The sequence below is a fragment of the Cupriavidus sp. 05N39 genome, assembly GCF_056397325.1.
The window spans coordinates 1-54,536 of record NZ_JBFTNE010000053.1; the positions used below are offsets into that span (position 1 = coordinate 1).

45 protein-coding genes and 1 pseudogene are annotated in these 54,536 nt (G+C 66.0%); 13 read left to right on the forward strand and 33 right to left on the reverse strand.

Annotated features, from left to right (window positions below; translation table 11 throughout):
• The 3 genes from AC1DN0_RS23785 to AC1DN0_RS23795 all read right to left on the reverse strand — a co-directional run.
• Nucleotides 1–296, reverse strand: a 296-nt coding sequence (locus AC1DN0_RS23785; protein ID WP_477146053.1) for a hypothetical protein, incomplete at its 3' end; no start/stop codon positions are given.
• Nucleotides 297–993: 697 nt separating this feature from the next.
• Nucleotides 994–1,443 carry a DUF6402 family protein gene (locus AC1DN0_RS23790; protein WP_441628376.1) on the reverse strand — a complete coding sequence of 150 codons (450 nt, stop codon included), beginning with the start codon at nt 1,441–1,443 and terminating at the stop codon, nt 994–996.
• 144 nt (nt 1,444–1,587) lie between these two features.
• Complete coding sequence (locus AC1DN0_RS23795) at nt 1,588–1,827, reverse strand: hypothetical protein (protein WP_441628430.1); 240 nt, start codon at nt 1,825–1,827, stop codon at nt 1,588–1,590.
• On the opposite strand from AC1DN0_RS23795, the pseudogene AC1DN0_RS23800 reads away from it, so the two are divergent.
• Nucleotides 1,784–1,939: pseudogene (locus AC1DN0_RS23800) on the forward strand (IS5/IS1182 family transposase); the annotation flags it as partial. The gene AC1DN0_RS23795 and the pseudogene AC1DN0_RS23800 overlap by 44 nt on opposite strands.
• 451 nt (nt 1,940–2,390) lie before the next feature.
• Here the strand turns inward: AC1DN0_RS23800 and AC1DN0_RS23805 are convergent.
• The 3 genes from AC1DN0_RS23805 to hppD all read right to left on the reverse strand — a co-directional run bounded on the left by AC1DN0_RS23805 (nt 2,391) and on the right by hppD (nt 6,274).
• Entirely contained in the window at nt 2,391–3,593 is a 1,203-nt protein-coding gene (locus tag AC1DN0_RS23805; protein WP_441628374.1) for an amino acid aminotransferase, read from the reverse strand.
• Nucleotides 3,594–3,651: 58 nt separating this feature from the next.
• The gene (locus AC1DN0_RS23810) at nt 3,652–5,040 is read right to left on the reverse strand and encodes an amino acid permease (protein ID WP_441628372.1); all 1,389 of its coding nucleotides are present in this window, start codon (nt 5,038–5,040) and stop codon (nt 3,652–3,654) included.
• A gap of 160 nt (nt 5,041–5,200) precedes the next feature.
• Nucleotides 5,201–6,274: a 4-hydroxyphenylpyruvate dioxygenase gene (gene hppD, locus AC1DN0_RS23815; protein WP_441628370.1), complete on the reverse strand. Its 1,074-nt coding sequence runs from the start codon at nt 6,272–6,274 to the stop codon at nt 5,201–5,203.
• Nucleotides 6,275–6,510: 236 nt separating this feature from the next.
• Between hppD and AC1DN0_RS23820 the strand changes: the two genes are divergently transcribed.
• The 5 genes from AC1DN0_RS23820 (at nt 6,511) to AC1DN0_RS23840 (ending at nt 13,735) form a co-directional block, all read left to right on the forward strand.
• The gene (locus tag AC1DN0_RS23820) at nt 6,511–6,984 is read left to right on the forward strand and encodes an Lrp/AsnC family transcriptional regulator (RefSeq protein WP_045240890.1); all 474 of its coding nucleotides are present in this window, start codon (nt 6,511–6,513) and stop codon (nt 6,982–6,984) included.
• Nucleotides 6,985–7,090: 106 nt separating this feature from the next.
• Nucleotides 7,091–8,293, forward strand: coding sequence for a polysaccharide pyruvyl transferase family protein (locus tag AC1DN0_RS23825; RefSeq protein WP_441628368.1), 1,203 nt, complete (start codon nt 7,091–7,093; stop codon nt 8,291–8,293).
• A 239-nt stretch (nt 8,294–8,532) separates the two neighbouring features.
• On the forward strand, nt 8,533–9,105 hold the full coding sequence (locus tag AC1DN0_RS23830; RefSeq protein ID WP_441628366.1) for a DUF2760 domain-containing protein: 573 nt from the start codon (nt 8,533–8,535) through the stop codon (nt 9,103–9,105).
• Complete coding sequence (locus AC1DN0_RS23835) at nt 9,102–10,949, forward strand: Hsp70 family protein (RefSeq protein WP_477146054.1); 1,848 nt, start codon at nt 9,102–9,104, stop codon at nt 10,947–10,949. The genes AC1DN0_RS23830 and AC1DN0_RS23835 overlap by 4 nt, the downstream gene beginning before the upstream one ends.
• Nucleotides 10,950–10,954: 5 nt before the next feature.
• Entirely contained in the window at nt 10,955–13,735 is a 2,781-nt protein-coding gene (locus AC1DN0_RS23840; RefSeq protein ID WP_441628364.1) for an Hsp70 family protein, read from the forward strand.
• A 138-nt stretch (nt 13,736–13,873) separates the two neighbouring features.
• On the opposite strand, the gene AC1DN0_RS23845 is transcribed toward AC1DN0_RS23840, so the two are convergent.
• From AC1DN0_RS23845 to AC1DN0_RS23890, 10 genes are all read right to left on the reverse strand, one after another.
• On the reverse strand, nt 13,874–14,248 hold the full coding sequence (locus AC1DN0_RS23845; RefSeq protein ID WP_441628362.1) for a hypothetical protein: 375 nt from the start codon (nt 14,246–14,248) through the stop codon (nt 13,874–13,876).
• A gap of 80 nt (nt 14,249–14,328) precedes the next feature.
• Nucleotides 14,329–15,567 (reverse strand): MFS transporter, encoded by a 1,239-nt coding sequence (locus tag AC1DN0_RS23850; protein ID WP_441628426.1) that lies wholly within the window; start codon nt 15,565–15,567, stop codon nt 14,329–14,331.
• Nucleotides 15,568–15,856: 289 nt separating this feature from the next.
• On the reverse strand, nt 15,857–16,186 hold the full coding sequence (locus tag AC1DN0_RS23855) for a hypothetical protein (RefSeq protein ID WP_441628360.1): 330 nt from the start codon (nt 16,184–16,186) through the stop codon (nt 15,857–15,859).
• 205 nt (nt 16,187–16,391) lie between these two features.
• Nucleotides 16,392–17,315 (reverse strand): 3,5-dioxohexanoate:acetyl-CoA acetone transferase, encoded by a 924-nt coding sequence (gene kce / locus AC1DN0_RS23860; RefSeq protein WP_441628358.1) that lies wholly within the window; start codon nt 17,313–17,315, stop codon nt 16,392–16,394.
• Complete coding sequence (locus AC1DN0_RS23865) at nt 17,312–20,035, reverse strand: indolepyruvate ferredoxin oxidoreductase family protein (RefSeq protein ID WP_477146055.1); 2,724 nt, start codon at nt 20,033–20,035, stop codon at nt 17,312–17,314. Before AC1DN0_RS23865 ends, kce begins: the two co-directional genes overlap by 4 nt.
• A gap of 101 nt (nt 20,036–20,136) precedes the next feature.
• Nucleotides 20,137–21,462 (reverse strand): OmpP1/FadL family transporter, encoded by a 1,326-nt coding sequence (locus tag AC1DN0_RS23870; protein WP_441628354.1) that lies wholly within the window; start codon nt 21,460–21,462, stop codon nt 20,137–20,139.
• Nucleotides 21,463–21,531: 69 nt separating this feature from the next.
• Nucleotides 21,532–22,500 carry a fumarylacetoacetate hydrolase family protein gene (locus tag AC1DN0_RS23875; protein ID WP_441628352.1) on the reverse strand — a complete coding sequence of 323 codons (969 nt, stop codon included), beginning with the start codon at nt 22,498–22,500 and terminating at the stop codon, nt 21,532–21,534.
• A 13-nt stretch (nt 22,501–22,513) separates the two neighbouring features.
• Complete coding sequence (locus tag AC1DN0_RS23880) at nt 22,514–23,110, reverse strand: VOC family protein (protein ID WP_045240902.1); 597 nt, start codon at nt 23,108–23,110, stop codon at nt 22,514–22,516.
• Nucleotides 23,107–25,047, reverse strand: coding sequence for an FAD-dependent monooxygenase (locus tag AC1DN0_RS23885; protein ID WP_441628350.1), 1,941 nt, complete (start codon nt 25,045–25,047; stop codon nt 23,107–23,109). The genes AC1DN0_RS23880 and AC1DN0_RS23885 overlap by 4 nt, the downstream gene beginning before the upstream one ends.
• An 85-nt stretch (nt 25,048–25,132) precedes the next feature.
• The gene (locus AC1DN0_RS23890) at nt 25,133–27,007 is read right to left on the reverse strand and encodes an FAD-dependent monooxygenase (protein ID WP_441628348.1); all 1,875 of its coding nucleotides are present in this window, start codon (nt 27,005–27,007) and stop codon (nt 25,133–25,135) included.
• A 230-nt stretch (nt 27,008–27,237) separates the two neighbouring features.
• On the opposite strand from AC1DN0_RS23890, the gene AC1DN0_RS23895 reads away from it, so the two are divergent.
• On the forward strand, nt 27,238–27,966 hold the full coding sequence (locus AC1DN0_RS23895) for a TetR/AcrR family transcriptional regulator (RefSeq protein WP_441628346.1): 729 nt from the start codon (nt 27,238–27,240) through the stop codon (nt 27,964–27,966).
• Between the two features lie 19 nt (nt 27,967–27,985).
• Here the strand turns inward: AC1DN0_RS23895 and AC1DN0_RS23900 are convergent, their stop codons facing one another.
• From AC1DN0_RS23900 to AC1DN0_RS23930, 7 genes are all read right to left on the reverse strand, one after another.
• A complete protein-coding gene (locus AC1DN0_RS23900; RefSeq protein WP_441628344.1) occupies nt 27,986–30,520 on the reverse strand; it encodes an ankyrin repeat domain-containing protein in 2,535 nt (844 codons plus the stop codon).
• Nucleotides 30,521–30,581: 61 nt separating this feature from the next.
• Entirely contained in the window at nt 30,582–31,070 is a 489-nt protein-coding gene (locus AC1DN0_RS23905) for a GNAT family N-acetyltransferase (protein ID WP_441628342.1), read from the reverse strand.
• Between the two features lie 257 nt (nt 31,071–31,327).
• The gene (locus tag AC1DN0_RS23910) at nt 31,328–32,323 is read right to left on the reverse strand and encodes a Bug family tripartite tricarboxylate transporter substrate binding protein (RefSeq protein ID WP_441628340.1); all 996 of its coding nucleotides are present in this window, start codon (nt 32,321–32,323) and stop codon (nt 31,328–31,330) included.
• A 49-nt stretch (nt 32,324–32,372) separates the two neighbouring features.
• Nucleotides 32,373–34,760 carry an acyl-CoA dehydrogenase family protein gene (locus tag AC1DN0_RS23915; protein ID WP_441628338.1) on the reverse strand — a complete coding sequence of 796 codons (2,388 nt, stop codon included), beginning with the start codon at nt 34,758–34,760 and terminating at the stop codon, nt 32,373–32,375.
• 92 nt (nt 34,761–34,852) lie between these two features.
• Nucleotides 34,853–35,623: an enoyl-CoA hydratase/isomerase family protein gene (locus AC1DN0_RS23920; protein WP_477146056.1), complete on the reverse strand. Its 771-nt coding sequence runs from the start codon at nt 35,621–35,623 to the stop codon at nt 34,853–34,855.
• A gap of 5 nt (nt 35,624–35,628) precedes the next feature.
• Entirely contained in the window at nt 35,629–36,870 is a 1,242-nt protein-coding gene (locus AC1DN0_RS23925; RefSeq protein ID WP_441628334.1) for a CaiB/BaiF CoA transferase family protein, read from the reverse strand.
• A gap of 92 nt (nt 36,871–36,962) precedes the next feature.
• On the reverse strand, nt 36,963–37,937 hold the full coding sequence (locus tag AC1DN0_RS23930; RefSeq protein WP_477146057.1) for a Bug family tripartite tricarboxylate transporter substrate binding protein: 975 nt from the start codon (nt 37,935–37,937) through the stop codon (nt 36,963–36,965).
• 217 nt (nt 37,938–38,154) lie between these two features.
• Here AC1DN0_RS23930 and AC1DN0_RS23935 point away from each other — a divergent pair, with 217 nt between their 5' ends.
• A complete protein-coding gene (locus tag AC1DN0_RS23935; RefSeq protein ID WP_441628330.1) occupies nt 38,155–39,126 on the forward strand; it encodes a LysR family transcriptional regulator in 972 nt (323 codons plus the stop codon).
• A 114-nt stretch (nt 39,127–39,240) separates the two neighbouring features.
• Here the strand turns inward: AC1DN0_RS23935 and AC1DN0_RS23940 are convergent, their stop codons facing one another.
• The 5 genes from AC1DN0_RS23940 to AC1DN0_RS23960 form a co-directional block, all read right to left on the reverse strand.
• On the reverse strand, nt 39,241–40,026 hold the full coding sequence (locus tag AC1DN0_RS23940) for a DUF4410 domain-containing protein (protein WP_441628328.1): 786 nt from the start codon (nt 40,024–40,026) through the stop codon (nt 39,241–39,243).
• Between the two features lie 288 nt (nt 40,027–40,314).
• On the reverse strand, nt 40,315–41,643 hold the full coding sequence (locus AC1DN0_RS23945) for an ATP-binding protein (protein ID WP_441628326.1): 1,329 nt from the start codon (nt 41,641–41,643) through the stop codon (nt 40,315–40,317).
• Entirely contained in the window at nt 41,643–42,356 is a 714-nt protein-coding gene (locus AC1DN0_RS23950; RefSeq protein ID WP_441628324.1) for a response regulator, read from the reverse strand. Before AC1DN0_RS23950 ends, AC1DN0_RS23945 begins: the two co-directional genes overlap by 1 nt.
• A gap of 26 nt (nt 42,357–42,382) precedes the next feature.
• The gene (locus tag AC1DN0_RS23955) at nt 42,383–42,676 is read right to left on the reverse strand and encodes an EF-hand domain-containing protein (RefSeq protein ID WP_477146058.1); all 294 of its coding nucleotides are present in this window, start codon (nt 42,674–42,676) and stop codon (nt 42,383–42,385) included.
• A 62-nt stretch (nt 42,677–42,738) separates the two neighbouring features.
• On the reverse strand, nt 42,739–43,677 hold the full coding sequence (locus AC1DN0_RS23960) for a hypothetical protein (protein WP_441628320.1): 939 nt from the start codon (nt 43,675–43,677) through the stop codon (nt 42,739–42,741).
• A 318-nt stretch (nt 43,678–43,995) separates the two neighbouring features.
• On the opposite strand from AC1DN0_RS23960, the gene AC1DN0_RS23965 reads away from it, so the two are divergent.
• Nucleotides 43,996–44,913 (forward strand): sterol desaturase family protein, encoded by a 918-nt coding sequence (locus AC1DN0_RS23965; RefSeq protein ID WP_441628318.1) that lies wholly within the window; start codon nt 43,996–43,998, stop codon nt 44,911–44,913.
• A gap of 62 nt (nt 44,914–44,975) precedes the next feature.
• Here the strand turns inward: AC1DN0_RS23965 and pip are convergent, their stop codons facing one another.
• Nucleotides 44,976–45,935, reverse strand: a complete 960-nt coding sequence (pip, locus tag AC1DN0_RS23970) for a prolyl aminopeptidase (protein ID WP_441628316.1) — start codon at nt 45,933–45,935, stop codon at nt 44,976–44,978.
• Nucleotides 45,936–46,180: 245 nt separating this feature from the next.
• A complete protein-coding gene (locus AC1DN0_RS23975; protein WP_441628314.1) occupies nt 46,181–47,512 on the reverse strand; it encodes an aminotransferase-like domain-containing protein in 1,332 nt (443 codons plus the stop codon).
• Here AC1DN0_RS23975 and AC1DN0_RS23980 point away from each other — a divergent pair.
• The gene (locus tag AC1DN0_RS23980) at nt 47,511–47,705 is read left to right on the forward strand and encodes a hypothetical protein (RefSeq protein ID WP_441628312.1); all 195 of its coding nucleotides are present in this window, start codon (nt 47,511–47,513) and stop codon (nt 47,703–47,705) included. The two genes, AC1DN0_RS23975 and AC1DN0_RS23980, sit on opposite strands and share 2 nt — an antisense overlap.
• A gap of 161 nt (nt 47,706–47,866) precedes the next feature.
• On the opposite strand, the gene gdhA is transcribed toward AC1DN0_RS23980, so the two are convergent.
• Nucleotides 47,867–49,210 carry an NADP-specific glutamate dehydrogenase gene (gene gdhA, locus AC1DN0_RS23985; protein ID WP_477103059.1) on the reverse strand — a complete coding sequence of 448 codons (1,344 nt, stop codon included), beginning with the start codon at nt 49,208–49,210 and terminating at the stop codon, nt 47,867–47,869.
• Between the two features lie 367 nt (nt 49,211–49,577).
• Between gdhA and AC1DN0_RS23990 the strand changes: the two genes are divergently transcribed.
• Nucleotides 49,578–50,228 carry a HugZ family pyridoxamine 5'-phosphate oxidase gene (locus AC1DN0_RS23990; RefSeq protein WP_441628308.1) on the forward strand — a complete coding sequence of 217 codons (651 nt, stop codon included), beginning with the start codon at nt 49,578–49,580 and terminating at the stop codon, nt 50,226–50,228.
• Between the two features lie 10 nt (nt 50,229–50,238).
• On the opposite strand, the gene AC1DN0_RS23995 is transcribed toward AC1DN0_RS23990, so the two are convergent.
• Nucleotides 50,239–50,994 carry a DeoR/GlpR family DNA-binding transcription regulator gene (locus tag AC1DN0_RS23995; RefSeq protein ID WP_441628306.1) on the reverse strand — a complete coding sequence of 252 codons (756 nt, stop codon included), beginning with the start codon at nt 50,992–50,994 and terminating at the stop codon, nt 50,239–50,241.
• Nucleotides 50,995–51,039: 45 nt separating this feature from the next.
• Nucleotides 51,040–51,687 carry an IclR family transcriptional regulator gene (locus tag AC1DN0_RS24000; RefSeq protein ID WP_441628304.1) on the reverse strand — a complete coding sequence of 216 codons (648 nt, stop codon included), beginning with the start codon at nt 51,685–51,687 and terminating at the stop codon, nt 51,040–51,042.
• A 107-nt stretch (nt 51,688–51,794) separates the two neighbouring features.
• Between AC1DN0_RS24000 and AC1DN0_RS24005 the strand changes: the two genes are divergently transcribed.
• Together AC1DN0_RS24005 and AC1DN0_RS24010 are read left to right on the forward strand one after the other, a co-directional pair.
• Nucleotides 51,795–52,769: a Bug family tripartite tricarboxylate transporter substrate binding protein gene (locus AC1DN0_RS24005; protein ID WP_441628302.1), complete on the forward strand. Its 975-nt coding sequence runs from the start codon at nt 51,795–51,797 to the stop codon at nt 52,767–52,769.
• Nucleotides 52,770–52,803: 34 nt separating this feature from the next.
• Complete coding sequence (locus AC1DN0_RS24010) at nt 52,804–53,679, forward strand: TauD/TfdA dioxygenase family protein (RefSeq protein WP_477146059.1); 876 nt, start codon at nt 52,804–52,806, stop codon at nt 53,677–53,679.
• Nucleotides 53,680–54,536 lie beyond the last annotated feature (857 nt).

Here is a 54,536-nt window from a genome sequence, read left to right on the forward strand (position 1 = left end):
ACCCTCAACTGGCGGCAGGACTGGCCTTTGTCGGTCTTGGCGTTCATCGGAGTCAGATTACCCTCGATCGGCTTGCGCTTTCCCGACGCCGGGTAGGTCCATGGCACCGCCGCTCCGTCGGTGCCGTCGTTCAGCGTATTGCCAACAGCCTTGGATAGCGCGGCCGATTCCTTTTGGTTCATGCTCCCGATCACGGTGCCATTGATGAACGTGTCGAAATATGCAAGAGCCGGCGCGGCCGGAACAAGCGTGACCGCGCAGAGCAGCGTGCTTCGAAGAAAAAGACGGGGTGACATGAAAGCAATCCTTATGTGGGACGGTGGAAGAGCGGGGAGCATTGCGCTGCAAACGTCTGTCGACTGGAGCAAATCCCGCAACTGGCTATTTGCAGAACATGGAGAACGTTTCCATAGTAACGTAATAGCCACACATAATCGAGTGCACATCCCGGACGCTGATCTGCATCCCGGCACAATCAGTGCGAGCGCAAATAGCCGGTCTGGTACCGGGCATCGGGCATCGGGCTCCCACGTGGTGCAACAATCATCAAGCGACGGACCGTAGCCATCGCTCTATCACCCCATCAGGGAGCGCCACGTCCTCGGACTCCTCATCGCCCTTACGGGAGTCTAGCCCGTAGCCAGTCCCATCGGGTCGGCGGCAATGCTATGTGGCCCGAGCCATCGCTAGCGCCAACGTCATAGACCACATCATCTTTTGACCGGAATACCCGCCGTGCTTCGGGGCTAAGGTATGTGCACTCCGCCAGCAATTCGCCGGTACGTGCATCATAGAGACGGAATAACGYTCCATAATCGCCCGTTAGAAGGCAGGTTTCACCAATATAGCCCCCTACGGAGTCACGCTCGCATTCGTGCGCTGCCGATCTGTTGATTGCATCGCAACTATACGGCACTGCAAATATCGCAACCAAAAAAATTAAAAATATTTTAATGAAAATTTTGACCCTTTTTATTATCGCTCCATGTAATATCATAAATCAAACTCCACAAAAATAGGCTTGACAAGCCTAACCTCGATTCTATCGGAATATAGAATCAAGTCACCGCCCTGCTTGTGGTTGATCTGCCAAGTGCGATAGTCAACGTTTCGCACCGGATAGTAAACATCATGCTCTGAAATCATTCCTCGCCGCGCAACCGGTCCCAGATGCCGACTACCGGTCGATACCTCTCCAATTGCCGTGGCACTTGGAACAATGATAAAACCATATTTATTCCAATGACCAAGATACTGAAAGCCGCGCCCTACCCCGAGACGCACCGGCGACTGGTCTCGCAGAGGCGGCGCCGGGCGCTCGGTAGAAATGTGGAACTCTTCTATATCCTCAACGGTGCAACCTTGCTGCTCACGCCTTAACGCCCACAACGGCTTGATAAATCTCGGTTCAAAAAACGGTATCCGCGTATCCAAATTTTCCACAAAATCTCTCCACCCATCAAAATATCGTTTTTAACAAATATACGGTGGCAGTGATATCGGACAAATCCGAATACGGGGCGGAGGCGGAAAATTCTTTAGCGAGATAGTCAGGGAAGCGCCACGTTCCCGTCCAGGATCGACGCCCTATCCACGGGCTGCAGCTCCCGTGGGAAGTACGCTCAAATAGCCTCTAACGATAGCGCCGTCCTGCGCCGCGATCCGGACTGCAGCCAACTTAAGCGGTATCGCATTCATAAGCGGCACTGGAATGCTCTGCTGCGGGTGCAACTCGCACAGGAGGCCGTCGAGATCAAGGCTGTATTGCACATGGCACACCAAGGCCAAGCTGAACAGCGCGCCCACCTCGACGAAGAACAGCAGCATTGGGCACGATCCCGAGATGCATTCAACGCGAAAGGGCAAGCAGTATGACTTCGGCATGAAGGCACGTGCTGGCATGGATGCGGATTCGGGGCAGGTGCGTACAGGGATCGGCGCAACCAAAGTGCGCTACCTAGGTGCGCTACCGAGCGGCGAGCGAGGAATCGGCGCTACTGAACACACCGGTTGCACTGAGCCATCTCTGGCTGGCTCGCAGAGCGCTGTTTGGGTACGGCGCGTGACGCCGGTTGAGGGGCGAATGGCCCCTCAACCGGCTAGAGAACGGGATTACTCAGCTGAGGTCCAAACCGTGCCAGCGGCGATGGTATTCCTGGGTCGCGAAACGGATTTTTCAGGCAAGACTCAAACATGGCCCCCTCTTTTCCGCTCTTTTCCCAGATCACGAAGCGCCCCATACGGCCTGGAACACCTTCACGGCTCGCTGCGCATGGCGGGGTGGTGTGGCCCGCCGAGGGCCACACACAAGAATCAACGGATTCAGCAGCCGTCATTGCAGGCGGCATTGGCCCACCGGCGGGCTCCGGCTGACGCCGGACAAACAACCCTTACGCAGCCGGTGCCAGCACGCTGGCAATAGCCCCCGCCACCTGCTTCACGTTGCCCTCGTTCAGGCCAGCCACGCACATCCGCCCCGAGCGCAGCAGGTACACGCCGTGCTCCGCGCGCAGGCGGTCCACCTGGTCGGCCGTCAGGCCGGTATAGGTGAACATGCCGCGCTGGGTCAGGTAGCGCGACAGCGCCTCGCCGCTGACATGGTCGCGCAGGCTGTCGTGGATCGCCGCGCGCATCCTGGCGATGCGATCGCACTTCTGCGCCAGCTCGCGCTCCCAGGTCACGCGCAGGGCCGGCGTGGTCAGTACCTTAGCCACCACCCGTGCGCCGTGGGTCGGCGGGTTGCTGTAGTTGGCGCGTACCGCGCCCGTCAGCTGGCCCAGGACCCGGCCGGTTTCTTCCGCGCTGTCGCAGACCACGCTCAGCCCGCCGCAGCGTTCGCCGTACAGCGAAAAATTCTTCGAGAACGAATTCGCCACCAGGCACGGCACGCCTTGCGCCACCAGCTCGCGCACCGCGAACGCATCGTCGTCCAGGCCGGCGCCGAAGCCCTGGTAGGCCATGTCGACGAAGGGCAGCAACTCGTTCGCCTTCAGCAGGGCAATGAGCTTGCGCCACTGGTCCTGGTTCAGGTCCACGCCGGTGGGGTTGTGGCAGCAGGCGTGCAGCAGCACGATGCTGCGCTTCGGGATCAGCCGCAGCGCGTCCATCATCGCATCGAACCTGAGGCCGCCGGTGGCGTCGTCGTAGTACGGATACGTGTTGACGGTGAAGCCGGTGCGCTCGAAGATCACGCGATGGTTTTCCCAGCTCGGGTCGCTGATCCAGACTTGCGCCTCCGGGAAATATCGCTTCAGGAAATCGGCGCCTACCCGCAGCGCGCCCGAACCGCCCAGGGTCTGCACGGTGGCGATGCGGCCTTCCGCGCGCGCCTTGCATTGCGCGCCGAAAACCAGCGCCTGCACGGCGTCACGGTAGGCCGCGAAGCCGGCCATGGGCAGGTAGGGACGCGGGCCCATGTCGGCCATCAGCGCGCCTTCGGCTTCCGCCACCGCCTGCATCACGGGCAGCTTGCCATCGCCGTCGAAGTAGATGCCGATGCTCAGGTTGACCTTGTCGGTCCTCGGATCTAGTTGAAAGCTTTCGTTGAGCGAAAGGATCGGGTCGCCGGGATAGGCATCGATATGTTCGAACATTGGATACTCTGGCTGGAATGGGTTGTGGCCGGCGGCCGGAGGGCCGCCAGGGTCATCATTATGCCGATACGCTCTGCTGCAGGGCCGGCGCCGCGTTCTTTTGCCGCAATCGGTAGCTCACGCCCAGCACGGCCATCCATGCCGGAATCAGGTACACCGAAATGCGCAGCCCCGGCGTGAGGTACATCACGTACAGGATACCCGCCAGGAAGACCAGGCACAGGTAGTTCGTGAACGGATAGCCCAGGCTCCTGAAGCGCGTCTCCTGCCCGGCGATGCGCTTGTCGCGGCGGAACTTGAGGTGAATGATGCTGATCATCGCCCAGTTGATGATGAGCGCCGAGACCACCAGGCCCATCAGCAGTTCGAAGGCTTCGCCCGGCATGAAGTAGTTGATCACAACGCAGGCGGCCGTGGCCAGTGCCGAAACTCCCAGCGCGGCCAGCGGAATCCCGCGCTTGTTGACCTTCAGCAGCGCTTGCGGCGCATTGCCCTGCTTGGCCAGGCCGTACAGCATGCGGCTGTTGCAGTACACGCCGCTGTTGTAGACGGACAGCGCGGCGGTCAGCACCACGGCATTCAGCACCGTGGCCACGATGTCACTGTTCATCGCATGGAAGATCAGCACGAACGGGCTGCCGCCGGTCACGACCTTTTCCCACGGGTAGAGCGAGAGCAGTACGCCCAGCGCGCCAACGTAGAAGATCAGGATGCGGTAGATCACCTGGTTGGTGGCCTTGGGGATGGTCTTTTCCGGCGCATCCGCCTCTGCCGCGGTAATGCCCACCAGTTCCAGGCCGCCGAACGAGAACATGATCACCGCCATGGCCATGACCAGGCCGCTGATGCCGTTCGGGAAGAAGCCGCCGTGCTGCCACAGGTTGGCCACGCTCGCTTGCGGGCCGGCCGTGCCGGACGCCAGCAGATAGCCGCCGAACACGATCATGCCGACGATGGCCAGGACCTTGACGATGGAGAACCAGAACTCCATCTCGCCGAAGGACTTGACGCTCGACAGGTTGATGGCGTTGATCAGCAGGAAGAACGCCAGCGCGGATACCCAGGTGGGAATGTGCGGCCACCAGTACTGGACATAGATGCCCACCGCCGACAGTTCCGCCATGCTGACCAGGATATAGAGCACCCAGTAGTTCCAGCCTGACATGAAGCCGGCAAAGCTGCCGCAATACTTGTTGGCGAAGTGGCTGAAGGAGCCGGCGACGGGTTCGTCGACCACCATTTCGCCGAGTTGGCGCATGATGAAGAAGGCGATGATCCCGGCCACCGCGTAGCCGAGCAGGACCGAAGGGCCTGCCATCTTGATGGTCTGGGCAATGCCCAGGAACAGCCCGGTGCCGATGGCACCGCCCAGCGCGATCAGCTGGATATGCCGGTTTTTCAAGCCGCGCTGGAGTGTCTCTTCCGTGTTCTTGGAATTGGGAACCATATTGTGTCTCTACCCACTCTTTTGGAATGTGGGCCTGCGCCTCTCGCGTGTTGCGGGCGCTTTGGCCAGGCACCGCCGGCGCGCAGTCTTGCTGCGGGCGCCGGGCGGTGTTGTTGCAGTCCGCGGCTCGGTGCCCCGGTGTCTAGCTGCCTTATGGGCTTCAGACCTTGAGCGTGCCGCGTTCGATCTGGTCGCGCTCCAGCGATTCGAAGAGCGCCTTGAAGTTGCCTTCGCCGAAGCCTTCGTCGCCCTTGCGCTGGATGAACTCGAAGAACACCGGGCCGAGCGCGGTCTTGGAGAAGATCTGCAGCAGCAGGCGCGGCTTGCCGCCTTCGGTCGTGCCGTCCACCAGGATGCCGCGCGCCTTCAGCTGGTCCACCGGCAGGCCGTGGCCCGGCAGGCGCTTTTCCAGGCCTTCGTAGTAGTAATCGTTGGGCGCGGTCATCAGGGGCACGCCGGCCATCTGCAGGCTGTCGATGACTTCGATCAGGTTGTCCGTCAGGAAGGCGATGTGCTGGATGCCCTCGCCGTTGAAGGCCATCAGGAATTCCTCGATCTGGCCGGCACCCTTGGACGATTCCTCGTTCAGCGGGATGCGGATCTTGCCGTCGGGGGCGGTCATGGCCTTCGAGGTCAGGCCGGTGTATTCGCCCTGGATGTCGAAGTAGCGGATTTCACGGAAATTGAACAGCTTTTCATAGAAATTAGCCCAGTAAGCCATGCGGCCACGGTAGACGTTGTGCGTCAGGTGGTCGATCAGGCGCAGGCCATGGCCCACCGGGTGGCGGTCCACGCCTTCGATGAATTCGAAGTCGATGTCATAGATGGACTTGCCTTCCTCGAAGCGATCGATCAGGTACAGCGGCGCGCCGCCGATGCCCTTGATCGCCGGCAGGCGCAGTTCCATCGGGCCGGTGGCGATTTCCACCGGCTGGGCGCCGAGTTCCAGGGCGCGCGCATAAGCCTTGTGCGAGTCCTTCACGCGGAATGCCATGCCGCAGGCGCTCGGGCCGTGCTCGGCCGCGAAGTACGCCGCCGGGCTGTTCGGCTCGCGGTTGACGATGAAGTTGACATCGCCCTGGCGGTACAGCACCACGTCCTTGGAGCGGTGGCGCGCGACCAGGCTGAAGCCCATCTGTTCGAACAGCGGCTCCAGGAGGTTGGGAGTGGGCGAGGCGAATTCCACGAATTCGAAGCCCATCAACTGCATCGGGTTTTCAAACAGATCGGCCATGGTGTGCTCAACAGGAAGTTGGGGGGACGAGAGAAATATTATTGCGGCAGCTGTGCGCCAACGCGTTGGTGCGCAGCGCCAGACACGTACGGCGTGGGCTCTCAACTCCCTGTCCGTACCGTCAATCTGGCAATGAGTTTATATTCCGCTCCGGTAAATAGGATTTCGTTATCCACGCAGGCAAACCCTAGATCATGAGATAAAATTTCATCATTGCAGGAACAAGGGAAACAAAAGTGCACAATCCTGAGCTTGATCGCATAGACCGCCGCTTGCTGGCGGCGCTGCAGGAAAATGGACGCGCCTCCAACCTCGAACTGGCCGAGGCTATCCGCCTGTCGCCGGCGCAGACACTGCGCCGGCACCGCCGGCTGGAAGAGGCCGGCATCATCAAGCGCTACGAAGCCCGGCTGGACTCCGCCAGCCTGGGCTTTGGCGTCGTCGCCTTTATCCATGTCACGATGGAGCGGGGCCACATCCGGGATCTGTCGAACTTCAAGGGACTTGTCGCCGAGCTGGCGCAGATCCAGGAATGCTTCTCCGTCACCGGGGATATCGACTACGTGCTGAAGGTGGTGGCGCGCGATCTCAAATCGCTTTCCGATTTCCTGCTCGACACGTTGATGCGCATCCCTGGCGTGAGCGGGGTCAAGTCCAGCGTTTGCCTGGATGAGATCAAGTGCACCAGCGCGATGCCGCTCGATGCCTGAACCCGGGCGCCGGATGGCGGCGGCGCGCTCGCTGACACTCACTAATATAGGAGAGACCCGCCACGGGCCGCCTATGCTTGGATGAGATCCCTGGCTCACCCTCCCCGTGCCCCCTGCCCCCGACGCCGGTTGCCCCGTCATCCTGTTTGGTGCCTTCGATCGCCATAACTTCGGCGATCTGCTGTTGCCCCATGTCCTCACCTGCCTGCTGAAAGACCAGCCGCTGCGCTATGCCGGGCTGGCGCGGCGCAACCTGCTGCCGCACGGCGGCCACCGGGTCGATTCCCTGCTGCATCTGGCGGCGCGGCCGGACCTGCAAGCGCCCGGCATCATCCACGTGGGTGGCGAGATTCTTTGCTGCGAAGCGTGGGAGGCGGCTGTGATGCTGCAGCCACCGGGCAAGGCAGACGTGCTGATCGCGCGGCTCGACGACCGGCAGCGGGAGCGCCAGGCATGGGCGCGCAGCGTGCTGGGCGTGGAGGACCGGGCGCCTTACGTGCTGCCGCAGGGCCTGTTTCCCCAGGCGCGGGCCGTGATCTACAACGCCGTGGGCGGCGTCGGCCTGGACCAGCGCGACCCTGCCATGCGGGCGGAAGTGCTGGGCAAGCTGAGGGCCGCGGCCCATGTCAGCGTGAGGGATGGCCGGACCAGGCAGATCCTGCGGGCCAACGGCATCGCGGCCAGCCTTGTCCCGGATCCCGCGGTGATGGTCGCGGCGCTGTTCGGCGAGCGCATCCGCCAGCGGGTCCGCCACGGTGAGCCGGCGCGCATGACCGACGCCTTCCCGCAGGGTTATCTTGCCGTGCAGTTCAGCGCGGACTTCGGCGACGACCAAACCCTCGGCGAGATCGCCAGCCAGCTCGACCGCGCCGCGCGGTCAACCGGATACGGCGTGGTGCTGTTCCGCGCCGGTGCCGCGCCCTGGCATGACGACCTGTCCTGCTACCGGCGGCTGGCGCAACGCATGGGCACGCCCGCGCCGGGCATCGTCCGGTCCCTCGATATCTGGGACATCTGCGCCGTGATCGCGCACAGCCGCGGCTTTGCCGGCAGCAGCCTCCACGGCCGCATCGTGGCCATGGCATTTGCCGTGCCGAGCGTGAACATCACACGGCCGGGGCTGGATCCGGGGACCAGCAAACAGGCCGCGTTCGCCGCCACCTGGGCGCCGCCGGAGGCCCCGTGCACTGTGGCGGTGCAAGCGCTTGCCGATGGCATTGGCCAGGCGCAGGCGCTTGAGCGCACACGGCGGGAACAGACGGCGCGCGAGCTGGTTGCGGCATGCCGCCAAGGCTTCGTGGCTGCCTGAAAAGCACAGGCCTGCGCCAACGCCATATGAAACACACCGCGATGCTGTATAACCGGCGGGGCCGGTTCGCAGGCGCAATAGGGCAAAATACGCACCTGAGAGGCCCGGCAGGGCCAAAAAACACAAGACGCTGACGCCCGGCTCGTGCCCAGGTGTCCGGAATCGCATGAGCCTCCGGGGCTTGTCCAGCGTCGCGAGGGGACAGCTCGTCCTTTAACAGAGCACACCAGGAGCATTTAATGACCGACTCGAACCTATCTTTCTTCGGCAGGGTCTCTCTTGCCGTCGGCACCTTCTTCACCATCCTGGGCGACCGCGATTTCGCCGCCGGCGTGCGCCGCCTGCGCAGCGGCGAAGGCGCTGCAGCCGCAGCCCCGGTGCCGCAAGCTGCCGCACCGGCGCCGCGGCCTGCCGCCCCCGCGCTGAAGGAAGCGAGCCCGGCCGCGGCACTCCAGTTGCTGGGACTGCTCCAGCGCGACGCGCGTTTCGTGGACTTTGTCGAGGAAGACATCGCGGCCTATTCCGACACGGAAATCGGTGCCGCCGCCCGCCTCGTGCACGATGGCTGCCGCGCGGTGCTGCGTGAACACTTCACCATCAAGCCGGTGCGCGAGGAAGCCGAGGGCAGCCGCGTGACGCTGGCCGACGGCTTCGACGCCACCGCCGTCCGGCTGACCGGCAACGTGGTAGGCAGCGCGCCGTTCAGCGGCAGCATCAGCCACCGCGGCTGGAAAGTCGCGGAAGTCCGCCTGCCCCGGCTGGCCGAACGCCATGACGCCACCGTGATCGCCCCGGCCGAGGTGGAACTATGAGCGCAGCACGCTATTCCATCGGCATCGACCTGGGCACCACGCATAGCGCCCTCTCCTACGTCGACCTTACCGCCAGCGACGGCGAGAAGACCAGCCAGGGTGTCCTGCCGGTCACGCAACTCACCGCGCCGGGTGCCATCGAAGACCTCGATCTGCTGCCCTCCTTCCTCTACCTGCCGCACCCGAGCGAACTCGCCCCGGGCGACCTGGGCTTGCCGTGGAACGCCACGCGCGACTTCGCGGTCGGCGAACTGGCGCGCACCCGCGGCGCAGCCACGCCGATCCGGCTGGTGTCGAGTGCGAAAAGCTGGCTGTGCCACCCCGGCGTGGATCGCCGGGCGGCGATCCTGCCGAACGACGCGCCGCCTGAAGTGACGCGCGTCTCGCCGCTCGAGACCTCCGTGCGCTATCTCACGCACCTGCGTGAGGCGTGGGATCACGCGCATCCCGAAGCCCCGTTCGGCGAGCAGGAAATCACCGTCACGATTCCCGCCTCGTTCGACCCCGCCGCGCGGGAGCTGACCGCCGAAGCGGCCGAAGCGGCCGGGTATGCACGCATGACCCTGCTGGAAGAGCCCCAGGCCGCGCTCTATAGCTGGATCCAGAAGAGCGACGGCCACTGGCGCAAGCAGGTAAGGGTCGGCGACATCATCCTCGTCGTGGACGTCGGCGGCGGCACCACCGACCTTTCGCTGATCGCCGTGGTCGAGCGCGATGGCAACCTGGAGCTGCACCGCGTTGCCGTGGGCGAGCACATCCTGCTCGGTGGCGACAATATGGATCTCGCGCTGGCCCATGTGGTGGCGCGCAAGCTGGCTGGCCAGGGCACGCAGGCCGATCCGTGGCAACTGCGCGCGCTCACCTATGCCTGCCGCTCGGCCAAGGAAACGCTGCTCACCGATCCGGCCACGGATGCCGTGCCGCTGGTCGTGCCGAGCCGGGGGTCCAAGCTGATCGGCGGCTCGATCCGCACGGAGCTGACCCGCGCCGAGCTCACCCAGACCATCCTGGAAGGCTTCTTCCCGCAAGTGGAGGGCTCGGCCCGCCCGGTAAGCCGGGCGCGCGGCGGGCTCACGCAACTCGGCCTGCCGTATGCGCAGGATGCGGCCATCACGCGGCATCTGGCCGCGTTCCTGGGCCGCCAGGTGGCGGCGCTCGCGGAACTCGAAGGCTTCCAGAGCGCGCAGCCGGAAGGCGCGACGTTCCTGCACCCCACCGCCGTCCTCTTCAATGGCGGCGTGTTCAAGTCGGGCTTGCTGGTGGAGCGCATCCTGCAGACGCTCAATGGCTGGCTTGCGGCGGAAGGCGCGGCGCCTGCGCGCCTGCTGGAAGGCGCCGACCTGGACCTGGCCGTGGCGCGCGGCGCTGCGTATTACGGCTACGTGCGGCGCGGCAAGGGCGTGCGCATCCGTGGCGGCACCGCGCGTGCCTACTATATCGCCGTGGAATCGTCGATGCCCGCCGTGCCTGGCTTCGAGCCGCCCATACAGGCGCTGTGCGTGGCGCCGTTCGGCATGGAAGAAGGGACCGAGGCCGCGTTGYCGCCGCAGGAATTCGGCCTGGTGGTGGGCGAGCCCGTCCACTTCCGCTTCTTCGGCTCGTCGGTGCGCCGCCAGGATCAGGTCGGCACCCTGCTCGACTCCTGGTCGCCCGAGGAACTGCAGGAACTCGATGAAATCCAGGCCACGCTGCCGCCCGAAGGGCGCACGCCCGGCGAAGTGGTCCCGGTGAAACTGCACGCGCGGGTCACCGAGGCCGGGACGCTGGAACTGGAAGCCGTGCCCCGCGGCGCCGGCGAGCGCTGGAAGGTCGAGTTCGACGTGCGCGGCAACCCCAATGCCTGACTGAGATGAAGCCGTACATCGTCGGCATTGACCTTGGCACCAGCAACACGGTCGTCGCCTATGCGGAGGCGGGGTCCGAGCAGATCCGCGTCTTCGATATCGATCAGCTGGTCAGCCTGGGAGAGGTCGCCGCGCGGCCTCTCCTGCCATCCGTGCGCTACCACGCGGCGCCCGGCGAACTCAACGGGGCCGACCTGCAGTTGCCGTGGCAACATGCCGCGAGCGCCGGAGCGCGCCGGACCGTGATCGGCCGCCTCGCGGCTACGCTGGGCGCGCAGGTGCCCGGCAGGCTCGTGGCCAGCGCGAAAAGCTGGCTGTCGCATGCCTCGGTCGACCGGACCGCGCCGATCCTGCCGTGGGGGGCGGACGAAGAGGTCGGCAAGATCTCGCCGGTGGCGGCCAGCGCCAGCTATCTGGCCTACGTGCGCGCGGCATGGAATCACCGTTTCCCGCAGGCTCCGCTCGAAGAACAGGACGTGGTGCTTACCGTGCCCGCCTCCTTCGACGAAGGCGCGCGCGCGCTGACGCTGGAAGCGGCGCGCATGGGCGGGCTGCCCGCCCTGCGCCTGCTCGAAGAGCCGCAGGCTGCGTTCTACGACTGGCTGTTCCATCATCGCCAGACACTGGAAGCGGACCTTGCGCAAACGCGCCTGGTGCTGATCTGCGACGTCGGCGGCGGCACCACCGACCTGACCCTCATCAAGGTGGAGATGCAGGACGGGCAGCCGCAACTGACCCGCATCGGCGTGGGCAATCACCTGATGCTCGGCGGCGACAATATGGACCTCGCCCTGGCGCATCTTGTCGAAGCGCGTCTCGCCACGGCGGAGACACGGCTGTCGGCGGCCAGCCTGTCGCAGCTCGTCGCGCGCTGCCGCGCCGCCAAGGAGCAGCTCCTCGGCGCGCAGCCGCCGGACTCGGTCACGGTGACGCTGCTGGGCGCGGGCTCCCGGCTGATCGGCGCGGCGCGCTCGGTGGAAGTGACGCGGCAGGAAATCCAACAGCTCATCGTCGATGGATTCTTCCCCGCAGTGTCGTCCAGTGAACGGCCCGGCCGCGCACGGGGCGCCATTGTCGAGTTTGGCCTGCCCTATGCGGCCGACCCGGCGGTCACGCGGCACGTTGCGGCCTTCCTGAGCCAGCACGCCGCGCAGTCGCAAACGGCACTGGGCGCGGCGCAGACGCTTGATGGTGCGCTGGCGATGCCCGATACCCTGCTGCTCAACGGCGGGGTGTTCCGCGCCGATGCGCTGGCGGGGCGCGTTGCCGGCACCCTGGGCACCTGGCGCGGTGCGCCCGTGCAGGTACTGCACAACGACAACCCCGACGTAGCCGTTGCCCGTGGCGCGGTAGCGTACGCGCGCGCCCGTACCGGCCAGGCGCCGCGCATCGGCGGGGGATCGCCGCGCAGCTACTTCCTCGTTCTCGACGATGGCGCGCAGGGGCAGCAAGGCATCTGCCTGTTGCCGCGAGGCACGGAAGAAGGCCACGAGATCCATCTGGAGGATCGCGCCTTCGCCCTGCGGCTCGGGCATCCGGTGCGCTTCCACCTGGTTTCCTCCGTCGCCGACACGGCCTATCGGCCGGGCGAGCTGACCGATCTGTCGAAGGGCGACTTCGTTCGCCTGCCGCCGATTGCCACCGTGGTGCAGCCGCGCGGCGCGAGCGGGCCCCGGGAAACGCCGGTGCAGCTCACCACGTCGCTGACCGAGGTCGGCACGCTGGAGGTGCACTGCATCGACATGGCGGATGCCTCGCAGCGATGGCTGCTCGAATTCCAGCTGCGCGCCAACGGCACGGCAGCGCCCACGCCCGCTGAAACGCCGGATATGCCAAACGCAGCCTTGCCGCAAGCGGTCGAAGCCATCGACCGTACCTTCGGCGCGCGCTCGCAAGACGTCGGCCCCAAGGAGGTCAAGCGGATGCGGGCGCAACTGGAACAACTCCTGGGCACGCGCGAGCGCTGGGACAGCGCCCTGCTTCGCGAACTGTTCGGCACGTTCTGGGAGCGCGTGCGGCGGCGGCGGCGCACGGCCGACCATGAACGCCTGTGGCTGAACCTGGCCGGCTACTGCGTGCGGCCGGGGTTCGGCTACCCGCTAGACGACTGGCGCGTCGAACAGCTCTGGTCGCTGTACGAGCAAGGGATCCAGTACGTCAACGAAAGCCAGATCTGGTCGGAGTGGTGGACACTCTGGCGGCGGGCGGCGGGCGGCCTGGACGAGAGCGCGCAACTGCGCTTGCTGGATGACATGGCCTTCTATCTGCAGCCGCCCGGCAGCACGCGATATAAACGGCCTGCCGGCCCCGCGAGGGCCGGCTACGCCGACATGGTGCGCCTTGCCGGGTCCCTTGAGCGCATCCCGGCCGAGCGCAAGATCGAACTCGCCGAATGGCTGCTGGCCCGGCTGCGCAAGCCCTCGGAAAACAGCCAGGGCTGGTGGGCCGTGGGCCGCATCGGGGCACGCCGGCCGTTCTATGGCAGCGCGCACAGCGTCGTGCCAGCCGAGGTCGCCGCGCAATGGCTGGAAGCGATTCTTGCGCTCGACTGGAAGAAGGTCGAGCCGGCCGCGTTCGCCGCCGTCCAGATCGCCCGCATGACGGGCGACCGCTCCAGGGACCTGTCCCCCGAGATCCGCGCGAGCGTGGTCCGGCGGCTGGAAGCCGCCCACGCACCGCAAAGCTGGATCGCCATGGTGCGCGAAACGGTGGAACTCGATGAGGCCGACGAGGGGCGCGTGTTTGGCGAGTCCCTGCCCGCCGGGTTGAAACTGATCGTGGGTTGATCCCCACCGGGAACGCCATGCCAGATCCGGGTGCCGCGTCTTGTCGACCACATCGCCGCCTGCCTGGCGAACGGGGGCGAGGGGCGCGGCGCGTTCCGTACGCGCGCCAGCCTGATATCCGCCCCGCTCTGACCCCGGTTATTCGGACTTCCCCGGCAGTTCGATGATGCCGCCGTCGTGGCCGTCCATCACCACCACCGCATCGCCTGCCCAGTGCACTTCCGCCACCGGCACGCCGGACGCAGGGGTCTCGCCGACCTGCATGCCATTGGCTGAATACACCCGGACATAGCCGTTCACATAGTAGAGCTTGTCCGATCCCTGCCCAGGGGTGGACATTGTCGGGATCAGGTTCATCCAACTGAACAGTTTGTACTTCTGATAGTAGAACGCCTGGTTCGGGCTATATACCCTGGCCCCATGAGGCACGCCGTAGTACAGGTAAAGATACGATGGATAAGCCAGGGCGGCGACCGCCACGGCGAAGCAAACAAGGCGAATCCGTTTTTTCATTGTTTTCCAGGCTCGCTTCGAACCGTGCCTCCGAAAGGATAGCCAGGGTCGGGTGAAATGCGTTTGCGCCGGCGCGCGGCTCAGCTTCTTTTCGGCGCCGGACTGAAGAGATACGGCACCACCGCCAGCGCTACCACCACCGCCGCGGTGAGGAAAATCGCGGCGTAGGTCTTCGAGACCGGCCAGCGCTGCAGGTCGCCCATCCGGGCAATCATGCCGAACCCCCACGAGGTCAGCGCCGAGCCGAGGAAGACGAACGTGTTGAGCACGCCGAGACCTCTCCCGCGCGAAGACGGCGGAACCAGGCCACGCCCCTGCGCCATGACCAGCGGATGCAGCATGCCGATGGTCGACAGCAACGCCATCAGGCCCACGCCGGAAACCATGCCGCTCGCAGGCCAGATGGTCAGCAAGATCGCACCCGTCATCGCGAAACAGGACCATGCCGCGATGGTCGTCTTGAGCGAGCTGCGCCGCACCAGCACAGGCAGGAAGAATGCGGTCAGGAACCCGCTGACGCTGAGCAAGGCCAGCGCGACGCCACGGGCGCCGGAGTCGAGGCCATACACATTGGCCAGATAGGGCCCGCTCCACGCATTGCGGAACGCCGTGCCCGCCGACATGGCGACGCACATCGGGATGAGGGTCCACAAGGGCGCGATGGCCAGCAGCTTCGCGCTCTGCGAGAGCATGGGCCACAGCGGAACATGGCGGGCCTCGGCGTGCCCTTCGTCCCGGACGAAACGCCAGACGCCGTAGCAGGCGACAACCATGCAAAGCGCCGCGAAGGACATGGCAACACGCCAGCCGAGCAGGTGCATGGCCCACCCGAGCGGCGCCGTTGCGCACAGTGCGCCAATCATGCCCGTGGCGTTGGACTGGCTGACAACCCTGGTGTAGTTCCTTTCGGAGAGCTGCTCGGAAGCGAAATGCAGCAGCCCCATGAAGACCGGTGCGCAGGCCAGTCCAAGCCCCGCCTGGGCAAGCATGGCGACCGTGCCGTTGGGCGCGGCCGTAAACAGCAAGGAAGACACCGCGCCGACGGCAAGAAGAAGGGCCGTGGGCTTGCCCACGCCATATCGGTCGAAGGCGATCCCGACGGGAATCTGCGCGACCGCGAATGCCAGGAAGAAGCAGGAGGACAAGCTGCCGAAACCCGCGGCGGTCAAGCCAAAGTCATGCTGGAGTTCGGGCGCCATCACGGCCAGGCAGCTGCGATAGAACTGGCTTAGCGCAAAGGCGAAGGTCAGCAGGACAATACCGCGCCGGGCACGCCGGGCCGCCGTACCGGCGCCATGCAATGCACTCTCCTCAGGCAACGCGGAGGAGAACCGGCGATTGCGCCAGTAACTGACCGGATTTTTCAACTTGAAATCTCTTGACGAAAACCATCAACCTTTGGCGGGGCCGACTCTTGAAAGTGCCTGCGCGCCCTGCGTGCCCGAAGCTTGCATGGCGGGCCGCCGTTCAGGTTGAAAGAGCGATATTCTACGCGGCCTCCCGATCATCTGCCGCCGGCATTGGTGTTGGCGGCTTGCAAAACAGGGCCGGACAGGCGTCCGGCGACGCGGGAACGGGCTGACAAGATAAGCGGCCCGCCCGTGGAGACTATGCGCCAGCGGTAAACAGCGCCATCGCGGCGATGCCGGCAATGATCAGGATAGGAACCGCCCAATACTGCATGGGGATCCAGAACAGCGTATGGCGCTTGCGAAGCTCGACGGGTTCCTGGGTCTTGGGATCGACCAGGATGCGCCCGGGGCGGGAGTTGAGGCGGCGCCCGAGATAGAAGACGGCCACGGCGGACAACATCAGTGCAACGACAATCGTCGCCACGTTGGAAAGATTCAGCACCGAGCCCAGCAGGCTCATGACAAGCATGACGGCAAGCGGAACGATGACAACGAGAAAACCTAAACCTTGCCAAATCAACAACATTAAATGCTCCAGCTCAATGGATATAAGAATGAAATGCCCCGGTCGGGCGGCATTGCCGGTGAATTATATCGATGAGACGGATTGAGCACAAACCAGGATTCCGATGAAATTGGAGAAGGTGGATCCTTTGTCCACCCCCTTCCATACCCTTGCTTGCAAGCTTCGAACGAGGCCCGGCACGCGTTGATCCGGACCACCTTCCRCTTCAGAAGCCGACGTTATTGCGCCCCTTCAGTTTCAGCAGCGACCGCGCTTCTTCCGGCGTGGCGACCTCGAGCGACAGCGCCTCGATCACACTGCGCGCCCGCAGTACCTGCGCGGCATTGCTGTGCGCGAGCCTGCCGGGGCCATCCCACAGGGAATCCTCCAGCCCGACGCGCACATTGCCGCCGACCGACGCGGAAATCGCCGCCAGCGGCATCTGATGCCGTCCGGCGCCCAGCACCGACCAGACGTAGTCACTGCCGAACAGCCGGTCCGCGGTACGGCGCATGTGCATCAGGTCCTCCACATGCGCACCGATGCCGCCCCGCAGCCCGAACACGGACTGAATCAGCAGCGGTGGCGTCAGGAGCGCGCGATCGAGGAAGTGGGCCGCCGTGTAGAGGTGCCCGATGTCGTAGCACTCGATCTCGAACCGCGTCTGGTTTTCACTGCAGGACTGGAGAATGTATGCGATGTCCTTGAACGTGTTCCTGAAGATGCCGTCGTAGCTTCGCTCCAGGTAGGGACGCTCCCACTCGTGCCTGAGGTCCTTGAAGCGGTCCAGCAATTCGTACAGGCCGAAGTTCATCGTGCCCATATTGAGGGACGCGAGTTCCGGCCGCAACTGCGGCGCGGGCTGCAGCCGCTCCTCGACGCTCATCGTCGGCGCGCCGCCCGTGGTCAGGTTGATCACCACATCCGAAGCCGCCTTGATGGCCGGTGCGAACCGGCGAAATAGCGCCGGGTCCTGCGAAGGACGTCCATCGCCGGGATCGCGCGCGTGGAGGTGAACGATGGCGGCGCCGGCCTGCGCGGCGCCAATCGCGCTCGCTGCAATGTCCTCAGGCGTGACAGGCAGATGGGGCGACATGGATGGCGTGTGGATGGACCCGGTAATGGCGCAGGTGATGATGACTTTGTTCAAGATGCTTCCTCGTCGGGAAATGGGTTCGAGCGGGCCTTGTCCCGCCTGGCGAAGCCGGACTGCGCCTGCCGTTCCCGGACATGCCCATACCCGCGCACGCTGGCGGGCCAGGCCAGCAGTTCCCGCAAGCGCTCGGCGGGCCATTGCACCGCCACCTGTTCAATCGCGTCGAGGTCTTCTTCGTAGGCATCGCGCACGCGGCGATTCAGTACCGCCTCCGCGCCGCGTGCGAACGGGTCGAGCCAGCTGCCACGCAGGAAGCGCACGCCGGCCAGCATGCGGAACATGGGACGTATCCAGCCGCCAACGCGTGTCTTGCCGACCTTTCCGGTAAGTTTGTCCAGCTTGCCGAAGGGGCCGCCCGCCAGATGGAAGCCAATCTTGAACTCGCCTTCGAACGCATCGCGCAGGGACTGCAGGAACTCGGGCCTGGCATACAAGCGCGCCACCTCGAACTCGTCCTTGACCGCAAGCACGCGAAAGTACTGCGTCGCCACCTGACGGACCAGGGCCTCGGCGTCGCTGCGGCCTGCCAGCGTGCGCTGGACCGCCGCGATCCGCTTGCGGTAGCGATCGGCAAGCGCCGTGTTCTGATAGCCGACAAGTCGCCGGGCCCGGTCCTCGATCAGCCCGGCCAGCGATCCGCCCGCCGTCATCTGCATCCGGACCACCTGCACGGGCGCCAGCAGCCGCAGTACCGCCGCGTTGTCATGCGCGAGCCACCGGCCTAGCGCGAACGCCTTCTGGTTGGTGGCGGCCGCCACCCCGTTGAGTTCGATGGCCTTCTCCATCGCGGGCCGCCGCACCGGGATCGCGCCCTTCTGCCAGGCGTAGCCAAGCAAAAGCATGTTCGAGAGAATGGCATCGCCAAGGAGTTGCCGCGCCAGCGCCGCCACGTCGATAAATTCGGTTCGCCCGCCCAGTGCCGCGGTCAGCCGCTGCCTGAGACCTGTCTCATTGGCCGACCAGTCCGGCTGGCTGGTGAAGTCACTGGTGGGAACGATCTCGGTATTGACGAAGGCGCGCGCCAGCCCCGGACGCAACCGCGACAGGGCGTCGGCGCCGGCCGCGACGATCAGGTCGCATCCCAGCAGGACATCGGCTTCGCCGCTGCCGATGCGCGCGGCGTGCAGCAGTTCCGCGCTGGGGGCAATCCGGATATGCGACCCGACCGCACCGTACTTCTGGGATAGTCCGGTGATGTCCAGTGAACTGCCGGCCTTGCCATCCAGGTGCGCCGCCATGGTCAGCACGGCGCCAATGGTCACGACGCCGGTGCCGCCGATGCCCGCCACCAGGATCGACGCCGGTTCGAAATCGCCCGGGATGGCGGGGTCCGGCAGCACGGGAATCTTCAGTTCGCCTGGCGTGCCGCCCTTGGCTTCAGGCCGGCGCGGCTTTGCCCCGTCGAGCGTCACGAAGCTCGGGCAAAAGCCGCGCACGCACGACATGTCCTTGTTGCACGACGACTGGTTGATCTGCCGCTTGCGGCCCAGCGCCGTCTCCAGCGGCTCGATGGCCAGGCATCCGGACTGGTCGCCGCAATCGCCGCAGCCCTCGCAGACTTCGGGGTCGATATAGGTCCGCACCGGCGGGTCGGGCAGCTTGCCGCGCTTGCGCAGCCGCCGCGCCTCCGTGGCGCAGGCCTGGTCGTAGATGAGCACCGACAGCCCGGCGTATTCGCGCAGCTCGCGCTGCACGGCCTCCAGCGCCGCGCGGTCGTATACCGGCACGTCCAGCGCTGCGCGGCGGCGCTGGTCGTAAGCCGTCACGTCATCCGTGACCACGACGAGCTTCCTGATCCCCTCCGCGCGCAACTGGGCGACAGCCTTGTCGACGCTCAGCTCACCGTCGACCGGCTGGCCGCCCGTCATGGAGACAAAGCCGTTGAACAACAGCTTATAGGTCATCCGCAGATTGGCTGCCAGCGCCTGGCGGATCGCCAGATAGCCGGAATGGAAGTAAGTCCCGTCGCCCATGTTGGCGAAGACATGGGGCTCGTTCGTGAACGGCGCCTGCCCCATCCACATCATCCCCTCGCCACCCATGTGCGAGACGGTGTGCGTCTTCTTCGGGTCGTTCAGCATGGCAATGGTGTGGCAGCCGATGCCTGCCAGCGCCCTGCTGCCGTCCGGCAGCCTACCCCGCAAGCCGAAGTCGATGATGTCCTGGACGTTCGCCGGGTACAGCACCGGAATGCCTGCCGCGATCAGCGAGAAGTCAGACTGGTGCGCGGTGGTCGACGACTTCGCGCTATGGTCGTCGCCCGCCAGGACCAGCACGCCGCCGGCGGCACTGGTGCCGGCCAGGTTGCCGTGCTTCAGCGGATCGCCGCTGCGATCGACGCCCGGCCCCTTGCCGTACCAGATGCCAAACACGCCTTCCACCGTGGCGCCGGGAAAAGTGCCGACGTATTGCGTGCCCCAGATGGCAGTGGCGGCCAGGTCCTCGTTGACGCCGGGCTGGAAGCGCACGTTCATTGCCTGCAGCAACGGCTGGATGCGCCACAGCTCCATGTCGAGCCGCCCCAGCGGCGATCCGCGGTAGCCGGAGATAAAGCCCCCGGTATTCTTGCCCAGGCGCGCATCGATGCGGCGCTGGTCCAGCGCGATGCGCAGGATCGCCTGGTTGCCGGTGAGGAAGACCTTGCCGGCGAGTTGCTCGAAGCGGTCGTCCAGCCGGGGCGACGGCAACGCCGTTGGCTCCGTGCGCGCGTTCATGGCTGACCGCCTGTGAGTACCCGGTTACCGCTGGCACGCGGAATAAGACAAGCCGTCATCGAAACGAACTCCGTGATGAATGATTAAGGTATCGATGGCAATCAGAAGCGCTGCGAGTACTGCACGCCGATGCTCTGCTGCCGCGTCGACAGGGTTTCCCGGCCGGCTACCGTGGGATTGCCTGAAAGTTGTGTGGCAACGGCCGAACCCAGTGCCGAGCTGCCGGTGGTGGTGTAGCCGGGAGACAAGGAGTAGAAGACCGACCATTTGCTGTTCGGCCCGGTCGCATAGCCAAGTCCGAGCGTGTAGTGCCGGCGGAACGTGGCAGGCGAGGTGACGTTGCTGGCCGTGTCCTCATCCGCGTAGGCCGCACTGTTTAGTGAAACGCCCCCCGACACGTGCAAGGCGGGGGTCACCTGGTAGCGCACACCGAGCTTGAAGACATTCATGTCCTTCCACCCATTGCCCGGGCCGCCGCCGCTGCCGCGCAAGGCGGTGCCGTCGAAGGGGCGATTGCCGAGCCCGGACGTTCCCGAATAGTTGATGCGCTGGTAGTCGAAGAGAAAGGACAGGTCGGGCGTGGGCGACCACTGCATGCCGGCCAGCATGTTCTCCGGAATATCCAGGCGGCCCTGGTCCGCCAGCAAGCCCTCATATTCCGTGAGCCGTCCCATCCGGATACGGGGCGAGTACGCCGCGCCGAAGCTGAGCGTATCGCTGGCACGCCAGTAGGAACCGATGCGCATCCCCACGCCGAACGAGGACGCCGTGCCCTGGTTGGTCAGGTGGTCCGGCGCCGCCGATTGCGGGGCCAGCGCCTGCAAACCCTCGGCACTGAACAACTGGGCCGCGATCAATAGCGAGAAGCCGACCGAGACCGTATCGGAAACCCGTGCGGATACCGTTGGCGCTATCGTCAACTGCTGGATGGTGGTGGTGGCCCTGCCGTTGCCGCATAGCACATTGCCACGGTAGGTGGCGCCGGGCGCCGCCGGCGGCGGTGCGAGGCAGGTTGTGGCGCTGCCCGTGAAGTAGGTGCCCGCGCCATTGCTATAGCCGACGAGGCTCAGCGACAGGTCGGGACCGATCATCTTGCTGACCGCCATGTCGGCAAGCGGCACCCAGCGGTTCGCGCTATCCGCGCGGGTGTCGAGCACGCCGGTCAATGGCGGCGGCAGGCCCGCCGAGCGGCTCATGCTGGTCCGGCCGTTGGTGGCGATCAGGTTGCCGTCGAAGCGGTTGCCGGCCCATACCGTGGTAGCGGGATTGCTGGCGCCACCAAACGCATCGCGCGTCGATGCGGCGGCGGCACCGGCCACGCCGCGCGCTTCGGCGCCGTAGCCAATCTGGAAGTAGCCGTTGTCGGCAAGCGCAAGCGCGGGGCACAGTGCTGCCGCGGACGTGACGATCCACTGTTTCGAATTCACTGCTGTCTCCATTGTCATTGTTATGGCCGCGGGAATGTCTCTGCCTCCTCGCGGGGGGGCTTGATGCGATCAGTGGCCGGTGATCAGATTGGTCAGGACGCCAAGTCCGGCGATTTCAACCTCGACCCGATCGCCGTCGTGCAGGAAGCGCCACTGCTCGATGCCGGCGCAGTTCGGCACGCATCCGGTGGCGAGCAGCTCGCCACCGTGCAGGGTCTCGTTGGACGATGCATAGCTGACGATGCGGTCGATGCGATGGGTCATCCCCGAGGTGCTGCCTTTGCCGCGCACCTCACCGTTGACGCGCACGATGACGTCGAGCGCATGCGGGTCGCCGATCTCATCCGCGGTGACGACCCAGGCGCCGAGACTGTTGCTGCCATCGAAGTCCTTGCCCTTGGCCGGGCCCGCGCTGGGCCGGGCGCGCATCTCCTTCATCAGCTGCGCGCGTTCGGAGAAGTCGTTGAAGATCACGTAGCCGAACACGTGCGACATCGCCGCCGCGCTGTCGATGTTCTTGCCCGGACGCCCGACGATGACCCCAAGCTCGGCCTCGTAGTCCAGCCTGGTGCCCGGCGCGGGCCGGCGCACCCTGTCCCCGTGACCGGAAAGATTGAGGCGCGCGCCTTTGTAGTACATGGGCGTCTCAAAGAAGGCCTTCGGGACTTTGCCCGCGCCCAGCATGCGCATCAGCAAACCTGTCAGCGGGCTGACGCCATGCGCCATGACCTGCCGGAATGCATTGCTGAGATGCTGCTCGTACACGCTGAAGCAACGGATCTGCGGGGGACGGTAAGGAACCTGGAGCCGGACCTCCCCCAGCGCATGGACCCCCGGCGCGCGGCCCGCCCCGGCGCCTTCCGCCGCCAGTTTCCGAATGGCCGGCAGCGTCTCATCCTGATGCTCGATCAGCGCCAGCAGGGAAGCGAAGCGCGCGTCCCCTGAAAAGGAAGCGGTCACGTCCAGCACGCGGCCGCCCGAAAGCGAGAGCCCCACATGGCTCGCCACGTCCGCCGAGGAAAACGTACACAGTCTCACGGCCTTGACTCCCTCAGCGCAACGTCAGGAACTGGCGGCTGGTCACCTCGCCGGGCCGCATCAGCAGGCTGTCGGGTTCGCCCGCCTTGTAGCGTTCGAGCAAATGCTCCGGATCGAACTCGACGCCGATCGAGTTTTCGGCGAAGGCGCCCGAGCGGAACCAGGCCTGCAGGTCTTCCGGCGCCGCGAAGTTGTCAACCTGGAGTTCAGCCTGTATGCCGTCGGGGTCGCGGTAGTACAGCGACGTGGTCGGCCCATGGTTGATGCACCATTCCGGCTTGAGGGCGTGCGCCTTCAGGCGTTCATAGGTGTGAAGCAGGTCGCCGAGCGAGCCGAAGGTGAATGCCACATGGTCCAGGCCCGTACTCTCGCGCCGCTTGGGCTCGAAATTCGCGGCGTTGATCAGCGCCAGGCGATGGTGCTCTTCGTCGTAGGACAGGAAGCAAAGCAAGGCATTGCGGAACATCACGCGCGCGCCCAGCACGATGCTCCACCAATGGATCGCCTCGTCAAAGCGCCGCGTGGTGAGCACGATATGGGCGAGCTTCGCCGGGGGACGCGCGTCCGGGTCCGGGCAGGGGATAGGAAACTGGTCCATGATGTCGCTCATTGCCTCTCCTTCGTGAGGTGTGCCGCGCTTGCGGCGCTGGTGGTGATGGTGGTGATGGTGGTGACGGACTGGGAAACCAGGCGGGTGACAACGTCCCGCAACGCCGCCCGGGGATCGGCGCACTGACGCCGGCTGCGCCAGGCCACGATGCCGTCGCCGCGCAGCAGCACGGCGCCGGACTCGTCGATCTCCAGCGCCGCGGCGAATGCCGACGGGTTGATGCGAAACTGCGCGGCGTCGCCGCTGCCGACAAGCGGACACGCCACCTCGATGCCCCAGTCGGAATGCAGTTGCGACAGGGCCGCCTGCCAGCGCACGCGCTCCTTTTCGTTGACCAGCAGCGTCATCGGTGCGCGCCGCGCCAGGTCCCGCGTCGAGAGTGACTCGCCATCGCGTTCGCTCCAGAGATGGGGAACCAGCGAGCCGGGACTTGTGCTCGGCCAGTATTCGGCGCCGGCATGGGGAGACTGAGGGTGCGGATGCGGCTCGCGGCAGACGAATCCGACCGAATGCGCGTAGCCGAGATCGGTGCCCAGCGTCACGAACACTTCGCGCTGCTTGTCGATCGCCCTTCGCACTTTTTCCCGGGCCTCGGCGCCGCCGGGCTCCGCGGCCGCCAGATGGCCCAGCGGCTTCAGGCCGGCGCCCGTCACGGTACGGAACAGCCCTCGTGCCGCGCGCCTGGGCAGCATGCGCACCCACGCGGACCGGGAAAGCGCGGACAACGTCTTGAAGCCCGCAGGCTCCACGCCAGCCGCACGCAACACCGCGTCGGACAGTTCGCTCAGTTGCAGCGTGCGGCGCGCATGGGCATCCGCGCTCGCGGTCCGCTCGGCGGCATAACTGGACAACAGCCCTTGCGCGAGGTCGCCGCGGACGAAGCCGCCCAGCAGGATCTGCAGCCGCCACGCCAGGCTCGCCGCATCCTCGATGCCATGGTTCATGCCAAAGCCCCCGATGGCGGAGAATCCGGCGGCAGCGTCGCCTAACAGCATTACCCGGCCCACCCGGCAGGTCTCGGCGCGCCGCAGCGCCATGGCCCATGGCCGGACCGACTGGACCTTGACGTCGATGCTGTCATCGCCGATCGCCGCCCGCACCAGCGCCCGCGCCCGCGCGGCCGGCATCTCGCCAGCCGGCTCGATCTCCGGCAGCACCGCCGTCGACAGGACCCAGTCCTCGTCGTCGGCGGTGTGGGCCGTAAGCGTGCCCACCACCCGGGGGTTGAGGATCCAGTACAGCGGGCTTGGCCGCGACGTGTTCAGCCTGTCCAGCCGCGCACGGAAATGGATCTGCGCGACCGCCTGCAACGGCGTCTCGGCCGACCGCACCCCGAGCAGGCGCCGCACGGTGCTCTGCGCGCCGTCCGCACCCGCGACGAAGCGCGCGGTGCGCCGCACGCGCCGGCCGCTGCGCAGTTCGCGCAGCGTCAACACGCATCCGTCATCGTCTTGCGACAGCGCCTCCAGCTCGTATCCCGCCAGGAACTCGATCCGCTCGCTGCCCGCAACGCGCTGCCGCAAGATCGGATCGGTCACGTTCTGGGACAGGTGCAGCGGGCGGCAAGGCCCGCTGCCCAGCAGGCGCGCGGTATGCACCGGGTCGTTGCCGATCGGCACGCAGCGCCCGAGATCCACCCCCGCCAGCGACGTGCACCACGTGATGTAGCGAAGCTTGAGCGGCGCCGAACTGATCTCGCGCAGCGCCTCGGCAAGTTCGGCATCGATGGAGCGGATCACCTCCATCGCGCGGGCAGACCAGACGTGTCCGCGCGGATGCGTATCCGCATTCGGCTGGCGCTCGATCAGCACGCTGCGGATGCCGCGGCTGGCGAGGAGCAGGGCCAGCACGGAGCCTGCCGTGCCGGCGCCGACGATTGCAACGGGGGTGGGATGCCCACCCTGGCCGAGCGGCGCGGCTTCGGGATCGTGTGTCACAGGTAAACCTTCGCGAGAGTGTTGATGAGTGCCTGCGCGGCGGGGCGCGGCGACAGCCGGGAGCCTTGGCCCGGACCGGACGCGCTTACGAGACAGGCGCGACAGGCCGTGCGCCGGATGGCAGCGGTTCGCGTGACGGGACGGGGACTTGAAGCACCCGGCAAAGGGCGCCGAGCACGTCCTCCAACCGCGCGTCCGTCGCCGCCGCATGCCGCCAGGCGATGTGCCCATCGGGGCGCACCAGGATGGCGGCGTCGGGCAGCCCAAGGTTCCATGCGGATAGTTGCGGCCTGTCGGCGTGATGCGTGACGGCGTCGAGGTCCACGCCGTGCACGGCTACGCCGCCAAGCTGCTGGCTCGCTGACTCGGCAAGTCCGGCGCACGCCTTGCCATGGCGCCCAAAGCCGGCGAGCAGGAAGTGCCCATGGCCAACCAGATCGTGCGAAGTGGCGGGCGACCCCGGCACGCCTTGCAGCCGGAAATGCGGCAGCCGCGCGCCCGGCGTGAGCGACTGCGCCACTTCGAGTACGGGATTTGACGCCATCGGGGCCGCCGCGCCGCCACCGCAGACCGCCGCGCTCCGGTACACGTAGCCCAGGTCCAGGCCGAGCGTGTTGAAATGCTCCATCTGCGCCTCGGCGGCCAATTGCACGTTTCGCCGGATGCCCGCGAACCCGGGCGTAGCCGCCCGTTGCACTTTCCGGGTCCGCGAGTCGATCGGTGCGACCAGCAGGCGCTTCACGGCGGAGCGCAGCGCGGCGGGCAGCGCGCGGGCCGGCGCGCTGGCGCGCAGCCGCGCCAGCGTCGGCAGCTTGTCCTCATCAAGGCCCAATGCCGCGGTGACCTGCCGCATCTTGCGGTGGTTTGCCACGCTGACGCGGCTGTTCGTCTCGGCGACAGGCTTGCGCTCGTCGCCATAGGTATCGAGCAGCCCCGGGCCCGCCCACCCCTTCATCACGCAGGCCAGCTTCCACGCCAGGTTGTGCGCGTCGGCGGCGCCCGTGTTCAGCCCGAGCCCGCCGGTGGGCGGGAAGCGGTGCGCGGCATCGCCCACAAGGAAGGTGCGCCCCTGGCTGTATGGCGCGGCAATGTGAGCCTGCATCGTCCAGTTCGACAGCGACGTGATGCGCAACGGCAAATGGCGGTCGCCGAGCGCTGCCCGGAGAATGCGCTCGCAGCGGTCCGGCGGAAAGTCGGCCGGCGATTCGTACTGCGGAAAGTACGGTGTCATGAAAACCGAGTAGCGCGCCGCATCGTGCACGATGAAGGTGCCGGGCGCCGCGGCCGACAGGACCCAGAAGAGGATCGACGGACTGTCCTTGACCAGATGCCGGATATCCGCCTCGAAATTGATGGTGATGAGATGCGCCAGGTTGGTCTCCCCGACCATGGGCAACCCCAGGCTGCGGCGTACCGGGCTGCCGGCACCGTCGGCCGCGATCAGCCAGTCGCTGCGCACCCGGTACGTCTCGCCGGTCGCGACATCCTTCACCGACGAAACGGCGCCGTGCCCGCTGTGCTCCGCGCCCTGCCAGGCATGGCCGAAGCGCGTCTGGCAGCGAACGCGGCGCGACACCTGGGCAAACAGCAGGCGCTCAAGATGATGCTGGGGAATATTCGCCGTGCGCTTGCTGCTGGCGGCCTCCATGCTGGCGAGGTAGCCGGCGCTGCCGATATCGATGCGGGCCAGGTCCCCTTCGGCAAGGTTTTGCCGCCATGTCACGAAGCGCGCTTCGGCGGCATGGGTCGTGATACCCGCCAGTGCCTCGTCGGTGACGCCGATACCGGCCAGGATCTCCTGCGTCCGGGTGTTGATGACATGCGCCTGCGGCGCGAGATGCAGGTCATCGCGCTGCTCGACCAGCAGCGACTCGATGCCCTGGTCCGCCAGCAGCGCCGCCATCAGCATGCCGACCGGGCCAGCACCTACGATCAATACCGGAACATCCAACTCGCGCATCCCTGCCTCCCAATGTTGCTGGCCGCCTCACGGCCGCCTTGGGACGTGAATTTATACAAGTATAAGTCAAGATCACACTGGTACTTATACTTATATCAGTGAGACTTCGATGAGGACGCGAAGGGAGAGCCCGGCGAAGCTGCCACCCAGGCAGATGCCAGGGGGCAAGCCCCAGGCATGTGGGAGAATGCCGGGATCGTTACCGTGAGCGAAACGCGTCCTGAGCCACCATGCCCCCTGTCGATAGCCGGCACACCAAGACTCCCGCCCGAAAGCGCGCCACCGAAGCATCCGCCGCCACGACACCCGCCTCCCCCGCGGTCGAGGTATCGGGGCGACAGCGTCTGATCGAAGCCGCCGAGAGCGAGTTCACGCAAAAAGGATTCGACGGCGCCTCGGTCCTGTCCATCGCCAACCGCGCGGGCGTGAAGCAACCGCTGCTGAACTACCACTTTGGCAGCAAGGAAGGGCTCTGGCGCGCGGTAGTGGAGAATGCGTACGCGGGATCCCTTGCCGCATCCAGGCAAGCGGCGGATGCGCTCGATCGCTCGGATCCGCTCGCCCGCTTGCAAGCCGCGCTAAGGGCCTTCGCGGTGAGCAATATCCTGCATCCGGCAGCGCACTCCCTTGTCCTCATGGAAGTCGCGCAGGACGGTCCACGACTGGACTGGCTGGTGGACAACTACATGAAGCCGTTTCATGAGAAGCTCGATGCGCTGATTGCGGAGTGCCATGCGGCGGAATTGCTGAAGCCCTACCCGGCTGAGCATGCCAGCGTCATGATGACCGCCATGCTGACGGCGGTGCAATCGGCTACCCATCTGCTGAAGCGGCTTTATGGCGTGGGGCCCATGACGCCCGCGCAGGCGGACCAGCATGCGGAACAGGTCATCGATGTGCTGATGAATGGCATGGCAGCACACCGGCCAGGCAGACGGCGTACGGCAAAGCCCGGCTAGTTCCGCGACCGCGCCGCGTCTACCGGACGGCAACGCTCCCGGCCACGCGCCGCGCCAGCTCGTCGGCCCGCTCGCCGGCAAAAGGCCTGGCGCGCGCCGTCATGCTCATATCGCAGTTGCCGGCCCTGGCAGCGCCATCCATCACCTGGCTAACCGCGCCCGCCAGCTCCGGACTGGCCTCGGCGCCACGGCCCAACCGCCACGACAACAAGTCCGCCACCGCCATGCCGCAGCGCCGCGGGTCGCGATACAGCGCGCCGTCGTGTGCAAGCAGCATCTTCACCTTGGCTTGCTGGCCCATCATCATCATGGTCACCAGCGGCAAGGCATCGGGCTGGTCCACCCCTGCGATACGCACGCCCGCATCGGTGCGGTCGGTCTGGTCGGCACCTGCCTTCAGCCATGCCAGGTACAGGTCGTCCGGCAGCCACGGCAAGCTCAGCGGCGCGATGCCGTTGTTCTTCATGCCTTGCGCGCTGTCCAGGTACTTCAGGCTGACGCCGGCGGCAACCATCCGCTCGCCCACGGCACGCGCGCTGGCCCGCAGTCCGTCCCAGGCAGGACTCTCCTTGCTGGCGGCCGCGCGCAACTCCAGTTCGCTCCACGTACGCAACAGCGCCGACATGGGCTCGCTGGTGAGCGGCGCCGCCGGCTTGCGCGAAGCCTGCGCCAGCCGGTCGACCAGCGCCGGCTGCAGGTAGCGCGCGGACAGGCTCAGCGCTTCGTCCATGCCGTTGCGCGCCACCCCGGTCTTGACGCCGTAGCCGCCCACCGAAGCATCCGCGCCATGATCGAGCGCAAAGGCCACGCGTTCCGGCACGGCAAGGGCCGCGCCCGGCTTCAACTCGGCGTACGACGCGCGCAGCGCCTCCAGCAAGGGCGTTTCCCACTGGGGGCTAGCGCCGTAATACATGCGGATGTACGCCGCGTTGATGTCGGCGCCCCTGGCCAGCAACTGTTCGGCGAACCAGCGGGTACGGTAGTTGGAGATGGCTGCGTGCAGCACGCTGCGACCCTGCTTGTCGCGCGCGTTCGGGTTGGCGCCGTGGGACAGCAGGTACTCCAGCGTGTCGCGATCGTCGCCGTAGTAGGACGTACGCGTGATCAGCAAGGGCGTGCCGTTGTGGTCGGGCGCCTCCACCGAGGCGCCCGCCGCCAGCAGCATGTCGGCGATGGCGTAGCGCTGCGCCGGGGGACGCGTATCGCGCCCGACCGGCATGGCGCCGGCCAGCATGGCCCGGCCCGTGCCCGGCCCGTCCGCCTTGGCGCCGGCTGCCAGCAAGGTGCGGACGATCTCCGCCTGCTTGTGGTACACCGCCGAGCCCAGCGCCGACACGCCATATTCGTTGACCCCGTCCGGATCCTGGCCACGCGCAAGCTGCGCGCGCACCGCTTCCAGGTCGCCCGCCTTGATCGCCGCGAAAATCTCCAGCCGCGGCCGGCACGTGGCCGGCGTCAACGCCGGCTCGCCCAGCGCGGCGCCGATGCGGGCTGCCACGTTAGACGGGATGGCCGTATTCGACGCCATCCGCAGGGTGCAGTACTGGCGGTAGTCCTCGCGCGCCAGCGCCAGGTAATAGTCGCGCCTTTGCGGCTCGCGTTCGCGTCCGCTTTGCTGCCAGCGGGCATCCGCGCGGTTCAGGTAGGCGGCGGTACGTGACGGGTCCCGGCGCAGCACCTCGCCCAGGATCAGGTCGGCCTGGGCCGCGTCGCCTGTCTCGGCCAGCCAGAATGCATAGTCGTTCAAGGCGAGCAGCGTGCCGGCGCTTTCGCCCCCGGGATCGATCTCGCGGTAGTCGTGCTCCATGACGAAGGTACGCAGCTGCGCCAGCGCGCGGCCGAATTCCGCCGTCTTCGCGCGGGGTATGGCACGCGCCGCCTGGTGCAGCGCGCGGAAGGCCGCCAGCGTATCGGCGGGCGCCTGCTGCACGAAGCGCACATCGGGCGGCACGGCCGCAAGCCGGCTCGGATAGCTCACCAGGGCGCCGCGCAAGGTCGCCATGGCCTGGGCCTGTCGTGCCGCGTCCCAGGGCCGCGTGCTCGTCACCGTGGCCGTGCCGGCATCGGCGCGCACCGTGGCGGCCTCGCCCGTGGCGTCGACAAGGTAGCCGTTCACCTGCTTGCCATCGGATTCGCTGTAGGCATAGGCCACCCAGTAGAAAACCTGTTCGCCCCTGGGCTGGGCCACCGTCACCCTCTCCTCGCGCGACGCACGCCATGCGTCCGGATCGATCACCAGCGCCGGCGAGCGGAACGCCAGCGCGTATGTCCCGCCTTCGCGCAGGTAGCGATAGAAAAACAAGCGGTTCTCGACCTGCCCGACCAGCAGCGCATCGCGCGCGTTCTCGGTGCCCCACACGCGCCGCTCCGGCGCGTTCAGGGGATACCGGCCCAGGCGCATGGCGTCGATGACTTCGCCGATATCGTAGGCCAGCGCGGCAGGCGGCATGCCGGCGGTGCAGGCGAACGCCAGTGCCACGGCGCCGAGCACGCGGGAAAGCCGGGCAACGCGGCGGCCTTGTCGGGAACAAATGATGGGGGGAGTACGGAACATCCTGACTGGACAAAGTGACGAGCGAGGCAGATGATACCCGGCCCGCGCGTCACCGCCAGGGCTATTTGCTCCGTGTGGCCGCGGTCTGGCCGGCCGGCCGGGCCGCGTCCTTTTGCATGAACACGCTGAGGGGGTCGTCGGCGTAGGTTCCGAACGGCCCGCACCGGACGTAACCCGCCCGGCCGTACAGGGCGAGTGCCTCGGGCTGGCTCACGCCGGTCTCCAGCACGAAGCGCGGGCAGTCCCTGGCGATAGCTTCGCCTTCGAGCCGGGTCAGCAGGGCCAGCGCAATGCCGCCGCCGCGATGTTCCGGGCGCACGTACATGCGCTTGATTTCCCCGAACTCCGGCTGCAAGACGATCGCGCCGCAACCGACGGCAACGCCCTGCCCGTCCCGCACCACGGCAAACAGCACGTTGGGTTGCGACAGCGCCTCGATATCGATGCCGTGATGGCTCTCCGGCGGATATAGGGGCTTCTGGTACGCGTCGAGTTCGTCGATAAGCCGGATCACCTCTGCTTGCGTCGGGCTTTCAAGCGCAATGTTCATGCTGGATTTCGAAAGTTGATATGGCTGTCAGCTACCCGGCGGCACCCGGCCGGTCAGCACCGGCGCCATGGCGGCGCATCAAATTCTATCCGAGGCGCACAGCCTGCATGACGGCGCCGGGGAATCCCGCGAAGGGGCGCGCGCCTTCATGGAGAAGCACAAACCCGACTTCCCTGGCCCGCGTTCGGCGTAGCCACGGCTTCCGCGCGCCCTGCCCGGCTACGGCGGGGTCGGGGAGTCGGCGGTAGACATATTCGTCAATCAAGCGTCATGTTCGATGCGCGAATGACTTCTCCCCACCTTTCCCGCTCGCCAGCCACAAAGGCGGAAAACGTTGCCGGTGACTGCCCGCCCGGAATCCCACCCATTTGCCGCAGCTGTGACAGGAGGTCGGGATCGCGCATGGCTGCCGCGAGGTGGTGTTCCAGCTGGCTGACGACGGCGGGAGGCGTTTTTGCAGCGACGAAGATGCCAATCCATGCCGTCGAGACGAAATTGGCAAATCCGGCCTGCTCCATGGTCGGCACATCGGGCAGGCTCGGCACGCGCTGCGCCGCGGCCACCGCTAGTGCGCGCAGCTTGCCGGAGCGGATATATGGCAGCGCCTGCGTCAGATTGTCGAACTGGAACGTCGTTTCCCCCGCAAGCAAGGCGGTCGTGGCAGGCGTGGAGCCTTTGTATGGCACGTGAATGGCATCCGTGCCGGTGCGTATCTTGAAGAGTTCGCCCACCAGGTGGCTGGTCTGGCCGATGCCCGCGGAGCCGAAGGACAGCTTGCCGGGGTGTTGCTTCATCTGGGCGACAAGATCAGCCACGCTCTTGACCGGCGACTGGGCATTGACCACCAGGACATTGGGAAAGGCAATGACATCGGTAATCGGCGTCAAATCCGATGGTTGGTACGTGAGGCGCTTGTAGGCGCTGTAGTTGATGGCTTGCGGGCCAACGTTGCCGGCCAGGAGGATATAGCCGTCGGCCGGCGCACGCAAGGCGGCTTGCGTACCGATGATGCCGCCACTGCCGGGTCGGTTGTCGACGACGATGGGCTGGCCCAGGCGTGCACCGAGCTTTGATGCCAGCAGGCGGATGGGAATGTCGATCGTACCGCCAGGCGCACCCGGTACGACGATCGTGACCGGTCGTGTCGGCCAGGCGGTCTCGGACTGCGCACCCGCGACAGCGGAAAACGCCAGCGCCACAAGGCCGCAGGCGAAGGACACTACCGGACGTCCCGATGGACAGAGTGCTCTCATACTGTTTGTCTCCTGGATGTACTGCTTCGGATTCTCCGACCGATCCATGTCAGGGCACGGGTGCCGCATCCGCGGCCTCGGCGAAGCGGCCAAGGTGCATGGCGGCATTGCCGAGCAGCAGCTCATTGCCGATGAGCCGTTTGCTGTAATGGCTGACCGGCGTCTCGTGTTGCAGTCCGACAGCGCCATGCAGCTGCAAGACATCAAACGCGATAGCGCGACCAGCCATGCCGGACAGGTACTTGGCCGCGCTGACCCGGCGCCTGCGTTCGCCGGGGAGCGCGGCATGCCAGCCGATCAATGCCCGCCGCACCAGATGACGTGCACCGCTCCAGGCGCGATAGTGATCGACCACGCGATGCTGCAAGACTTGCTGTTCCGCCAGGGTGCGTCCGAACTGCTTGCGTGTGCGCAGGTACTCGACGGTGATGCCCAGCACGCGCCGCATGGCACCGACGCTTTCAGCGCACAGGGCGATGGTGGCCAGTGCCATGGCATGCTCCATTGCCGCCAACGCGTCGTCCCCCCGGCCGATCAAGGCGCCGGCCGCCAGCGCAAGGCCGTCCAGCCGCACGTCAGCCGCGCCGCGCGCGTCGTGGAGCTGATAAGCGCGTACCACGACACCACCGGCTTCCGCCGGCACGTCGAATACCCCAAGACTGCCGTCTTCCAGCTTCGCGGCGACGATGAAGTGGTGCGCCTGGGCGCCACCCATTACCAGTGGATTGAGACCATCGAGCTGCCAGCCTCCACCAACCCGCCGCGCGGTGATCGTCGGGCGCAGCGCCCGCCCCGCGACGGGCTCATCGCCGCAGGCCACCGCGCAACGCGCATCGCCACTGGCCAGCGCCGCCAGCCGCGCATCGCGCGTGGTGCTGGCCGGCAGCGCGAGAAGGGCCTGGACCCCGAGTACCGCGCTCCACGGAAGAGGTTCCAGCACGAGCGCTTCCCCCAGTGCTTCCATTAGAGGCAACAGGTCTTCCATGGACCGGCCCAGGCCGCCAAACGCTTCCGGCATTGCCAGGTTGGTCAAGCCCAGACCGATGAGACCTGCCCAGGCCTCATTGTCGAAGCCGCCCTGCATGCCGATGATCTTCTGCCGGCGCTCGAAGCTGTAGTGGCCATCCAGCCAGCGGCGCACGGTATCGGCCATCATGGCCTGCTCTTCGCCGAGATGATCGTTGCGCGGCCGGTCGAGCTCGGTCTGCCCGGCAAATATTGCCTTTGCAACGATCTGGCGCTGGATCTCCGAGGAACCGCCCGCCAGCGAGCTGCCACGATAGCGCCACATATGCAGAGTCGTGTTGCCTGCGTGGGCCGAGGGCTCCTGCCCGGCTTGCGGCCGGCCTTCCAACGCTTCAGGATCGAACGGCATGGAGGCGGCACCATGCGCATCCATGCGGAACAGATGAAGATCCTGCAGCAACTGAATGCCTTCGAGTTTCAGCAGGGACGCTTCGAGGTCGGGACTGCCCCCGTCCGCTGCCTGCCGCACGGCCGGCCACCACGCCGCATCGAGCGCGCGCAGGCGAATGTCCAACGCGGCGTGGCGGCGCGCGACCAGGGCATGCTCAATGGCGTGCTCCATGTTCCCAGGCTGGCCTTCCTCATTGCGCCGCGCCCGGACCAGTTCCGCGGCGCGGGCCAACTCCGCCTTGCACTCAGCCACCCGAGCCACGAACAGGCGTTCGATCACCAGCAGTCCCTTGGCGATGGCCCATCCGCCGTCCGCTTTGCCGACCAGGTTGGCTTCAGGCACCCTCACATCGTCAAAGAACATCTGGACGTGGAACAACGCGCCGTTGATATAGCGGATCGGCCGTACCGTCACGCCGGGTGAGCGCAAGTCGATCAGCAGCACGGAGATGCCATCCTGCTTGCGCAACGCGGTCGGATCGGTGCGTACCAGCACCAGGGCCCAGTTGGCCCAATGCCCCAGGCTTTGCCAGATCTTGGAGCCATTCACGATCCATGCGTCGCCATCGCGGCGTGCCGTGGTGCGCAGCGCGGCCAGGTCCGAGCCGGCGTCGGGCTCCGAATAGCCCTGTGCCCAGAAATCGTCAAAGGAGAGCATCCCGGGCAGGAATCGGCGGCATTGCTCCTGTGTGCCGTGGCGGATCAAGGTTGGGCCGATGGTATCGATGCCGAGGTTTTCGATATATGGCGCATCGCTGGCCGCCAGCTCCTCCCGGAAGATGGCCTGTTGCACCAGCGACCATCCCGGCCCGCCGTGCCCGGCCGGCCAACCCGGCGCCGCCCAGCCGCGCGCATGCAGAATGCGATGCCATCGGGCCGCCTGCTCCCGGGTGACAAGGCAATGGGCGCGCGTCGCAGCGCGGATATCGGGCGGCACCGCGTCCCGCAGGAAGGCGCGGATTTCCTTGCGGAATGCCTCGTCAGTGCGTTGAACCGATCCGGTGTCTGACAGGTGCGACATCTTCTGTTCCTTCATGGAGGTTCGATTCGGGCAACAGGGTCCGCGTGGCGCTTATCGGCGATTGCCGAATGCCGATTGCCGATTGCCGGATATCAGGTTTGCCAGCGGGGCTTGCGCTTTTCCAYGAACGCCGCGAGGCCCTCTCTTGCATCTTCGGTCGCGATGACGTTGCCAAACGACTCGACAGCGGTAGCCACGCCGCGACGGTAGTCGGAGTCGTTCGCACGCATGAATGCCAGCCGCCCCATCCGCATGATCTCCGGCGACTTCCGGCACAGGACCTGCGCCAGTGCGCGCGCCTCTTCCATGACGTCCTGCTCGGGAACCACGCGGCTGACCAGCCCCAATGACATGGCTTCCTCTGCGTCAAAGGTGCGCCCCGTGAACAGCAGGTCAAAGGCGCGGTGCCGGCCAACGATGCGAGGCAGATGTGTGTAGTGAATGGCCGGCGTCAGCCCGACATCGATTTCCGGATAGCCGAAGGAAGCCGTATCGGCGGCGACAATCATGTCGCAGTGAATGGCCAATGTCATGCCACCGCCGCGCGCGGTGCCGCCAACCGCTGCAATGGACGGCTTGCCAAGGCGGAATTGCGCATCGCACAAGCCGTTGTACAGCTTGTCGACCAGCGCGTAGCTGCGTGCTGGCGAAGCGCCAACCAATTCGCCCAGCTGCAGCCCGGCGCAGAATCGCCGTGGCACCGCGCTGCCAAGGATCACCGCGCGTACCGCGCTGTCTTCGGCCGCGCGGTACAGCGCCTGCAGCAAGGCGTCAATCATCTCTTCATTCAGCGCGTTGACGGGTGGGCTGTCGAGCAGGATTTCCGCGACGCGGTCGCGAACCTCATAGGAAACGGAAGACATGGCAGTCACTGGTCCGTAAGTGGCAAAGCTGTGGGCCCGAGGCTGGCTTCGGGGGCGTTGGCGGCAGCGACCACGCCGCTGGCCTTGAGTTCGGCAATGGTGCCGGGTCCATAGCCAGCCTGGCGCAACACCTCATCGGTGTGCTCGCCGAGCAGGGGGGGCGGACGGTTTGCCTTGCGGTCTTCACCGCGAAAGCGGACTGGCAGGCCGATGTTGCGGATCTTGCCGAGCACCGGGTGCTCGGACTCGACAATCAGGCCGCGCGCATCCAGCTGCGGATGCGCCAGCGCCTCACCCAGCGTATGAATCGGGGCACAAGCCACGCCGGCTTTGCGCAGCGCATCCAGCCAGTACGCAACCGGCTGCGTGACGATTCGCGCCTGCACCATGGCCACGGTTTCGTCGAAGTGCGCGACGCGTGCCGCGTTGGTGGCAAACCGGGGTGCGTCGACGGCGTCATGCAGCCCGGCAACCGCGCAGAAACGCCGCCACTGGGCATCGTTGCCGACGCCGATCATGACCGGCCCGTCGGCGGCCTCGAACACCTGATAGGGCGCCATGGCTGGATGCGCTGTTCCCATGGGCCGTGGCAGCTTCCCGCTGCACCAGTAGTTCTGCGCCAGATAGCCCATGAACCCCATGGCCGTGTCCAGCAACGACACCTCCAGCAGCATGCCCTTGCCGGTCTTCTGGCGCTCGAGCAGCGCGGCCAGGATGCCGCTCAGAGCGTGCATGCCGGTACCCAGGTCCACTGGCGAGAAGCTCGCGCGCGCGAGCTTGCCGCCGGATTCGCCCATGGTGCTGACCATTCCGCTGAACGCTTGCAGCATCACATCGTAGCCAGGCTCCTTGCCTAACGGCCCCGCACGCCCGTAGCCTGAGATTTCGCAGTAGATCAGCGCCGGGTTCCGCGCCGACAGCGTCTCGTAGTCCACGCCCAGCCGGGCGGCGGCTCCGCTGCCGAAGCCCTGCAGCACGATGTCGGCGCGGGCCGCCAGCGTTTGCACGATCTGCCTGCCCTCCCCGGTCTTCAGGTCAACCGCCAGGCTGCGCTTGTTGTGGTTGACGGCCAGGAAGGTGGCAGACTCGCCGCGGTCCTGTGGCAACCACGCGCGCGTGTCATCACCGCGGCCCACCGGCTCGACCTTGATGACTTCGGCACCCAGCTCTCCCAGGTATTGGCCGCACAGCGGGCCGGCGAGCACCTTGCTCAGGTCCAGTACGCGAATTCCCTGTAGTCCAGTCATGTGTATCCATCCGGAGCGGTTCGATGCCGGCACCGTACCGCGCGCGGCATGGTGCCAACGTACGGGGCCGGATCGCGGCCCCGCGGGCTACCCTATTCGGGCTTGATGTCGATGGAACGCGCCAGCGCCGTCCAGCGTGCGGAATCGCGGTTGACAAAGTCCTGGACGTCCGCCGGCGCCAGTTGGAACGGTTCGGCGCCGCGCGCAACCAGGGCCTTGCCGAAGGCGGCATCCTGGGTGCATTCGGCAACGGCCTCGCGCAGCGCCCTCACGACAGTGCCCGGTGTCCTGGCCGAGACTTGCAGCGAAAGCCAGAACTTGAGGTCCAGCGCCGGGTAGCCAGCTTCCTGCAGAGTCGRCACATCCGGCAGCAGGGGGGAACGGGCGGCCGAGGTGATTGCCAACGCCTTGAGCTTGCCGCCCTTGATCTGGCCGATGCATGTGGTCATGCTGTCAAAGAGAAAGTCCACATTGCCCGCCATGACATCGCTGCTGGCTGGCGCGCTGCCCTTGTAGGGCACCGGCACGGCGCTGAATCCGGCCTCCTTCAACAGCAGGGCGCCATAGATGTGCGGGGAGCTGCCGGCGCCATAGGTAGCGTAGCTGAGGCGGTCCGGCCGCTGCCGGCCAAGCCGGACCAGGTCGCCCAGGCCGCTGACATCGAGCTTGGTGGGGTGTACCACCAGCACGTTCGGCACGGTGGCGATCACGCCGACGGCCGTCAGGTCGCGCCGTGGCTGGAAGCGCAGGTCGGGAAACATCAGCGGGTTGACGGCATGCATGCCTACGGTGTTGAGGAGGATCGTATAGCCATCGGCGCTCGCATCCAGGACGCTTTGCGTACCCAGGTTGCCGCCGGCTCCGGGCTTGTTCTCCACCACGACCGGCTGGCCAAGCCTCTGTGCCAGCGGCAAGGCGATCTGCCGCGCCACGAAATCACCGGGCCCGCCGGCCGCAAATGGCACGACCAGCCGGATTGGCCGCGAGGGCCACTGGCTCGCCAGGAGCGGGCGCGACAACAGCGCGACACCTGTGCCTGCCAAAAAAGTACGGCGAGTGATTCTCATCACATCTCCCATCAATGTCGGCGCCGATCCGCGTACGCCGCGCGGCGGGCCCAGGACCGCACTATTGCTTTCCGCGGGATATATGTCCAAGATATATTCTTTATGCCGGCTATCATTTCGCGATATACCCTCGGAACCGGGGGGTTGCGAGACTGGACTGGCGCAGTCGCACGCGCCGGCATAGCACCGGCAGCGATGATGGGAGACAGCATTGGGAATGCCGGTAGATCTGCGTGGGTTGCAGTGCTTCCTTGCCGTGGCGACGGCAGGCTCGATCTCTCGTGCGGCGGAAGTCCTGCACATCGCGCAACCCGCCCTGAGTATCCAGATCAGGCATCTGGAAGAAGCGCTGGGCGTGGCGTTGTTCACGCGCAGTCACAAGGGCGTGGTGCCGACCGCGGCTGGCCAGCGCCTGGCGATTCACGCCCGCGACATCCTGAGGCGACTCGACATTGCCTGCGAGCACGTGCGTGACGTGATGAACGATCCCGAGGGCCGGGTGGCGATCGGCCTGCCGCAATCGATGGCCAAGATCCTGACGGTTCCGCTGGTCCGGGAGACCATCCGGCGCTGGCCCAAGGTGCGGCTGCAAGTCATTGAACTCAGCACGGGCTACATCCCCAGCCACCTGCTGACCGGACATATCGACATCGGCCTGACGTTCCAGAACAAGACCGATTCCGGCCTGCTGTGCAGCCATCTGGTAGACGAGGATCTTGTCCTTGTGGCGCCAGCGGGGCAGTTCGCCAGCGGCGGCAAAAGCGCCATGCCGCTGACCAGGACTGTCCGCTTCCGGGACCTGAGCAAGTATCCAATGATCCTGCCTGCCGGTGAGCACGGACTTCGCGCCCTCCTCGACGGCTATCTGCGGGCACACGAAGTCGACCTGCGCATCCTGGCCGAAGTCAATACCATCCCGGAGCTGATTGCACTGGCGTCGGCGGGTATCGGCTACACGGTGCTCTCCTACGCGTCGGTCTCCTCCGAAGTGCTCCAAGGTCTGCTGTCGGCAGCACGCATCGGTCAGCCAGCCGTTTCACGCCCGGTCTACCTGTGCCGCTCGGCCACCATGCCGCTGTCGATTGCGGCGTCCGCGGTGCAGGAACTGCTGGTGGAAACCGTGCATGCCCTGATTGCGGATGGCAGCTGGCCAGCGGTCATGCATGCCAGACAACAAACAGCGACATAGCGCGGCCTGCCGCCTCAACAAGTCACAAGACCAGACAAGTCGCCCAGATCAAATCCGTATCCGGGATCAGCCATTTGGTCCAGGCAGCGGCCGCGCATTGCTCGCATGCTCCCCTCAATCCGCCTGCCCGACCGGCATCCATCCGTTCGCAGAGATCGCGGCCGCCACCTGTTTCGCAATCGAATCGCCCAACCGCGCGGCATCCGCGGAAATGCTGTCGCGCTTCGCCTCGGACATGCCATGCAGGCCCGAGTCCGCCGCGGCGGACTCCGCGAGATGGCCCGCGGCCGCGCCGACGCCGGCAGTCTCGGCCACGCCCGGCATGTGGCCGCTGTCCGCATCGGCGGAGAAGCTTCGCAGCAGCACCGGCGAACCGTTCGCGGGCTTGTACATGATCTGGACCGATGCGCGAACCTCGCTCTTGCCGGCGCCAAGACCGACCAGCAAGCGACGCCGGCGCGTACCCTCATCGATCTTCTGGAAGCCTCCCTCGACGATCAGCGCATTGCTGTCCGCGGGCACGGGGCCGTCCGCGCGTACCACGTGCAGCCCCATCGACTGCAGTTTGCGCACGATTTCGTCAGACACCTGCTCACGCGCTTCGCGCGCCTTCTGGGACTGCTCGCTGGCGGCCGAACCGCCAGCGGCCATCGTCTTCAGCTTCTGGCCCATGCCGCTGTCCAGTTTCACCTGATCCGGGCTCGCATCGAACGAATACACATAGATGACGTCCGCGCGCACCTGCGCCTGGACGCTGGCCTGGCTCACGCCTTGATTCACGCCTTGATTCACACCTGTATCGCCCCAGGCACAGCCCGCCGTCAAGAGCGATGCCGTCGCGAAAGCTGCAACCGCCACGCGCGTGGCGCGGTCTGCGAGGGATTTGAATGAAGTCTGCATGTCGATCCGTCCTCGGCACCATCGTGCCGTCAATTGCCGTAAAGCCGTAAAGCCGTAAGAATGTCGCCGACAATCATTCGATCCGCAGGATCACAAGCCATCGGAGATCACGCCTGCCAGGGTGCGGCTCATTGGCTATCGGAGTCAGCCGCAACCCGCTGAAGCCAGTATGGGAGAAACCGGCTACGCCCGCCATGCGGCAATTATGTCGCCCGATGTCACCCTTGCCTTGCGCTCGGGCATATGGGACGCATGGCTGCGTCGATGCGTGGATGCGTGAGCTCGGCCTTACGCGAAATGCCGGTCAAGCGGCAATGCCACGACCGCTTCGAGACCGCCACCGTCGCGTGCACGGAACTGCAGTGAGCCGCCGTGCAGGCGCGCGATGCGTTCGACGATCGCGAGCCCGAGGCCGGTGCCGCCCGAATGGCCGCGCGCGTTCCTGCCGCGGCTGAAGGGTGCCTTGAGCTGCTCAAGCTCCTCCGCGCCGAGGCCGCTGCCCCGGTCGCATACGGCCACATACGCCGACTTGCCTTCGGCCCAGGTATGGATGAAAAGGCCGGTTCGGCCGTAGACGACCGCGTTCTGCATCAGGTTCATCAGCAGGCGCATCAGGCTCACCGGCCTGAACGAAATCGCCGGTATGTCGCCGAGCGACAGCTCGAATTCATGCCCGAGCCCCGCAAAATCCGCCGCCAGCTGACTGACGAGCGCATTGAGATCGCCAGGCTCCGGCACCTCGCGTTCGCCGCTGCCCGCGTAGTCCATGAACTGCTGAAGGATCGTGTCGATCTGATCGAGATAGCCTTCCACCGATGCCACGAAGGGTTCGTCGGCGCCGCGCGGAATCGCCATCGCCATCGCGAGACGCAGCTTGGTCAGCGGCGTGCGGATGTCGTGCGACACGCCGGCCAGCATCAGCGTGCGCGTCGCATCGGCCTGCTGCAATGCCTGCGTCATCTGGTTGAACGCGCTGCTTACCTGGGCGATTTCCGTCGGTCCGTCGGTGGGCAGCGGCACCGGGGCTTCGCCGGCGCTGAGGTGACGCGCGGCCCGCGCCAGGTCCTGCAGCGGACGGTTGATATGCAGCTGGATCAGATAGCCCGTCAGCGCCGCGAGCAACGCGAAGGCCACTGAAAGCACGAGCGCGGCGGTGATGCCGCTCGCCTGTGCGTCTTCGGCCACCGGCAAGGCGATCCAGCTGGGCGTGCCGGCGACGTGCACGCGAATCCATAGCCGCTCCCCGTCGCCCGTCTGCCATCGCACCGGCATGTCCGGGGGCAGATAGCGTTGCAATGCATCGACGAAGACGTCGCGCTGATACGTACGAAAAATACGGATCGGACTGGGGTGCGGATCCTGTACCACATGCTCCGGCGGCTGCGCCTGCCCACCGAGCCGCGCGGCTGCCGCGCGGCCCTCATCGGGCGGCATGGCGGCAAACACGCCGTCGAGCAGCTTCACGTAATCGGAAAAGATGTTCGCCGCGCGTTCGATGTGCGGGCGCTGCACGAAATGCAGCAAGACAATGAGCGAACAGACCTGCGTGAGCATGACCAGCCCCACCAGCAAGGCGATGTTGCGCGCGAGCAGCGAACGGGGCAGCGCGAGCCGCATTACGACTCGATGCCGGCCACCAGCATGTAGCCGACACCCCACACGGTCTTGATGAAGCGCGGCTTGGAAGGATCGTCTTCGACGATCTGGCGCAGCCGCAGGATCTGTACGTCGATGCTGCGGTCGAGCGCGTCGTGATCGCGGCCGCGGGCCCGCGCAAGCAGGTTATCGCGGCTCACCGCCCGGTTCGGCGACGAGCCCAGCGCATGCAGCAGCAGCATCTGCGCGGAATGCACCTCGACCGGTTCGCCGCGGCGCAGCAGCGCCTGCTTGCCGACATCGAACTCGAATTCGCCGAAGCGCAGGGTCTGCGAGGTCACGGTCGGATCGCCCGCCGCCATTTTCTGGCGGCGCAGCAGTGCGCGGATCCGTGCCACCAGTTCGTCCGGCACGAACGGCTTGGCGAGATAGTCGTCGGCGCCGGTCTCGAGCCCGGCCACCCTGTCGACCGGATCGCCCTTCGCGGTCAGCATCAGGATCGGCAGCGTCTGTCCCGTGGCGCGCAGCCGGCGGCAGATGGTCAGGCCGTCTTCCGGCTCCATCATCAGGTCCAGCACCAGCAGGTCGTATGGCTCGCGTTGCAGATAGCGGTCGAGCTGCTTGCCGTCGGCGATCACGCGCACCTGGAAACCGTGCCCGGTCAGGAACCGCTGCAGCATGTTGCGCAACTCGGCTTCATCATCGAGCACGATAATCCTGTTCACCTGCTCCATGGCGCGTCTCCGGCGATGGCCGGGAATCAGCGGGCCATCATTTTCTGACTCAGGTATTGCTCGATCTGCGGCAACGTGACGTAGCCGGCCCGCTGCGTGTCGATTTCGTCGAAGCGGCTGGCGACCATCGGCATGCCGGCCGCTGCCTGGTCTCGGGTCAGCTTGCCGTCGTGCGTCGTGTTGGCAGTGGCGAAGCGCGTCTRCAATTGCTGCATCGCACGCTCAACCCTTGCGCTGTTTCCTGCGGGCGGCGCGACGCTCTGGGCGGACGCACCTGCTGAAACAATACACAAAATAAGCATCGCGATCATCTTCTTCATGGCTTTCTCCGTGGTTTAGCCGACCCTCGCCGGCGGCGTGGGTGATCGATCCGATACTGCGGTCACGCCCAGTGCGCGGGCACCCAGACGCGGCCGACCCAGTGTCCCGGCACCATTACCGCAGGAGCTGGCGCCCGCGTCACGTAGACGGGACGCGGCGCGTACACAACCTTCGGCGGCAGCGGCGGCGCGACGTACACCACCCTGGGCGGCGGCGGGGCGACGTAGACCGTCTTCGGCGGCGGGGGCGGCGGCACATAGACCACCGGCGGGGGCGGCACATACGCTACCGGCGGAGGCGGCACATAAGCCACCGGCGCAGGCGCGATGACCACCGGCGCGGCACCGACCGCAACCGTGGCACCTACGGTCGTCACCGTGCCACCAGTCGTCACGGTCCCGCCATGCACGACCGTCGTGCCGCCCGCGGTCGTCACGACACCCGGCGCAACGCGGGTCGCGGAGCCCGAGTGCGTGACGGTTTCGCCGTAAGCACCGGTCGCGGTCCCCGAGCGGTCGCACGTAGCGCCGGCGCAGCTGGTCGATGCCGCGTGGCTGACGGTGTTGCCGTTCGAACCGGTGATCGTGCCGGATGACGAGTACTGCCCCGGCGCATCGCGTGTCACGCTGCCCGCCGTGGAAGCGGTCTGTCCGTTGGCCCCGGTGAGGTTGCCCGTATGCGAGCACGTACCGCCCGAGCAACTGGTGTCGCCAGCGTGCTGAACCGATCGGCCGTTCGGTCCGGTTGCCGTGCCGGAGTTCGAAAACTGCCCCGGCGCCGTACGGGACACCGTGCCGGTGTTTGTCGCGAGCCCGCCGTAGGGACCGACGACGCCGCCGGCATGCGAGCAGCTTCCGCCTCCGCATGATCCATAGTGCGCGCCGTTATAGACGCCGTGCGGCGTATAGGCCGTGCCGTGGCCGGACCAGCCCGCGAAGGCCGGGGTGCTGGCGAGGAAGATCAGCGAGGCGGTCGCTGTGAGGAGGTAACGGGGTTTCATCGGATGTCCTTCTGGTTCGGTTCGGGTCAGGTCACGCACCGCGGCGTGGCAACGGGACGAACTATAGGACGACATCGCCAGTTAATCGCCTTGGAAAAAATGTCGCGGTGTTACACCGGACCGCAGAGACGGTGCGCGCCGATTGCCATCCGCCGCGCCCGCAAGCCTCCCCCGCTGGCGGACCGATTCGGTGACATCGGGCGAAATACTTTCCGCCTGTTCCTGGCCGCGCCCGCCCACTAGAGTTGGCTCATCCGGCGCGACGGCGGTCATTCCCGCAGACGGCGCGCCTTCCCCCCGACCTTACCTGTGCTCATCATGCTTACTACCGGAAAAATCACGCTCTATGTCACGTTGTTCATCGTCGCCGTCTCGCTGGTCGAGGCCTGCGTGCTCACGCGAAAGCACCGCAACAGCGGCACGCCGTTCGACTGGAGTGAAACATGGCTGTCGCTGGCCGATCTCGCCGGCCGCAAGTTGTTCGCGCTGCTGCCGCTTTCGCTGGCGACGCCGATCTTCTCTTTCGTCTGGGAACATCGCCTCTTCACGGTCTCGATCAACAGCGCGCTGATGGTACTGCTGCTGTTTGTCGGCCAGGAGTTCTGCTACTACTGGTACCACCGCGCCTCGCATCGCATCCGGTTCTTCTGGGCGACACATGCGGTCCATCATTCGCCGAACCAGTTGACGCTGTCGTCTGCTTACCGGCTCGGCTGGACCGGCAAGCTGACCGGCACGGCGATGTTCTTCGCCCCGCTCGTCTGGCTCGGCGTGCGCCCGGAGGTCGTGCTCGCGACGCTGATGTTCAACCTCCTGTACCAGTTCTGGCTGCACAACACGTGGATGCCCAAGCTCGGCTGGCTCGAATACGTATTCAACACGCCGTCCGCGCATCGGGTGCACCATGCGTCGAACGTCGACTACCTCGACGCGAACTACGGTGGCGTGCTGATCGTGTTCGACCGCCTGTTCGGCACCTATATCGAAGAACGCGCCGACGAACCTTGCCGCTACGGCCTCGTGACGCCGACGCACTCGCGCAATCCGCTCGTCAACCAGTTCGAACACTGGGTCAGCCTCGCCCGGGATATCGCGTCGGCGGGCAATGTGTGGACCGCGATCAACTACGTGATGATGCCGCCGGGCTGGCGTGCGGACGGCACTGGCGAAACCACGGAGAATCTGCGCCGGCAGCACTGCGACGCACGCCACACGGTCTCCGTGAGCAGCAACTGAAAGGGAGCGGCGCGGTCGTGGCGAGTTACCAGCCTCCGCGCCCCAAGGCTGCCAGCGCCCGGCTATGCCCCCGCCGCCGCAAACCTGTCGGTAGCGGCAACCAGCTGATCAAGGATGCCGGGCTCGGTCCATGCGTGCCCGGCGCCTTCGATCAGATGCAGATCGGCATCCGGCCACGCCTGGTGCAGCGCATAGGCATAGCGAGCCGGGCACGGCATGTCGTAGCGGCCGTGCACGATGACACCCGGAATGCCGGCAAGGCGAGGCGCGTCGCGCAACAACTGCCCGTCTTCCAGCCAGCAGCGATGCGTGAAGTAGTGGTTCTCCAACCGCGCGAACGCCAGCGCGAAATGACTGTCGGCATGCTTCGCGCTGTTGGCCGGATCGGGCAGCAACGTGATCGTCTCCCCCTCCCATACACTCCACGCGCGGGCCGCCTCCAGCCGCTTCTCCATATCGCTGCCGGTCAGCAGCTTGCGATAGGCGGCCATCATGTTGCCGCGTTCGGCTTCCGGAACGGGAGCCTGGAATCGGGCCCATTTCTCGGGAAACACCTCCGAGACGCCGTATTGGTAATACCAATCCAGCTCCGCCTGGGAGACGGTATATACCCCGCGCAGCACCAGTTCGCTGGTCCGCTCCGGATACTTCTGCGCATAGGCCAGCGCGAGCGTCGAACCCCACGAGCCGCCAAAGACCAGCCAGCGGTCGGCGTTGGCCAGCTTGCGCAGGCGCTCGATGTCATCCACCAGATGCCACGTGGTATTGGCTTCCAGCTCCGCATGCGGCGTGGACCGGCCGCAGCCGCGCTGGTCGAACAGCATGACGTCGTAGCGCGCCGGATCGAACAGGCGGCGGTGATCGGCCGATATGCCGCCACCAGGACCACCATGCAGGAATACCGCCGGCTTGGCGCCGGGCGTTCCAACGCGTTCGTAGTAGACCACGTGGCCGTCACCGACATCCACCGTGCCGGTTTCATAGGGTTCGATAGCGGGATAGAGCGAGAGAAGTTTTGGCATGGATCAGGTCCGGTCAAGGCGTCCGAAATGCCAGAGTGTATCGCCTGCCGCAACATGCAAGACACAGGGAAAACACCCCATCGGCCGGACTACCGAACGCGGCCCCGTACGATTACGCGGCACGGTTGCAGGAGCGGCCTCGAATGGCCGCTCCCGGCCGCCTGGTGCGGAACCTGCCAGACAGCCTCCCGAAGAGATTTGGCCAGCGAATCCTGCCTGTCGGATTTCATCGCCGCATCCGTGGGTCAGTAGGCCTGATCGGCAACAACACGGGCCACCGTTTCCAGGGACTGCTTTAACGTGGACAGGTCGACGGAGCCGAGTGCCAACCGGATGGCATGAGGCACATGCGCTGCCGTCGCGAACGGATGGGCCGTCGACACGGAAATATGCTCGCGCATCAACGCCATCGCGATCGCGTCTGCCCGAACTTCCTGTGGCAGAGGAAGCCAGACGAAGTACGACGCGGGATGGCTGATCCTTTTCAGCCCGCCCAGGACTTCAGTGGCAAGGCCCTGCCGCAGCGTGGCATCCCGCCGTTTTTCGGCTTCGAGCCTGGCCACGGTGCCGTCCTCGATCCAGCCGCAGGCGATAGCCGTCATGGTTGCCGGGGTGTTCCAGGTCGTGGCCCGGATGGCCCGTTCCAGCCTGGGAACCCATTCGCGCGGGGCACAGACGAAGCCGACGCGCAGCCCGGTGGCGACACTCTTCGAGAAGCTGGACACATAGACCGTCGTCTCCGGGGCCAGCGATGCCAAAGGCGGTGGGGCGCCTTCCGCCAGGAACGCGTAGGCCGCGTCCTCGATGAGCATCAGTCCATGCTGACGAGCCATGGCGACCAGTTCCCGACGCCGCCTTGCGCTCATCACCCAGCCGAGCGGGTTATGGAGCGTCGGCATCGCGTACACGGCGCGTACGCGCCGTCGCCTGCACAGCGCCGCCAATGCGTCCAGATCCGGGCCATGTCCTGCGGCGGGAATTGGGGCGAGTTCCAGCCGATTGACTTCGGCGGCGAGCTTGAATCCCGGGTACGTCAGCGCGTCCACGGCCACCACGTCGCCGGGCTCGAGCAAGGCCATGGCGGTTGTCGTCAGCCCGTGCTGCGCGCCGCTCACGAGCAATACGGTTTCGGCCGATGCCGCCAGCCCCCGGCTAGCCAGGTGGCGCGCCACGGTCGCCCGCTCGTGCTCGCGCCCGCCGTGGGGCTGGTATCGAAGCAGGGCCTCCAGATCGCCTGCGGCAGCGAGCTGGCGCAGCGCTGCACGGAGAAGGTCTGCCTGATCCGGCAACGAGGGATAGTTGAAGCTCAGGTCCACCGTGTCAGCGCTCCAGGCATGCAAGTCAATGCCTTGTCCGCGAGGGAGCGCCTCCTTGACGAACGTGCCGCGACCGGTCTCCCCGCTCACCAACCCCATCGCTTGCAGCTCCGCGTAGACGCGCGTGGCCGTGACCAGCGCCAGTCCTTCGCGAGCCGCGAGCTCGCGGTGCGTTGGCAGTTGCGTCCCGGGACGCAGCCGCCGCGCACGGATATCGGCCGCGAGACGGTCGACCAGTTGCTTGTAGCGGGGCTGAGGCATGCCTGAACGTATCCATGACAATTATTTGAATGTATTGATTATCGGTTCCACGACGGCGCAATACAACGTCTCCACTCGCACGAGGCCTCCCATGCACATCGCCATCCTGACCTTTGAAGGTTTCAACGCGCCAGTGGGGGAAAAGGAGACCTACGTGACGCGCGCGATGGCGAACATTTTGCCGTTCCTCTAATGCGCACGGCGTCTCGACTTGGGAGGACCCGCCCTGGCCGTCAGCGTGACGCTGCCCATCCTGCGATTCGGCGATACACCCAATAAAAAGCGGGATGGCACCACCGCCCATCCCGCTTCGCTTACCACCAGGCTCCCCGGCTTACCCGCGGAAGCCCGCGTTCAAACCACCCCCTGCGCCAGCATCGCGTCCGCCACCTTCACAAACCCGGCGACGTTGGCCCCTTCCACGTAATTGATATACCCGTCCGCCTTCTGCCCGTAGTGGATGCAGTTGCCGTGGATGTCTTTCATGATGGCGTGCAGTTTCTCGTCGACCTCCGCATGGTGCCACGACAGGCGCATGGCGTTCTGCGACATTTCCAGGCCCGAGGTGGCGACGCCGCCGGCGTTGCTGGCCTTGCCCGGCGCGTAGAGGATGCGCGCGGCGAGGAAGCGGTCGACGGCGTCCAGCGTGGAGGGCATGTTGGCGCCTTCGGCCACGCAGAACACGCCGTTGGCGAGCAGGCGTTCGGCATCGTTGCCGTCCAGCTCGTTTTGCGTGGCGCAGGGCAGCGCCACGTCAGCCGGTACGTGCCAGGGTGTACGGCCGGCTTCGAAGTGCAGGTCTTGCTGCGCGGCAAAATCGGCCAGGCGCCCGCGCGATTCGTTCTTGAAGGCCATCAGCGCGGCGAGTTGCTCGCTGTTCATGCCCTTGGGGTAGTGCAGCACGCCGCCGGAGTCCGATACCGTGAGTACCTTGGCACCGAGTTCGATGGCTTTCTCGGCGGCGTACTGGGCCACGTTGCCCGAGCCGGAGAGCAGAACGCGCAGGCCGCTGAAGCCGCGCCCCCGGCGATGGAGCATTTCCTGCGCGAAATACACCGTGCCGTAGCCGGTGGCTTCGGGCCGCATCAGGCTGCCGCCGAAGGCCATGCCCTTGCCCGTGAAGACGCTGGCGGAGCTGTTGGACAGTTTCTTCATCATGCCGGCCATGAAGCCCACCTCGCGCGCGCCCACGCCGATATCGCCGGCGGGCACGTCGGTATCCGGGCCAAGGTGGCGGTACAGCTCGGTCATCAGGGCCTGGCAGAAGCGCATGACTTCGCCGTCGGACTTGCCCTTGGGGTCGAAGTCGGAGCCGCCCTTGCCGCCGCCCATGGGTAGCGTGGTCAGCGCGTTCTTGAAGGTCTGCTCGAAGCCGAGGAACTTGAGCACCGAGAGGTTCACGGTGGGGTGCAGGCGCATGCCGCCCTTGTAGGGGCCGATGGCGGAGCTGTGCTGCACGCGGAAGCCGCGGTTGACCTGGACCTGGCCGCGGTCGTCGGTCCATGCCACGCGGAACTGGATCACGCGCTCGGGTTCCACCAGCCGCTCCAGCAGCGCTTGCTCGCCGTAGCGCGGATGCTGCTCGACGAAGGGCCACAGCGTCATCATGACTTCCTTCACGGCCTGGAGGAATTCGGGCTGATCGGGGTCGCGCCGGGCAACGCCGGCCAGGAATGTTTCAAGGGAAGCGGATGTCACAAGTGTCTCTTCGATTCGATGTGCTGGTGCTTGGCAGGAGACGGCCGCCACGGATACCTGTCCGGCGGGCGTGCCGAGGGATGCCACGGTGCGCCCGGAACGGCTCGGGCGCGCAAACGCGGCAAAGTCCGGCGGCAGCCGCCGCCGGAGCATGTCAATACATTCAGGATTGGGACTGGATGTATCGCCAGGGGCGAAGCTTAGCATTGGCGCGGCCACGCACGACAGTCAAAACACCTTTGATGAGGAGACATATAAAGGCCGCTTGCATGTATTTTTGTGCGATCAACGGCCACATGGAGCGGATCGCAGCGGGAAGCCGCGCGCCGTACAATCGGCGGATTGCTCCCGGACGAGGCTCAAGCGCGTGGAAATTCCCATCGATCAGGCGGTCAGTCTTATCCACGAGGCGGCCTACGGCACCCTGGCCACCAACGCTGCCGCCCTGCCCGGCTACCCCTATGCCACGGTCGTGCCCTTCGTGGCCGACCACGCCAACGCACCCGTTATCTGCGTCAGCGCGCTGGCCGAGCACACCCGGAATCTGCTGGCCGATCCGCGAGTGAGCCTGTCCGTGCTGCAACCGGGCGCCACGGACGTGCAGAACGCGCGCCGGCTGACGCTGGCAGGCGATGCGGCCCGCTTCGAGCCGGGGCCAGCCGAGTTGGCGCGATACCTGCGCTATGAACCGGCTGCCGAGCCTCTGCTGGCCCTGGATTTCCACTTCTTCCGCATCAGCCCGAAAACCATCCGGTTTATCGGCGGCGTCGCGCGCATGGGCTGGATCGGGGACGATGCATGGCGGGCATTGCCGCAGGTGCCGCCGGACACCGAGGCTGGACTCGTGCAAGCGATGTCCCTGGCCGCCCCGGCCGGCGTTCGCGTGCTGGGCGTGGATTGCCACGGCATCGACTATGAAATTGCCGGGCTGCGCAAGCGCCGGGGCTTTCCCGCCGCGCCCATGCCGCTTGAGGCAATGGAAGAGGCAGCCCTCGGGCTTGTGGCCGGCCTCACCTAGGCGCGCCCGTTCAGGCGATCCGCAGCACCGGCCCGCGTTCCTTCAGCGCCGCCGCCAGTTCAGGTTCCGGCGCCATATCGGAGATCAGGTAGGCGGCCTTGTCGAAATGCTTGACCAGCACGCCGGCGTTGCGGCCGAACTTGGTGTGATCGGCCACCACGCAGGCCACGCTGGCGGCCAGCAGCATGCGGCTGCGCAACTCGGCGGCCGAGCGCGAGAAATCGCTCATCTGGCCATCGGCGGTGATGCCGCCGGTGCCGATAAAGGCGAAGTCGGCGTGGTAGCGCGACAGCTGTTCGATGGTGTCCCAGCCGTGGGTAGCGTCCTCGTTATCCTGCAGTTCCCCGCCAAGCACCACTACACGATTGCCGTTGCGCCGTCCGAGCAGCATGGCGATGGTGATGTCGTTGGTGTAGACCAGCAGGTTATGGTGGCCATGCAGGGCCTGGGCCACGGTGTGGGTGGTGGTGCCGTAGTCGAGGATCAGCGAGGCGCCGTCGGGCACCAGCTCCGCCGCGCGCATGCCGATGGCGCGCTTGCCTTCGGCATTGACCGCGGCGCGGGTCTGGGTGTCGGGCTCGGCCCGCTCGGGTGTGAGCGCGCCGCCGTGGGTGAGGATCAGCAGGCCGCGCGCCGCCAGCGCATTGAGGTCGCGGCGGACGGTCTCGCGCGAGACATCGAGTTCGCTCACCAGTTCGCTGATCGCCAGCGCGCCGCTGGCGGCGAGCTGGTCGAGAATGAATTTTTGCCGCTGCTCAGCCAGCACGTGGACTCCGCTGCATAGGAAAAACAAAGGTGGATTCTAACCCCGTCATACCGGGGCCAGCCCGATCAGCCGGCTGATATTGGCCGCGGCCTGCTGCAACGCGGGCACGATCTCGGCGGGGATGCGCTCTGGCGTGGCTTCGCCCGCCGAGGTGGAAATGCCCAGCGACAATGTCCGCGAGCCAGCTGCCGGCAGAGGCACCGCAACCGATACCTGATTGCTCTCCGGGTAGGCCAGCACGCTCCACTCGCCGGGCGGCAAGGGCAAGGCCGTCGCCAGCGCGCTGCCCGCCGGCAGCACGCTGCCCACCCGCAGGTTCATGACCACCAGCCGGCGCCGCTCGGCCGGCGCCATCGCCCGGCCGATGATGATCACGCCCTCCGGATTGGCCTCGCCAAGGTTGGCCGTGCCGGAGTAGGCGTCGGCCAGTTTCTGCAGCCCCTCCTGCACGGCATCGGTGACGCCCAGGCTTTCCAGCGCGGCAAAGCCGATCTCGAAGATACGCGTGGTGAGACGCCAGCGATTGCCTTCCCGCGCCACATACGCATCCTCTTCCAAGGTCAGCAGGAACCGCAGCACGGTGGGGTGCGGCAGGTCCACCGCGCGCGATAGCTCCGCCAGCGTTGGCCGGCCGTTGTGGCGGAACGCTTGCAGGATCGCTAGACACCGCTGGATCGATCTATTATTCTTCATCCGCTATTTCGTTCACCTAGAGCACGCTTCGTTCATTAGGTGAACATACTAAAGCAGAAAGAAGGCGGCGGCAAGCACCGCGCCTCACCGCTCACACAGGAGACAAGATGAAGACCATCGCCCCCGCACTTGCGTCCATCCTCGCCCTCGCGCTGCTGGCCCCGGCCGCACAGGCCGCCGATGCCTGGCCAGCCAAGCCGATCAAATGGGTCGTGCCATATCCGCCCGGCGGCTCGACCGACATGCTCGCGCGCATCGTCGGCCAGAAGCTGGGAGAGCGGCTCGGCCAGCCGGTGGTGGTGGAAAACAAGGCGGGTGCCGGCGGCAACGTGGGCACGGACTACGTGGCCAAGCAACCGGCCGATGGCTACACCATCGTAATGGGCAATATCGGCCCCATCGCCATCAACCCTTCGCTGTATCCGGACCTGCCCTACAACCCGCTCAAGGACCTGGCCCCGGTGACCATGCTGATGGCGGTGCCTAACCTGCTGGTGGTCAATCCAGCGCTGCCGGTGCATTCGGTGCGCGACCTGATCGACTACGGCAGGCGGCAGCCAGCCCCGCTGGGCTACGCGACGCCGGGCGCCGGCACCTCGCTGCACCTGGCGGGTGAGCTCTTCGCCACCACCTCGGGCGTGAAGATGACCCACATCCCCTACAAGGGCAGCGCGCCGGGACTGAACGACACCATGGCCGGGCATGTGCCGGTGATGTTCGACAACATGCCCTCCGCGCTGCCGCTGGTGAAGGCGGGCAAGCTGCGCGCGCTGGCCATCACCAGCGCCCAACGCTCCGCGCAGCTGCCCGATGTGCCCACCATGGCGGAAGCCGGCCTGCGGGGTTACGAGATCGCCGGATGGTTTGGCGTACTGGTGCCGGCGGCCACGCCCAAGGCCATCGTCGCCCGGCTCGACACCGAACTGGAGGCCGTGCTGAAGATGCCCGACGTGCGCAAGAAGCTCGACGAGATGGGCGGCATCGTCTCCGGCGCCGGGCCGCAGGCTTTCGGCCGCTATATCGAAGCGGAATCGCGCAAGTGGAGCACGCTGGTGCGCAGCGCGAATATCACGGTCCAGTAAAGCCACAACCCATCCACCACCAAGGAGACAAGCCATGTCGCAATACCGCCTTATCGATATCCACCCCATTGCCGGCGCGCTCGGCGCGGAAATCCGCGGCGTCGACCTTGCCCGGCCGCTGTCCGACGAGACCTTCGCCGAGATCCGCTCGGCGCTGCACGACAACCTGGTGATCTTCTTTCGCGACCAGGAACTGACGCCCGAGCAGCACAAGGCATTCAGCGCGCGCTTTGGCGATATGCTGGAAGTGCCGTTCATCCGCGCGCTGCAAGGGCATCCCGAGATCCTGCCGGTGATGAAGGGCAGGACCGAGCAGACCAAACGCAATTTTGGCGGGCTGTGGCACACCGACATGAGCTATGCGGAAATCCCGCCGCTGGGGTCCGCGCTGTACGCCCGCGTGATTCCGCCCTATGGGGGCGACACCATGTGGACCAATATGTATCGCGCCTACGATGCGCTGTCGGACGGCATGAAGCAGGTTCTGGACAAGCTGCGTGCCGTGCATAGCCCGGTGCGTTCATACGGCGCCGGCGGCGCGGTCGTCAACAATGGCGATCCCGCGCACAAGATGGATGTACGCACCGACGAGCGCGCCAGTAGCGAGGTCATGCATCCGGTGGTGCGCATCCACCCCGCCACCGGGAAGAAGGCGCTCTATGTCAATAGCACCTATACGCTGCGTTTCGAAGGCATGACCGAGGAGGAGAGTGCGCCGTTGCTGCAGTTCCTTTACTGCCATGCGGTGCGGCCGGAGTTTACTTGCCGGTTCCGGTGGACGCGGGGGGCGTTGGCGGTGTGGGATAACCGGTGTACGCAGCATCTGGCGATGAATGACTATGATGGGTTTGATCGGGAGTTGCATCGGACTACGATTGCTGGGGATCGGGTTTTGGCGGTGGGGGGGTGAAGGTTGGTTGGCTGTTGGGGGCTTTTTTTTGGGGTTGTCGCTACTTTTTTGGGCGGTGTTGGTTTTTGCACCCAAAGGAATACGACATCCCCCCTGCGGGGGGACGCCGGTCACTTTTCTTTGCGTTCGGCGGCAAAGAAAACTAACGAAAAGGTTGGTTGGCTGTTGGGGGCTTTTATTGGGGGTTTTCGCTACTTTTTTGAGCGGTGTTTGTTTTTGCACCCAAAGGAATACGACATCCCCCCTGCGGGGGGACGCCGGTCACTTTTCTTTGCGTTCGGCAAAGAAAACTAACGAAAAGAAAGCCGACCCTGCCGGGGGCAGAGCCATCAGGCTATTCGGCGACATTGATTCCGTCGTACGGGCGGTGGCTTCGGCTGGCATGTCCTACCGACTTCAACGGCGATACCACTGCGCACTACACGGGTTTCGTGGTGCGGCCCCTGATTGCACACCCCAGCGCCCATTCGGCCATCTGCCGTTCGCGGTGCAATGGGCCACGGCATCTCATGCCTTGCTGGTTTCGTGGTTTTGTCTCTGACGGCGAATACCCTGCCATTCGACACCCTGCCGTACCGGCGCTGGCCGTGGCTGAATGCAATCGTCTTCGTTTCGTGGTGGGCACCGTGGCCCGGTCGGCGAACACGGAAGGATCTGGCGCTTCCGGGATTCGTGGTGAGGCCCCCGGTAGCAGACATCACTTGCTTCAAGCCGTCTGTCGCTCGCGTAGTGGCCGCCCACGAAGTTGCAGGCGCACCGGTTCCGTCGTGCGCGCGGTGGCACCGGGTTGATATGCCCAAGACCCTGATCACCGCGCCCGCCCCACCACGAAACCATTGGCAGGCGATGTATCGTGG

Bases quoted from the DNA above. Each gene is read 5' to 3' on its own strand.
- AC1DN0_RS23935 (WP_441628330.1), top strand. From the start codon at position 38,155: ATGCCGGTAGATCTGCGTGGGTTGCAGTGCTTCCTTGCCGTGGCGACG.
- AC1DN0_RS23865 (WP_477146055.1), bottom strand. From the start codon at position 20,035: ATGAACGCGCGCACGGAGCCAACGGCGTTGCCGTCGCCCCGGCTGGAC.
- AC1DN0_RS23895 (WP_441628346.1), top strand. From the start codon at position 27,238: ATGCCCCCTGTCGATAGCCGGCACACCAAGACTCCCGCCCGAAAGCGC.
- AC1DN0_RS23925 (WP_441628334.1), bottom strand. From the start codon at position 36,870: ATGACTGGACTACAGGGAATTCGCGTACTGGACCTGAGCAAGGTGCTC.
- AC1DN0_RS23830 (WP_441628366.1), top strand. From the start codon at position 8,533: ATGACCGACTCGAACCTATCTTTCTTCGGCAGGGTCTCTCTTGCCGTC.
- AC1DN0_RS23845 (WP_441628362.1), bottom strand. From the start codon at position 14,248: ATGAAAAAACGGATTCGCCTTGTTTGCTTCGCCGTGGCGGTCGCCGCC.
- AC1DN0_RS23890 (WP_441628348.1), bottom strand. From the start codon at position 27,007: ATGCGCGAGTTGGATGTTCCGGTATTGATCGTAGGTGCTGGCCCGGTC.
- AC1DN0_RS23905 (WP_441628342.1), bottom strand. From the start codon at position 31,070: ATGAACATTGCGCTTGAAAGCCCGACGCAAGCAGAGGTGATCCGGCTT.
- AC1DN0_RS23945 (WP_441628326.1), bottom strand. From the start codon at position 41,643: ATGCGGCTCGCGCTGCCCCGTTCGCTGCTCGCGCGCAACATCGCCTTG.
- AC1DN0_RS23855 (WP_441628360.1), bottom strand. From the start codon at position 16,186: ATGTTGTTGATTTGGCAAGGTTTAGGTTTTCTCGTTGTCATCGTTCCG.
- AC1DN0_RS23840 (WP_441628364.1), top strand. From the start codon at position 10,955: ATGAAGCCGTACATCGTCGGCATTGACCTTGGCACCAGCAACACGGTC.
- hppD (WP_441628370.1), bottom strand. From the start codon at position 6,274: ATGGCCGATCTGTTTGAAAACCCGATGCAGTTGATGGGCTTCGAATTC.
- pip (WP_441628316.1), bottom strand. From the start codon at position 45,935: ATGCCAAAACTTCTCTCGCTCTATCCCGCTATCGAACCCTATGAAACC.
- AC1DN0_RS24005 (WP_441628302.1), top strand. From the start codon at position 51,795: ATGAAGACCATCGCCCCCGCACTTGCGTCCATCCTCGCCCTCGCGCTG.
- AC1DN0_RS23950 (WP_441628324.1), bottom strand. From the start codon at position 42,356: ATGGAGCAGGTGAACAGGATTATCGTGCTCGATGATGAAGCCGAGTTG.
- AC1DN0_RS23965 (WP_441628318.1), top strand. From the start codon at position 43,996: ATGCTTACTACCGGAAAAATCACGCTCTATGTCACGTTGTTCATCGTC.
- AC1DN0_RS23940 (WP_441628328.1), bottom strand. From the start codon at position 40,026: ATGCAGACTTCATTCAAATCCCTCGCAGACCGCGCCACGCGCGTGGCG.
- AC1DN0_RS23880 (WP_045240902.1), bottom strand. From the start codon at position 23,110: ATGAGCGACATCATGGACCAGTTTCCTATCCCCTGCCCGGACCCGGAC.
- AC1DN0_RS23805 (WP_441628374.1), bottom strand. From the start codon at position 3,593: ATGTTCGAACATATCGATGCCTATCCCGGCGACCCGATCCTTTCGCTC.
- AC1DN0_RS23980 (WP_441628312.1), top strand. From the start codon at position 47,511: ATGCCTGAACGTATCCATGACAATTATTTGAATGTATTGATTATCGGT.
- AC1DN0_RS23975 (WP_441628314.1), bottom strand. From the start codon at position 47,512: ATGCCTCAGCCCCGCTACAAGCAACTGGTCGACCGTCTCGCGGCCGAT.
- AC1DN0_RS24010 (WP_477146059.1), top strand. From the start codon at position 52,804: ATGTCGCAATACCGCCTTATCGATATCCACCCCATTGCCGGCGCGCTC.
- AC1DN0_RS23915 (WP_441628338.1), bottom strand. From the start codon at position 34,760: ATGTCGCACCTGTCAGACACCGGATCGGTTCAACGCACTGACGAGGCA.
- AC1DN0_RS23900 (WP_441628344.1), bottom strand. From the start codon at position 30,520: ATGTTCCGTACTCCCCCCATCATTTGTTCCCGACAAGGCCGCCGCGTT.
- AC1DN0_RS24000 (WP_441628304.1), bottom strand. From the start codon at position 51,687: ATGAAGAATAATAGATCGATCCAGCGGTGTCTAGCGATCCTGCAAGCG.
- AC1DN0_RS23810 (WP_441628372.1), bottom strand. From the start codon at position 5,040: ATGGTTCCCAATTCCAAGAACACGGAAGAGACACTCCAGCGCGGCTTG.
- AC1DN0_RS23795 (WP_441628430.1), bottom strand. From the start codon at position 1,827: ATGCTGCTGTTCTTCGTCGAGGTGGGCGCGCTGTTCAGCTTGGCCTTG.
- AC1DN0_RS23910 (WP_441628340.1), bottom strand. From the start codon at position 32,323: ATGAGAGCACTCTGTCCATCGGGACGTCCGGTAGTGTCCTTCGCCTGC.
- AC1DN0_RS23960 (WP_441628320.1), bottom strand. From the start codon at position 43,677: ATGAAACCCCGTTACCTCCTCACAGCGACCGCCTCGCTGATCTTCCTC.